This is a genomic window from Pedobacter antarcticus (assembly GCF_900103515.1).
Classification (GTDB): Bacteria; Bacteroidota; Bacteroidia; order Sphingobacteriales; family Sphingobacteriaceae; genus Pedobacter; species Pedobacter antarcticus.
Window position 1 is genome coordinate 1 of record NZ_FNGZ01000012.1, and the last position, 57,671, is coordinate 57,671.

Consider the following 57,671-nt stretch of genomic DNA (forward strand, 5'->3'; position numbering starts at 1 on the left):
CAGAAAGGGTAAACGGGATACTAAAATCAGAATTTGATTTGCATAGCTCAAAAGTTGGTTTTAGGGAAACTACCCAAAAGATAAGAGAAAATATCCAAACCTATAATCAATTAAGGCCCCATGCTAGTTGTGATTATCTAACTCCAGAGCAGGCACACCTGAAACACGGGCCATTGAAAAAAAGATGGAAACCTAAATGGTGCAAACCAAATGAAAAGCAACTTGTATAATTGATACAGGAATAACAAATTTGCGTGTATAGTCTATCTAAAATTAATTCAGTAAACTGTATAGCCATTTCAGGATAAGACAACGTTCGGATACTGTTAAAGATTAAAACGGTATTGAGACGGTATTGAGTCGGTATTGAGTCGCTGTTGATATACCCCATTACCGACTGAACACCCTGTCAATACCGACTCAATAGCCTTTTAGCGTAAAACGAGCTAACCGGTATACTTATTTCACTTATCATTTAGTCCAGAATCTCTCTTGAAATTACCATTTGCTGAATTTCCGAAGTTCCTTCATAAATCTGGGTAATTTTAGCATCACGCATCAGCCGCTCCACATGGTATTCTTTCACAAAACCGTAACCACCATGTACCTGCACTGCCTCGACCGTAACTTCCATTGCTACTTTAGAAGCATACAGCTTAGCCATCGATCCGGCTAGCGTATACGACTGCCCCTGATCTTTTAACCAGGCAGCTTTGTAAACGAGCATTCGTGCCGCTTCAATCTTGGTTGCCATATCCGCCAGCTTAAAAGCAATTGCCTGATGATCGGAAATTGGTTTTCCGAATGATTTTCTTTCCTGAGCATAAGCCAGCGCCAGCTCATATGCACCCGCTGCAATACCGAGTGCCTGTGCGGCAATACCGATCCTGCCACCTTCCAGAGTCTTCATCGCAAACTTAAATCCGAAGCCATTTTCACCGATACGATTTTCTTTAGGGACTTTCACATCATTAAACATAAGAGAATGCGTATCTGATCCACGTATACCCATTTTATTCTCCTTGGGTCCGATAGTAAACCCTTCCATACCCTTTTCGACTATAAAAGCATTGATCCCCCGATGTTTCAATGAAGGATCAGTTTGCGCAATAACCAGATAGACAGACGCTGTACTACCATTGGTAATCCAGTTTTTCGTGCCGTTAAGCAGATAATATTCGCCTTTGTCTTCCGCTGTTGTATGTTGTGATGTTGCATCCGAACCCGCTTCAGGTTCGGAAAGGCAGAATGCCCCTATTATTTCCCCTGAAGCCAGCGGTTTAAGATATTTTTCTTTCTGTTCTGCCGACCCGAAAGCTTCCAGGCCATAACAAACCAGTGAATTATTAACAGAGACCACAACCGAAGCTGAGGCATCTATTTTTGAGAGTTCTTCCATGACCAGTACATACGAGACTGCATCGAGTCCGCTGCCACCAAATTCTTCAGACACCATCATTCCCAGGAATCCAAGCTCACCTAGTTTCCTGACCTGTTCTACAGGAAATTTCTGATGTTCATCTCTTTCAATGACTCCAGGTTTTAACTCCTGCTGCGCGAAATCACGCGCAGCCTGCTGAATCATCAATTGTTCTTCGCTAAGTTGAAATTGCATAATAATTATATCTTAGAAATACGTTTTCACCAAATTTAGTATTTCCAGACTAATAATTACTATGCAACCATAGTATTATTTCAGCAGATGATTATGATCATCAGGAAATACAAGAATTGGCTTATATAATTTCGCCTCTTCAATTGGTAGCGATCCGTAAGACATAATGATCAGAATATCGCCCACCTGAACCAACCTTGCAGTTGCACCGTTCAGACAGATCATACCTGACCCGCGTTCTCCGCGGATTACATAAGTTTCAAACCGCGCCCCGTTATTATTGTTCACAATTTGTATTTTTTCATTGGCAATAATGTTCGCAGCATCCATCAGATCTTCATCTATTGTAATACTACCTACATAATTTAATTCTGCCTGAGTCACCTTTACACGGTGTATTTTTGATTTTAAAACTTCAATAATCATGATAATTTTTTTAGGTGCCTGTTTAAAGACGTATTAGTTAAGGATGATATTATCTATCAGCCTGGTTTCACCGACTTTTGCGGCTATAAGCGCGACCAACCCGGATTTTCCGGATTCCTCATCAACCGGCAACAACGTATCTCCATCGGCAATAGTCAGATAATCTAACTCGACTCCGGGTGTGCCTCGTACCAGTTTCCTGGCATTTTCCAGTAGTTCAGCTATTTTGGTCTCACCGAAATGATCCCTGATATAATACAGAGAACGGCTCAATACCAAAGCTTGTATCCTTTCTTCTCCAGTTAAGTGAATATTCCTTGAGCTCATAGCCAAACCGTCTTCTTCCCGAATAATCGGGCAGGAAACCAGCTCAACCGGCAAATGAAAATAATTCACCATATTTTTAATCATCAGCACCTGCTGGTAATCTTTCTGTCCAAAAAATGCAAGATCGGGATTTACTGCATCAAATAATTTCTTTACGATCTGAGTAACGCCCTGATAATGTCCTTTTCTAAATTCGCCTTCCAGCAGGAATTCTGCGGGACCAAGATCAATATGCCAGTTTTCAGGCTCCGGATACATTTCTGTCACCGACGGCATGAAGACGAAATCACACCCTGCATGCTCCAGCATACGGATATCGTGCTCAAGTGGCCTGGGATATTTTTCCAGATCTTTCGGATCAGTAAACTGAGTGGGATTGACAAAAATGCTGCAAACAACTATATCAGCAAGCTCCTGGGCTTTTTTGACCAGAGAGACATGTCCGCTATGCAAGGCTCCCATTGTTGGAACAAGGGCGATTTTCTGCTGGGCCAGCCGGGCTGACCTCAACGACACTTTTAATGCCGCAATATGATTTATGACTTCCAAACCGGGTTGTAAAATTTCAAAGTCCAAAGTTGAGCATTTATATAATCCCAACAAAACATATAGCCAATTTATTGATAAATTTGAATAAAATGCTTACCTTTGCCCCTTGATTATCTTTTCTTTAACATAAATATTTATTCAAAATATGGAGATGGCAAAAACAAAGCTACTGATTGTTACACACGAGATGTCGCCTTTCCTCGAACTCACGAAAATTTCAGAGATTACCCGTCAACTTCCTCAGGCAATGCAGGAAAAAGGATTAGAAATCCGCATTCTGATGCCAAGATTTGGCAATATCAATGAGAGAAGGAATCGCCTTCATGAGGTAATTCGTTTATCAGGAATGAACATTATGATTGACGACAATGATAACCCACTGATTATCAAAGTTGCATCTATACCAGCAGCGCGTATGCAGGTATACTTTCTGGATAACGAAGATTATTTCCAGCGCAAGTATGTCTTCCGGGACAAAGAAAACAAATTCTATGCAGACAATGACGAAAGAACAATCTTCTTTTGCAAAGGCGCACTGGAAACTGTTAAGAAACTTGGATGGGCGCCGGATATCGTGCATTGCCATGGCTGGATGACCTCACTGGTTCCTGCCTACATCAAAACATCTTATAAAAACGATCCTACTTTTAAGAATTCAAAAGTAGTATATTCGGTTTATGAGAACTGCTTCACAGAAACTATGGACAGTTCAATGCATGAAAAAGCAGTGATGAATAACATGACAGCCGAAGATACCAGCATGTATGTTAATCCGAACTGTAATACGATGCATATCGGTGCAATAACCTATGCTGATGCTGTTGTACTTGCCGATGAAAAAATTGAAGCTGATGTGTTAAAGTTTGTTAAAGATTCAAATAAACCAACTTTAGCTTTTAATTTAACCGAAAATTTCGAGAATTTCTACAATTTATATGAAGAGATATCGAACGACGAATTAGTATCTATCGTTTAACACAGGTTTTATTAAATAATATATGAAATTTCAAAAACTAGACTTATTAACCTTGTTGATAAGTCTTTTTCTTTTATCCTCTTGTAAAAACTCCAGCGATATTGGCCTGGAATTAGGTTCAACTGAATCAATCAGGGGGGAACTGCTCGATACTGCTACTATTTTAAGTGCCACACAACTAGACGATCCTGCCAGCACCTACAATATGGCGAGATACCCGCTTGGGGAACTGAAAGATGAAATAGTTGGTTCAACCAATGCAGAAGTAGCCATGTCTGTTACAGCTCCGGGATCTGGTTTTACCTTTGGTAAAAATACACAAATCGATTCTGCTGTTTTAGTTTTACCTTATTCTAGCGGGGCTAATGTAGAACGCTACTACGGAGATACGACTTCAGTTCTTAATATCACGGTTAAACAACTTAATTCAGATTTAACAGAGCAAAAGACATTTCTAAGCAATGCAACTTATCCGGCTAGTGATGTTTTAGCCAATGTAAATAAAGCAATAAAGCCGAATACCAGGGTAAAGATTACAAATATTGTAGCCGGCGGACCTGATACTACGTTCTCTGCAAATCCTCAACTTAGGATCAAATTATCTACAGCAATGATCCAGGATAAAATCCTGAAGCTAGATTCGGCTACTTTAGCGAATGATAAAAGATTTAAAGCCGCCTTTAAAGGACTGAAAGTTGAAGCAACAACCACGAATGCCAAAGGCGCTGTTGTATTTCTGGATATGGCTACCGCTGACGGAGCAAGCATGGAAATCTATTTCAAAAAACAAAATGCTTCGACAACAACTGCAATCGATACAGTAGTTAGTAAATTTCCCGTTACCAGTAGCAATTCTAATTATGTTTTGGCTTCAATCAAACATAATTACACCGACGCTGTTAAGGAAAACATAGCCTCCAAAACACAAACGCAGACGACTTACCTGCAGGCAGGTGGTTTGAGAACCAAGATATCTTTCCCTCACGTGAATCAGCTAAAAGAGAAGATTGGCGGCACATTGATTGTCAGCAAAGCACAACTGGTTATAGAGCTAAGCAACCCTACGGATACAATCCCGTTTAAGGCACCTTTAAGGCTCGCATTGTATAGATATGACCTGGCCTCGCAAAGACAGCTGTTGCCGGATGGTAACGCAGGTAGCTCAACTAATCCGACAGGAGATCCAAGAGCCATCGCCGGTACATTTGGCGGCTTCTACGATAAGACCAAGAACACTTATACTTTCGAGGTAACCAATTATATCCAGGACTTAATTGATGGTAAAACTGTAGATTACGGCACTTTCCTTGCTGCCACACCATTTACCGAGTTTAATCTGTTCCCTTATCCAACCAGCGTAAGCCGGGCGAGACTGGGATCATTTCACAATACAGATAACAAAAGAATAAGGCTGAATATTTATTACATAAAATCCAATCCTTAAAAATAAGCTACGGACATAAAAAAACCTGCGTTATCAGTTTAACGCAGGTTTTTTTATGTCTTAGAAAAGAAAAATCGTTCGTTTATCGCCTAAAAAGGCAGATCGCCGGTAGCATTATCTTCCGGCTCGACATAATCATTTTCATGTTTTGGGGTTGCAGCGGCAACGGGGGTATTTTCAAAATCGCTCTTCCTGCCAAGTAATGTGAAGTTCTCCGCTACGACTTCGGTCACGTATTTTTTAACCCGCTCTTTATCTTCAAAAGATCTCGTTCGTAATTTACCTTCGATGTAAACCAGTTTTCCTTTTTGCAAATACTTGGATGCGACCTCAGCAAGCCCGCGCCATAATACGATATTATGCCATTCCGTTTGTTCTATACGCTTTCCTTCTTTGTTATAAGTTTCGGAAGTAGCTAAAGGGAAACTAGCTACTGTGACACCACCATCAAGATGCCGTACTTCAGGATCTTTACCTAAATGACCTACTAAAATTACTTTGTTAATACCTGACATGAAATTTGGTTTAGCTATTGATGTTTACAGATTGAATAAATTTGGTTAGAATTTTTGGTTGCGGAAGTTCATCCAGTTCTTGCCAGGATACCCAATTCACTTCTGCGTCCATACTAAAGTTAGTGATATAATTATCTAATGCAAAAAACTTGACATATATAATTTGGTGCGTAAGCAGATGTTTCATCTCCATTAAGGGCCTTAACACGACGTCTTTTCCAAACATTTCCTGAAGTGAAGAACTGAATTCAGGATCTCCGGGTTCTGCGGCATGTGAAGTCTCAATGTGCGGAAAATCGTAAAGATGCTGCCAGATATCTTCTTTTATCCGTTTATTAACTAATACCTGCCCGTCTTTCAAACAGAACAAATAATTTAAATATCTTGTTTTAACTTTTACTGTTTTCAGCTTTACGGGCAAATGATTAACCAGATTACCCGCATAGGCGGCACATCCATTCTGCAAAGGACAAACCGCACAATTTGGAGATTTAGGCTTACACTGCAGTGCACCAAATTCCATAATCGCCTGGTTGTAAACCGCAGGGTCCTGGCCCTCGATCAATGACTGGCTTAGTGTAGAAAACGTAGATTTTCCGGCAGTAGAATTTATGGGTATATCAATGCCAAAATAGCGGGAAAGCACCCGAAAAACATTGCCGTCCAACACCGCCCGCGATTCCCCGGAAGAAAATGAAGAAATGGCAGCAGCAGTATAGGCACCTATTCCTTTTAACCTGATCAAAGCATCATATGCTACCGGAAAAACGCCCTCATGAAGCTCCATTACCTCCCTGGCGGTATAAAGCATGTTTCTTCCCCTGGAGTAATAACCCAGCCCCTGCCACAGTTTAAGTATTTCCATTTCTGAGGCGCCGGCGAAATCCCTAACCGTCGGAAAAGCCGCAAGAAAGCGGTTAAAATAGGGTAATCCTTGCTCGACCCTGGTCTGCTGCAAAATAATTTCAGATAACCAGATAACGTATGGATCGGTGCTGGCTCTCCAGGGCAAATTTCTGTGGTTTGCCTGATACCAGCTGGTAATAATTATCTGAAAATTCATAACCTCAAAAATACCTGTAATCTGTCAGCAGATTGCATTTTTAACCAATTTTTTTTCGCCTTGCATCCAAAATAAGTGTATTCCAACGAATCTCGCCAAACGCTTTCGGAAGATGTAACAAACACAAAACTTGCAATTCCCTGATAGTTCAGCAGATAAATAATTGATCTTTTATTTTCCTATCTCATTAAAAAGCAATACTTTTGCAACCCCAAATCACTTATAATATTAAACACACAACAATTAATAATAGAAAATATGACTAAGGCAGATATTATTTCAGAAATATCAACGAAAACAGGAATTGAAAAGGTAGATGTACAAGAGACCGTTGAGGCGTTTTTCAAAGTCATCAAAACCAGTATGATCGGTGGCGAGAATGTGTATGTTAGGGGTTTTGGTAGTTTTGTTGTGAAGAAAAGAGCACAGAAAACAGCAAGGAATATTTCCAAAAACACCGCAATTATCATTCCTGAGCACTTCGTACCAAGTTTTAAACCAGCAAAAGTATTTGTTGACAAAGTGAAAAACAACACCAAAAAACTGAGCGTAGAGGCCTAAATCAAAGAAATGAACACTATCCGATCTAAACAAACACTAATTATTGCGGCAGTTGTACTGCTGGTTGCTTTTTTGTTTACTAGAGATATTAAGGGCTTAGTGAAACCAAAGGAGGAGAAGGCCGGAGTTCCGGCTGGTGGTCAGTTATCTTCCGCAAACAGTACGATTAACCTCACTGAGGTATCTACTGAAGCAAAAAACACCATTAATGCTAACTTAGCAACAGAAATCGCTACATTGGAAAATGCTTATCAGGCTGCTTCCGGCGATGATCAGCTGAATGCGGCTAAAGTACTGGCACAAAAATGGGACGATGTTGAAAAAACTATACCAAGTGCATTATACCTTGAAATCGTTGCCAATAAAGAGCAGACCCTGAATAACTGGTTGGCTGCTGGCGGCAGGCTTATGAAAGCGTATGATACCACAACAGATAGTGTAACAACACCGGTATTATTACAGAAAGCAAATATGGCTTATACCAACGCATTTGCACTAGACTCTACGAACCTGGATGCAAAAACAGGTTTGGGAATTACCATCGTTAATGGTATGGGTGCACCAATGTCGGGAATTGCCATGTTACTGGATGTAGTTAAAAAAGATCCAAAAAACCTAAGAGCTAATATGAGTCTGGGTACGTTTGCGATCAAATCCGGACAATTTGATAAAGCAATTACCAGGTTCAATGATATCATTGCCATGAAACCTACTCCAGATGCTTACTTTTATCTGGGAACGGCTTATGAAAACCTGGGAAAAAATAAGGAAGCAATTGATGCTTACTTAAGCAGTAAAAAGTTAGCAGCTAATCCAACCTTGTCATCTTTTATTGATAAGAAAGTGGCTGAGCTGAAAAACAAAAGTTAATAAACAGATTTATTAAAATATTTAAACCTAAAAGTTATGCCAAGCGGTAAAAAAAGAAAAAGACATAAAATGGCCACCCACAAACGTAAAAAACGTTTAAGAAAAAACAGACATAAGAAAAAATAGGAATTGTTTTTCATGAACAACGAATGGCAGATACCTGGGATGACCGGGTATCTGTTATTCGTTGCTCTTTTTTTTTATAGAGCCTGTTTAAAATACACGCTCTTCAGTCCATGTGTTTAAAAAGGGTCGCAAACCCTTAAAATGTAAAGCTTTTGGTAAAGGAATTAATTATCGATTCATCTCCCGCGGGAGTAACCATAGCTTTGATTGAAGACAAACAACTTGTAGAACTTCATAAAGAACACGTCAACACAAACTACGCCGTAGGCGATATTTATTTAGGCCGCATTAAAAAAATCATGCCGGGACTAAATGCAGCGTTTGTTGATGTAGGTTATGAGAAAGATGCTTTTTTGCATTATTTCGATCTGGGTCCGCAAGTTCAATCTTTATTAAAGCTTACTAAAATTAAGCGGAATGGCAGTGTTAGCGGTACTCTATTAGATAATTTAAAGCTGGAAGCCGATATTAACAAGGCTGGCAAAATATCTGAAGTTGTTGCCAAAAACATGCTCATACCTGTCCAGATAGCTAAAGAGCCTATTTCGACTAAAGGTCCGCGTCTAAGCTCCGATCTTTCTATTGCAGGACGTTATATTGTATTAGTCCCATTTTCCAATGTAATTTCCATATCCAAAAAAATTAAAAGTAATACAGAGCGTAACCGCCTGAAAAAGATTATAGAAAGTATCAAACCGAAAAACTTCGGTGTTATCATCAGAACAGTTTCTGAAGGTAAGGGAGTAGAGGAATTACAGAAGGATTTGCTGGATTCCGTTTCCAAATGGGAAAATTTTATTAAAAAACTGCCGGACGCTGAACCGTCTAAACGTGTTTGGGGAGAAATGGACAGAACGTCTACCTTAATCCGTGATATTCTGAGTACAGATTTCACCAACGTTTATGTAAACGACAACGGCCTGTTTGAAGATATCCGTTCTTATGTGCACGAAATTTCACCTGATATGGAGAAGATCGTTAAGCCATACAAACATAAAGAACCAATTTTCGAACACTTTGGCATAGAGAAGCAGATTAAAAACGGCTTCGGAAAAACTGTAAACCTCGCAGGCGGTGCCTACCTGGTTGTTGAACATACGGAAGCCCTGCACGTAATTGACGTGAATAGTGGTAACCGGACTGCTAATAAGGAAAACCAGGAAGACAATGCACTTCAGGTGAACAAAGAAGCGGCTAAAGAAATTGCAAGGCAGCTCAGATTACGTGATATGGGCGGTATAGTGGTAATCGATTTTATCGACATGCACAAACCGGTAAACCGTAAAATGTTGTTTGACTACCTAAGAGAGCTGATGCAGCTTGACCGTGCTAAACATACCATCCTTCCACCGAGTAAATTCGGACTGGTACAGATTACCCGCCAGCGTGTACGCCCGGAAATGAATATCGTAACCAGTGAAGTATGTCCAATGTGTCATGGTTCAGGTGAAATTAAAGCTAGTATCGTACTTATGGACGATATTGAAAGCAATATGAACTATATTTTACGGGAGCAGAATGAGAAAGACATTACGCTTTGCGTCCACCCGTATATTGAAGCCTTCATCAAAAAAGGTATTTATTCACTTCAGTGGAAATGGTTCTTTAAATTCGGACAGCGCATAAAAGTGAAGGCCGTTCCTTCTTACTTATTAACTGAGTTTCATTTTATCTCTTCCAAGGACGAAGAAATAAAGTTGTAAAACCCATGTTCAAAACATAATAAAGAAGCCTGACTGCACCCGCAGCCAGGCTTCTTTATTTCATAACCTTTTTATGGCAGGAAACTTTTAAATTCGTACTCAAATTAAAATCCATTGGCTAAAACTAAATCAGCATATTTTTGTCAGAGCTGCGGATATGAATCCGCCAAATGGCTCGGCAAATGTCCTTCCTGTAATTCATGGAACACCTTCGTAGAAGAAGTGATTGAAAAACCGGGTTCCGGTGCTGCCGCATGGCAAACTTCCAGCAGTGGAAAAAGGGCGAGTAAACCCAACCGCGTAACCGAAATCGCTTCTACGGCCGAAAAGAAAATTTCAACCAGCGATCTGGAGCTCGACCGTGTGCTTGGTGGCGGACTGGTTGCCGGCTCTGTAATTTTAATTGGCGGAGAACCCGGTATTGGCAAATCTACACTAATGCTCCAGCTGGCCTTAAATATCCGGGACAGAAAAGTACTTTATATCTCCGGAGAGGAAAGTGAGCAGCAAATTAAAATGCGTGCGGAACGGATTACCACTGACCCTGCAGCAGATTGTTATATCCTGACAGAAACCTCTACCCAGAATATTTTTAAACAGATAGAACTGCTGGAACCGGAAGTTCTGATTATTGATTCCATTCAAACACTGCATTCTGCACATATTGAGTCTACACCAGGCAGCGTCTCCCAGGTAAGAGAATGTACTGCCGAGTTATTGAGATTCGCAAAGGAAACCGGCGTTCCGGTATTTCTGATCGGGCATATTACGAAAGATGGTACGATCGCGGGGCCCAAAATCCTGGAACATATGGTTGATACTGTATTACAGTTCGAGGGTGACAGGCATCATGTATACCGCATTCTTCGTTCTATCAAGAACAGGTTCGGTGCCGCAGCGGAACTTGGTATTTACGCAATGCACAGCGCCGGACTAAGACAGGTTTCCAATCCTTCAGAGATTTTACTAAGCCAGCGCGATGAGGAATTGAGCGGTATTGCGATTTCAGCAACTTTAGAAGGCGCCAGACCGATGCTTATTGAAACCCAGGCATTGGTTAGTGCAGCGGCTTACGGGACTCCTCAGCGCTCTGCAACAGGCTTTGACACACGAAGGATGAACATGCTGTTGGCAGTGCTGGAAAAAAGATGCGGATTCCGTTTGAGTACACGAGATGTCTTCTTGAATATTGCAGGGGGGATCAAGGTAGAAGACCCGGCTATTGACCTGGCAATTCTTGCGGCTATTATATCATCCCACGAAGATATTCCCGTCTCTTCTAAAATATGTTTCGCTGCAGAAGTTGGTTTATCAGGAGAAATACGCGCAGTTAATCGGATTGAGCAACGGATTGCAGAAGCCGACAAACTTGGATTCGAAAAAATTTTCGTTTCCAATTATAATCTTAAGGGGATTAGCAGGGAGAAATATTCACTGGAAATTACAGGCGTGAGTAAGATTGAAGACGTATTTAATTTATTGTTTGGATAGCATCAGGTGATTTGATTAGATTAGTATTATAAATAATTAAACGTCAACTCATTAGATTGCTATGAAAAAATTAATATTCGCATTTGGCTGCTGCTTGTTCAGTCTGGCAGCACTGGCACAGGAACCCGCCTTTAAAGGAACGTCTCTTGGCGCAGGTGTAAGTCCCGGCAAACCCATAGCTGTTGCTGCTGTAGAAAAACAACTAGGTACGCAGCAGGAAGCACCAATGAAGATTACGGGAGAAGTTATTGAGGTCTGTAAGAAAAAAGGTTGCTGGATGACTTTAAAAACACCTGAAGGTGAGGCTATGCGCGTAACATTTAAAGATTATGCTTTTTTTATGCCTCTGGATATCGAGGGAAAGACGGTAGTCCTTGACGGTGTGGCCAGACAGCAAACCATCTCAATGGAAAAACTTCGTCATTATGCAGAGGATGCGAAAAAGTCCCCTGAAGAAATTTCAAGAATCACGGGGCCAAAAGCAGAAATTGCTTACGAGGCAACCGGCGTCGTCATTTTGTCCGATAAGCTTTAACCTATAAAAAAAGCCCTGAGTTCTTTGAAGATCTCAGGGCTTAAAATAGATTGCATCATGAATGCATGATCATTAATTATTTAGACAGATACATAGATTTATCTGTGTATAATTTTCTAAAGTAAGGGTCTTCCAGATCTTTGATAAAGCGAATTGACTCTCCTGTAGATTTCATTTCCGGTCCCAGTTCTTTTGGAACTTCAGGGAATTTATCATAAGAGAATACAGGTTCTTTAATCGCATATCCAACCAGTTTACGTTCGATTGTGAAATCTTTCAGTTTATTGACACCAAGCATCACTTTTGCAGCGATATTAATGTAAGGAACATCATATGCCTTCGCAATGAAAGGAACTGTTCTTGACGCTCTTGGATTCGCTTCAATTACATACACCTTTTCGTCCTTAACCGCGAACTGAATGTTCAGCAAGCCAATTACATTTAAAGCTCTCGCAATTTTCTTGGAGTAAGTCTCCATACTATTCATTACAGTCTCAGATAAACTGAACGGTGGCAATACTGCAAATGAATCTCCGGAGTGGATACCAGCAGGCTCAATATGTTCCATTAAACCGACGATGTGCACATCTTCTCCGTCACAGATAGAATCAGACTCAGTCTCTTCTGCCCTGTCCAGGAAGTGGTCAATCAGGACACGGTTACCAGGAAGATCTCCCAATAATTTAACTACTGCTTTTTCCAGGTCCTCATCATTAATTACAATACTCATCCCCTGACCACCCAATACATAACTTGGACGTACCAGTACCGGGTAACCTACTTCATTTGCAACAACGATAGCCTCTTCTGCATTTTCTGCCACACCATATCTCGGATAAGGAATATCCAGTTCTTTCAGCAGGTCAGAGAAACGGCCACGATCTTCTGCGATATCCATATCGTTATAAGACGTACCAATAATTTTGATGCCGTTCTCATGCAGTTTTTCTGCCATTTTCAATGCAGTCTGACCACCTAACTGTACAATTACACCAACTGGTTTTTCCAATTCGATGATTTCACGTACATGTTCCCAGAACACCGGCTCGAAGTATAACTTATCGGCCATGTTAAAATCAGTAGAAACAGTTTCGGGATTACAGTTAATCATGATAGCCTCAAAACCGCTTTCTTTAGCAGCTAGTAAACCATGTACACAAGAATAATCAAATTCGATACCTTGTCCGATACGGTTAGGTCCTGAACCTAATACAATTACTTTTTTCTTATCTGTAGGAATAGATTCGTTCTCCTGCTCGAAAGTCGAGTAGAAATAAGGAGTCTGTGCCGGGAACTCCGCAGCGCAGGTATCTACCATCTTATAAACCCTGGTGATACCTAATGATTTTCTACGGTCATAAACCTCATCTTCAGTTACATTACCTAACAGGTAAGCGATCTGAATATCAGAGAAACCTTTCTGCTTCAGATTGAAGAAGAAGTCTTTAGGAATATTATTCAGAGAATAACGTTTAAGCTCAGTTTCCAGGTAAACAAGTTCCTGAATCTGCGACAAAAACCATTTATCAATTTTAGTCACTTTACGGATAGATTCCAACGGAACTCCCATGCTCATTGCATCTTTGATCAGGAATAAGCGGTTCCAGCTTGGATGCTCCAGACCGTACATGATTTCATCGATGCTTCTGTTATGTTTTCCATCTGCACCTAAACCAGCACGTCCGATTTCAAGACTCTGACAAGCTTTCTGAAGGGCTTCGATAAAGGTACGACCAATAGCCATTACCTCTCCTACAGATTTCATCTGCAGACCCAGCTCCATATTCGCACCTTTGAACTTATCAAAGTTCCAGCGCGGTACTTTAACGATTACATAATCCAAGGTCGGCTCAAAATAAGCTGAAGTTGTTTTAGTAATCTGATTTTCTATTTCATCCAGGTTATAACCGATAGCCAGTTTGGAAGCAATCTTTGCAATCGGATAACCGGTTGCTTTACTTGCCAATGCCGAAGAGCGGGAAACCCTTGGGTTAATTTCAATAGCGATGATGTCGTCATTATCCGGGTTAACAGAGAACTGTACATTACATCCGCCGGCGAAAGTACCAATGGCACGCATCATTTTGATTGCCTGATTACGCATTTCCTGGTAACAGCTATCTGAAAGTGTCATTGCAGGAGCTACCGTAATCGAGTCTCCTGTATGGATACCCATTGGATCGAAGTTTTCAATAGAGCAGATAATAATCACATTATCATTACTGTCCCTTAATAGCTCAAGCTCGTATTCTTTCCAGCCCAGTACAGCTTTTTCAACCAGTACTTCGTGTGTTGGAGACGCCTCAAGGCCGCGTTTTAACGCTGCATCAAATTCTTCCTTTTTATGAACGAAACCGCCACCTGATCCACCCAGTGTATAAGATGGGCGTATTACTAGTGGATAACCGATTTGCTGTGCAGCTTCTTTACCTTCCAGGAAAGAGTTAGCAATTTTTGAAGGCGCAACGCCTACACCAATATCTACCATTAACTGGCGGAATGCTTCTCTGTTCTCCGTTTTTTCAATTGCAGCAACATCAACACCGATTACTCTTACACCGTGCTTTTCCCACACACCACGTTCTTCTGCTTCTTTACAAAGGTTTAGCGCGGTTTGTCCGCCCATAGTTGGAAGGACTGCATCGATATTCCGTTCAATTAAAATCTGCTCAATAGAGTCTACCGTCAGCGGTCTGAGGTAAACATGGTCTGCAATTACCTTATCCGTCATAATTGTAGCCGGATTGGAGTTTATAATGGAAACTTCAATTCCTTCTTCTTTGAGGGATAATGCAGCCTGGGAGCCGGAGTAATCAAACTCACAGGCTTGGCCAATGATAATAGGTCCTGATCCAATAATCAATACGGAACGTATGGAGGTGTCTTTAGGCATAGGGTTTTAAAATTCTACTTGTTTTTAGTAAAAAATGCTGGTCTTAGAGACCTGATAGCTTGCGGGAATACTTGCTATATTAGAAAGGAAGCCCGACTGTTCTGTCGGGATGCAAAGTTACATTATTAGCTGATAAAAATGCCTTTTTTTTTCAAAAAGCCCTAAGTTTTGCGGCTCCAAATACACAGTGCATATTTTTCGCCTTAATTCGGAGCGACAACAGCTGCGCGATGTGCACCCGTAGTCATGATAACGTCATGAATTTCAATATCCCTGAAGATTTATAAACTTCCTGTACTAGGGTTCAATAATCTTCGTTTTGTAAATAATAAGTTCAAAGAAAACAGCACATTTCCGTTTGGAAAACCGGCTGCAAGACCCGAATTAAAACATCCTCGACGGCGAAGGCCAGGAGGATAATCTTCATAAATAGTTTGTTTGGTTTATTATCCGGCAGGTACGTTCATGTCCTGCCGGATTTTTTTTGTGCGTAAATTTGCACCCATTCCATACATTCGACGATGCTGGACCATCTGGACTAATATTTAGCTGATTTACATTCGAATCACTCAGATGGGATACATCCAATAGAAAAAATCCTTTCTTTTGCAGCAGGAAAAACCGGAGTCTATACCGGAAACCCAATAAATTAGTATTATGCATATCAGGAAGATCGCTATAGTCGGCCCGGAGAGCACCGGCAAATCTACCATCACCACATTATTGGCCAGATACTACCGTACCCATTGGGTCGCGGAATATGCGCGGTATTATTGTGCTGCACTGCAAGGTCCCTGTACCCTTCAGGATGAAGAGAATATGTTCTACGGGCAGCTTGCACTGGAAGATTCCATACTGTCACTTGCACAAAAAGACTTTATCTTCTGTGACACCACTTTTTTAACAGTGAAGATCTGGAGCGACGCAACCCTGGGAGAAAGCCCGGAAATTGTACTGGAAACCTTACCGGAAAGAAAATATGATCTTTACCTGCTCATGGATATTGACCTGCCCTGGGAGGATGATCCTCTGCGGAATTTCCCGGGAAAGCGTAACCATTTTATGACTGTTTGGCATAAAGAACTGCAAGCCCTCAATGCCCGTTATGTAGTCATCAGCGGAATAGATGACCGATTGCAAAATGCAATCGAGGCTGTCGACGAATTCCTCGCAGAAAGCTAAAATAATTATTTATACATTTGCCAATATCAAAAGGGGTGCCTTGTTTTTTTAGGAAACACAAAGACAGGCTGAGATCATACCCATTATTTGCAGACTATATCCAGGTATAGTTACAAATATGCACCTGATCCGGGTAATGCCGGCGGAGGGATTGGAGTTATGGAGTTTAACAAACTGTAAGTGCCCCTATTTACAGCAGGTTTTACTAAAAAAGAACAAAAAATTGAAAAAGTTACTGATAGTGGTGTTTGCTGCGATGCTTTCTCCGCTGTGCCTTTTGGCTCAATTCAAAATTTCAGGTAAGGTATCTGAAAAAACAAACAACACAGCCCTTTCCGGCGCTAGTATCAGGCTAAAAAACAGCAATGGCGGCACCAACACCAATTCCGCAGGGATTTACGAACTAAAGCAGAAAGCCGGGACCTATACGCTGGTGATCAGCTTTGTGGGTTATGAACCGCTGGAAAGAACAATTGAGCTAAAACAGGATCTGAACCTTGACTTTAGTCTCAAGCCTTCGGCCTATCTCGCCGATGAAGTTATCGTGATGGCTACCCGCGCAGCCGAAAAATCAGCCTCCACCTATAAAAATGTTAGCAAATCTGAAATCGCGGCGAACAACTTCGGTCAGGATTTACCTTTTATTATTAACAATACACCGGGTGTAGTAGTCACTTCGGACGCCGGTGCCGGTGTCGGTTATACCGGGATCCGGATCCGGGGAAGTGATGGGTCGAGAGTGAATGTCACAGTCAATGGTATTCCATACAACGACAGTGAAAGTCAGGGTTCTTTTTTCGTAAACATGCCGGATTTTGCTTCTTCCGTGGAAAATATTCAGATTCAGCGTGGCGTAGGTACTTCCACAAACGGAGCAGGAGCCTTCGGAGGAAGTCTGAATATTCAGACCTCAGCACCATCCCTCGATCCTTATGCAGAAGTGAATACGAGTTACGGCTCTTTTAACACATTGAAGAATACCGTTAAAATAGGCACCGGGCTGATCGATAATAAATTCAGCTTTGACGGCCGTTTATCTCGTATTCAATCTGACGGTTTTGTAGACCGGGGCGCCTCTTTACTGAAATCCTATTTCCTTTCGGGTGCATACCACGGTAAAACTGATTTACTCCGCCTGAACGTATTCTCCGGTACGGAAAGAACCTACCAATCCTGGAATGGCGTACCGGAATCCCGTCTGCGGAATGACCAGCAGGGTATGCTGGATTATATTAGCAGAAATGGACTTAACGAGGCCGATGCAGCCAACTTATTAAATTCAGACGGCCGCAAATACAATTCTTTCACTTATAAAGATCAGACTGATAACTATTGGCAGGACCATTACCAACTGCTTTATGCTAAGCAATTCAGCCCACGTTTCTCATTTAATGGTGCCTTACACTATACTTATGGCAGAGGTTATTATGAAGAGTTCAAGAACCTTCAAAAATTTAGTGATTATGCCTTGCCAAATCCAGTAATCAATGGTTCGGAAGTCCTGAAATCTGACCTTATACGCAGAAGATGGCTGAATAATGATTTCTATGGCGTCACTTATGCATTCAATTATAAAGCCCTCGATAACTTAAATCTGACCCTTGGTGGCGGGTATAATGAATACAGAGGTAAACATTACGGACAGATCATCTGGTCACAGGTTGCTTCCTCACTGGATAACAGCGCCCATTATTATGACGGGCGTGGTCATAAAGACGACTTTAACATCTTCGGTAAAATAACCTTTAACCCCGCTGACCAGCTCAGCCTTTTTGCAGATCTGCAGTATAGAGGCATTAAGTATGATATTACTGGTAAAGACAATGATCAGAAACCACTTGACATTCATGACAGACTACATTTCTTCAATCCGAAAGTCGGTGCAACCTATACTCTGGACCCGGGAAGTAATATCTACGCATCAATGAGTATTGCCAATAAAGAGGCTAACCGTACAGATTATGTAGATGCTGTAAAAAACACCTTACCTCAGGCAGAAAGACTTTATGACCTGGAAGCGGGATACAGAATTCAGAGATCGGCATTCAATGCGGGGTTAAATGTTTATGGCATGTTCTATAAAGATCAGTTGGTTGTAACAGGAAAGCTCAATGATGTTGGTGGAAATATTCGTCAGAATGTTCCCGACAGTTACCGTATAGGGATTGAGCTGGACGGGTCATACACCTTGAACAGATTCTTTATGATCAATGCAAATGCAGCGTTAAGCAGGAATAAAATCAAGGAATTTTCTGAATTTATTATGAACTATGACTCAGAGCTGGAGGAGATGAACACCTATAAAAACACCAATATCTCTTTCTCTCCTTCTGCGGTCCTATTCGGAGAACTGGTATTTAAACCTGTAAAATCTTTCGCTGTTGCCCTGCAAAGTAAATATGTAAGCAAACAATATATGGATAACACCCAAAGTGAGGAGCGTAAACTAAACGGATATTGGGTCAACAATGTACGTCTGGGTTACGATTTCAGCATAAAAGGTGTCAAAAACATAAATGTGGGCCTGCTCGCCAACAATATTCTGAACAAGAAATACCAGAGTAATGGATACACCTACGGTTATATTAGCGATGGCAGCCGTTTGTCAGAAAATTTCTATTTCCCACAGGCTGGCACGAACTTCCTGTTGTCCCTGAACGTGAGATTCTAATCCAAACCACTACATTTGCCTGCAGCGGCAGAAATAAAGCAATTCCGGCCTTGTTTCTGCCGCTGTTTAATTTTATAGCTGTTGATTAGTGTATTAACGTCCGGCTTTATTCACCTTTAAGAGATAAAAAATTGAAAAAATATATAGAAAAACTGCAATTTATTACCCATGATATTCCAGGGCTGAGCCATATCGATCAGGCAAGAATTGCATGTGAAGCTGGTGCTAAATGGATACAATATCGCTGTCTGACGAAAAACGATCAGGAACTGCTTGCCGATATTATCCCGATAGCGGAAATCTGCGACGATTGGGGTGCCACACTGATTGTCACCGAACATATACACCTAAGTAAACTGGCAGACATTCAGGGTTTCCACCTGGAGGACACCCATGCACCTATTGATGCAATTAAGGAACAGCTAGGAGAAGAATTTACTATTGGCGGCACCGCGCACACCGCAGCAGATGCAGTCCGGCTGGCATTGGCAGGAGCAGATTATATTGGCTATGGTCCTTTTAAAACAAGCACAACCAAATTAACGGATCTTGCACCTCTTGGCACGGCCGGATTCAGTATTTTGATGGAGGAAGCGAATACGCATCTGCCGGACGTACCTATAATTGCAGTCGGAGGAATCACCGCAGCCGATATTGCCGCTTTGATGGATACCGGAATCTTTGGAATCGCTGCATCTTCTGCAATAAACCAGGCGGAAGATATGGGAGAGGCTTATCGTGAATTTTATGCGCTACTTCGTTAAGATTATCTGATATTTTATTGTAAAAAAGCCGGTAACTATTACATTTGTTCAAAAAAACATTGGACAATCCCCAGATACCCAATACAAAAGATCCTTACGCAGCCCTGCGTTTCAGGGAATTCAGATCTTACCTCGGTATGCGCTTCTTCTTTACCTTCGCTTACCAGATGCAAGCCGTCATTATCGGATTTCATATTTACCATTTAACAAAAGATCCACTGGCTCTGGGGCTGGTAGGTCTTTGTGAAGCGATTCCTGCAATTGGCATAGCCCTTTATGGTGGATATGTTGCAGATAAATCGGAAAAGAGGGCCCTGCTATTTAAGATTTTTGCCGGAGTTTTCTTCTGCAGCCTAATCATGCTGATAGCCACAACGACCTATATGCACCGTTTTGTACCGGTGAGCTATATTATCCCGATCATGTACACCATGGTTTTCGGAATCGGTATTGCCCGAGGCTTTTTCAGCCCCGCAACCTTCTCCATCATGGCGCAGATTATCCCAAAAGAACTCTATCCAAATTCCAGTACTTGGAACAGTTCGGCCTATATGACTGCCTCCATAGTAGGCCCGGCCGTAGGTGGCCTGATTTATGCCTTTTTCGGCATTACTGCGACCTATAGCGTCATTCTCTTTTTTATAAGCGTAGCACTCGTCTGTATCTTTTTTCTACGCAAACATCCACCGCGTTTTATCCCTAAAGAAGATATTGTAACCAGCCTTACTGAAGGCGTAAAATTTGTCTTTAATAATAAGATTATGCTCGGTGCAATGAGCCTGGACCTTTTCTCTGTATTCTTCGGTGGAGCAGTTGCCCTGCTTCCGGTCTTCGCAAATGACATTCTTAAAGTAGGATCTGAAGGCCTTGGTTTCATGCGCGCGGCCGCTTCTTCCGGAGCCGTTCTAACCATGTTAGCCATGACCCGAATTAGTCCGATGAACCGCCCCTGGAGAAACTTGTTAATCGCGGTAGCCGGATTCGGAACCAGTATTATCTGCTACGGGCTTTCAAAGAATTTCTACCTGACATTGGTATTCCTGTTTATGGAAGGTGCATTTGACAGTATCAGTGTACTGATCCGCTCTACCATTATGCAGCTCCTTACCCCGGATGAAATGCGGGGCAGGGTTTCTGCAGTAAATAGTATGTTTATCGGTTCCTCAAATGAAATTGGGGCATTTGAGTCGGGATTAACTGCCAAACTGATGCGAACGGTACCAGCGGTAGTTTTTGGCGGCTGTATGACGATCCTGGTTGCAGGGATTACGTATACTAAAACAAAAAGTCTCCTCGGTCTGAATTTAACAGAAATACAGGACAAGGAGCATCAGGAAATTTAACGGTATCCACTCTCCGATAGCTTTTTAGGCTATTTACGTACAGCTGGCCAGCCTCCGGGCCAGTCAAGTTTTTCTAAACGTAACTTAGGTTTGCCTTGATCATGTGCATCATATCCATGGAAAATCAGGTAATCGGTTCCATCAAAATTAGCAACTGCATTATGTCCTGTGCCGTACCAATTCTGATCGCCTTCCAGCAACAGGCTGCCACCACCACGGTTCATTGCTTTCCCTTGCTTATCCAGATATGGTCCTTCGACAGTTTTTGACCTGCCGACAATCATCTTATAAGTGCTTTTCACACCCTGACAGCAATAATCAACAGAAGCAAACAGATAGTAAAAACCGTTCTTTTTATAAAGAAACGGTGCTTCTATAGAATTGCCACCGGCATCCTGAGGTAATCCTTCCAATGCCGGTGGATTTGCAGAATCCGGATCCTCTTTTCTACTCGCAATGGTCGGCATCTGACGGATATCGCCCTCAGTACGCAGCAGATCTGCCGACATTCTTATTAATTTAAGGCCATCCCAGAAAGAACCAAAAGCCATCCAGGACTGCCCCTTTTCATCAGTAATGATATTAGGATCAATCGCATTCCAGTTAGTTTCACCCGGGATACTCCGGATCACTTCTCCATGGTCTGTCCAAAGATATGTTGGTGAAGACTGGTCAAGCGTCGGATTAGTTGCCACACCTATTGCAGATGTATTCTTTCCAAAAGCAGACACGGAGTAGTATAGATAATATCTATTATTCTTATAAACAATATCAGGAGCCCAAATGTGACCTTTAAATCCTGGAATTGATTGCTCCGCCCAAACCGGACCAGCACTAAAAACCGGCGTACCGGGCTTCCAGTTCTTCAGGTCCGGGGAAGTCCATACGGAGATCCCCATGCCTGTCGAAAAAAGATAATAGGTCCCGGCTGCTTTGATCATCACCGGATCATGCACAGAAATCTGCCCTGCCGGTTGCTGTGCTAAACTTTTTAAACTTGTCGACACAAGTATCAACAGAAAAAACAGATTGCGGATTCGTTTATATATTATCATGAAATCTTAAATATTACAAAACACCTTTACCTTTCAGATCAACCCTGATCAAATTAAAAGAGTAGGGTTTCAATTCCAGATTAACTTTATTATTCTTTACGGACAGCGGCGAAGTCTCAGGACTTACATTCACTGCATTACTAAAAGTATTCACAGCCCCCGGGTTATTGTTTTGCAGCAGGATAAGCTGAGCAGTTGCTGCAGCTTTTTTGCTCCCTTTAATCTGAATCTCCCTGCTAAGGGTTTCCTTACCAGGATTGATTATTTTGATAATCAGTTCGCCGGTCTCGCTGTCGGTAACAGCCGATGCATAAATCCCTTGCTGGCCGGAAATAAATTTATTGTCTTCCAAAATACTAACGACATCTGTCCCTTTATAAAGAGAATACAGTTTCTGCACGTAATAATTAGGCGTTCCATACACATTCAGGTTATCTACCCAGATCATGTCTGGTGTCCATTGCCAACCTTCAGCATGTGCAAAAAGCGGGGCATAAGAAGCCATGTGAACAACGTCTGCATTACGTTCCAAACCAGTTAGAAAAGCCGCTTCGGCAATAGCACATTCCCAATTATTTTGATTACCAGGATTAGCAATAGCCTTGCTCTGTGCTGCATATTCACCAGCAAAAACTTTTGATCCTTTCCGGTCATAGCTATCATAACGGTTTGCATTCTTCAGAAACCAGTCCGGTGATCTGTAATAATGTTCATCGATAATATCTGCTTTCATTTTCCGTAAAGAAGTATTCAGCAAATCGAAACGTTCCCCGTCCGGATCTGTTCCTGAACTGTTAACTAGCAGGATATCCGGATATTTACTTTTTAATGCTTTGGTGAACAACTCCAGTCTTTCCAAATACTGAGGTCCCCAGTTTTCGTTCCCGACTCCAAGCATTTTTAAATTAAAAGGTTCCGGATGTCCCATGTCTGCCCGTACTTTGCCCCATGGTGTACTAACCGCACCGTTCGCGAATTCAACCAGATCCAGCGCATCCTGGATATAAGGACCCAGCTCATCAAGAGGAACCAGCTCTGCCGTATTAAACTGACAGGCCATTCCACAATTCAGAATAGGTAACGCAGTTGCTCCTATATCTTCAGCAAGCTGAAAATATTCATAAAAACCAAGCCCAAAAGTCTGATAATAATCGGGAGAGGGTCTGTGTGCAAATTCGGTATTCCATCGGTTTATGATTACTTCACGATCGGCAACAGGACCTATTGTTTTTTTCCACTGGTAACGGGTCGACAGGTCATGTCCTTCGACGATACAACCACCCGGAAAGCGGACAAATCCAGGTTTCATATCAGCTAAAAGCTGTACCATATCTCCCCTTAGACCGCCCTTTCTGTTCTTCCAGGTATCACCCGGAAACAGCGAGATCATATCTAGATCGATTGCTCCCTCGCCTTCAAACCAGATTTTAAAGTTAGCTTTCTCTACCGTTTCTGCAGATTTAAAACTGGCGTGCTGACTCTGCCACTGACCATCTGGTTTTTCTGGAATCAATTCAGACTGCCCAAGTACCTTTCCTGTGCTGTCCACCAGTGCTATGTGGAGTTTAAGCCCCTTCTGCTGCTGGCGGTACATAACGGAAAAATCATACTCCAGCCCTTTTTTAACACCAATACCTTTGAAGCCTTCGTTATATAAGGCGAGATCTGTCTGTTTCCCCCCAGTTTTTACACGGATATAACGCGGATTGGATGATTTGCTTTCCTGTCTGTTCAGCACCAGCACATCGCCTTCTATACGTTTTCCTTCGACCTTCCAACCCATCATGGGTTTATAAAATTCAAAGGAGCGGTTTTTAATCAGCTCGGCATAAATCCCGCCGTCTGCCCCCATATTAATATCTTCAAAAAATACACCCCACATTTCCGGTTGTACTTTAGCGGTCTGTTTTGCCGGATCTACAACAATCGTCCGGGTTTTTTGTGCCTGCACCTGTAATGTACAAAGTGCAGTAATGGCCGCAAGGGCAAATGGTTTAAATTTCATCTTATTTTTTGCTTTCTCCGGACCTTAATCCTTCGGTGGTCATTTGTATACGTTTCATTGTGCCATCGGCATTGTAATGTAATTCTTCAATACAGACAGAGCGTCTGTAACTGCCGCCGGCAGTGGGAATCGAGCCATTGTGGTATATAAAATAGGATTTACCTTTAAAATCAATTATGGCCTGATGGTTAGTATTGGAGTTCCCGGCAACCTCATTTAAGATCCCTTTATATTCCCAGGGACCGGTAGCACTTCTACTCATAGCGTAAGCTATTTTTTCCGGAAACTGGTAGGCATAAGAAAGATAATACCAGTCTTTGCGTTTATGCAGCCATGGCGCCTCCGTAAAGTTTGGCAGATCTACCGTATGTATAGGGCCATCCTGTTCGATCATATTTTTTTTCAGCTTAATATAGTAGCATTGGGTATTACCCCAATATAGGTATGCTTGTCCGTCATCATCGATAAATACCGTGGGATCAATGTCATCCCAGCTGATACTGGTCTGCCCGGTTGTCATGTCATTCGTAATCAATGCCGATCCTCTGGCATCTTTAAATGGGCCCAAAGGATTATCTGCAACAGCAACTCCTATGGACTTACCTTTAATGCTGCCGTGTTCGACAGTCGCATACCAATAAAACTTGCCCTCTCTTTCAATAACTTGCGAAGCCCAGGCATCTCCTTTTGCCCAACTAAAATCTTTTGCCTTCAGGGGTACGGGATGCTCAGTCCAGTTCTTCAGGTCTGAAGAGGAATAAACCAGCCACTCATTCATTACATAATGTTCCTTTCCGGCAGGAGCTTCATCATGCCCGGCATACAGGTAAACTTTATCCTGGTGAACTAATGCCGCAGGATCTGCGGTATATTTATCTTGTATAATCGGATTGCCCGTCTGTTGTGCCAGGGCCTGAAAGTTCCAGAAGCCCAGCAGCATCAATAGCCCCATACCAATCCGGTCTGTTAATTTTTGCATAATATTTCGTTTATATCTGGCTTAAATTAATTCTAATACTGCTACTGAAAAGGCCGGCAGTTTAACTGTTAATTTTCCGTCTTTCAATACCGCATCTTTAAATGCTGCCGGTTTAATCTTATCCGGATGGTCAAAATCGTTATGATCATCTACTTTTCCTGAAGTCAGGATTCTTCCGTTTACCTGTTTAAAGTTTTTACCTTTCAGATCAATTGTAATCTCTTCTCCTTTTTTAGACTGTATATTGACCAACGAAATATGGCTTTTCCCAGCTGCATCAACCGAAGCAGATACAGATACCGCCGGTAGTTTTTCACTACCCAGCATATAATCGCCAGTTTCAATTGTTAAAGGAATACGGGTTGCATCCTGATGTACTTTGTACATTTCCATTACATGATATGTCGGGGATAGTAGCATTTTCTCTCCCTTTGTCAGAATTACCGCCTGCAATACATTTACACATTGAGCCAGATTCGCAATTTTAACCCTTTCATTGTGATTGTTGAAGATATTTAGCGTAGCACCTGCTATCATAGCATCTCTCATGGTATTCTGTTGATACAGAAAGCCTGGATTAGTCCCTTGCTCAACTTCAAACCAGCCACCCCATTCATCCACAACCAAACCAATCTTTTTTGCAGGATCATATTTATCCATAATAGCAGAATGTTTGGTGATCAGCTCATCCATTCTCAGCGCAGTTTTCATAGTTTCAAAATATTGTTGTTCTGAAAACCCTACTGCCGGCCCCTTCTTCTCCCAGCTTGGGAAGGAATAGTGATGCAGCGCGACGCCGTCCATCAAACCTAAAGGGATACCTTTCATGAGTGTTTCCGTCCAGTGATAGTCATCCACATTTGCTCCGGAAGCTACTTTATAAAGGTCTTTACCTTCCATAAAGGTGGCGAATCTCCTGTACTCTCCCACGTAATATTCCGGTGTCATATTTCCGCCGCAACCCCAGGCTTCATTGCCTACTCCCCAGAATTTGACATTCCATGGTTTCTCTTGTCCATTCTGCACACGCAGGTCCGACATTGGACTTTTACCTTCGAAATTCACGTATTGTACCCAGTCAGATAATTCCTGCACAGTACCACTACCTGTATTTCCAGCGAGATATGGTTCGGTACCCAGGAGTTTACACATATTTAAAAAATCGTGTGTCCCGAAGCTGTTATCTTCTGTTACGCCTCCCCACATCGTATTCACGATAGAAGGTCTGTCTGCTTTCGGACCAATACCGTCTTTCCAATGGTACCGATCGGCGAAACAGCCACCAGGCCAGCGCAAATTCGGAATATTCAAGTTCTTAAGCGCAGCCACAATATCATTACGCACACCGGCAGTATTCGGAATCGTCGATTTTTCACCAACATAAAAGCCGTCGTAAATACTTCTCCCCAGATGCTCGGCGAAATGCCCGTAAATGTGTTTACTGATTGTTCCACCATTCTGTGCTGTCTGAAGACTAACCTTCGTCTGCGCTTGCATCGCGGTACTGAAACCTATGCCCATCACAGACAGACAGATTGTTTTAAGCCATGTAGTTTTTTGCATCATCATCGTATTAATTTAATTAAAAAAGGGTCCTGCCGTTTACGGCAGAACCAGGTATTAATTAGCGGAATTACGCTTTAAATTTGGATTAACGTTTAACTCCGACAAAGGAATCGGAAGATACTCTTTTCCGGGAATCCAGGTTTTGAAATCAGGATCATGGGCTCTGAGTTCTGCCAGTTTAACCGGATCATATAACCAGCCCCAACGAATAATATCATTGATGCGAATAGATTCAGTCGCAAATTCAAGTGCCCGTTCATGGCCCAGCTGATCACGCATTCCCACCTGACCTAGTCCTGGTTTTACAGTTTTCAAATCCGGCAAACCAGCCCTGTCCCGTACTTGCTGAATATAATTATAGGCTTCAATAGTATTTCCGGTTTCATTGAGCGCTTCAGCATACATTAATAAAACATCGGCATAACGTAGAATCCGGTAGTTGATGCCTGAGTTTTCCTGATCGTCATTACCTGGCCAGTTTAGGCCATCATGTGTGTATTTCCGAGGATATATTTTATCAAGCGCGAACGGCCATTTATTGCCGTATACGGTAATTGAATTATCAGCAGGTTCGTAGGAGGCGATTGTCGCCAGTAACCGTGGATCACTTTTTCCTGCTTTTGTCTTCTCCTGTTTAAATTCTTCGTAAATCCAGCGTGTAGGCATAAAGTCTGAATAACCGTAGCCATCCATCGCATACGTTCTTCCTATAGAGCTCACCTGTTTCCAATTTGCATTCGGTTCGCCTCCGTAATTCATAACTGTCCCACCTAAAGCATCTGGCTGACCAAACTGTACTTCAAAAAGGGATTCCTTATTATTCTCGTTGATTTCCTTAAAATTATCTCTATAATCAGGCATTAATGCATAAGTACCTTTCTGAGCACCATTAATCAGCTCATTAAATTCTGCTGCGGCCTCTGTCCATTTTTTTTGATAGAGATAGGCTTTTCCAAGCATCCCCGTAGCGGCACCTTTTGTAGCCCGGCCAATGTTGCCTGCATCTGGACCGCTCACACCTGCATAGGTAACCGGCAGCGATTCTTTAGCCGTTTTAAAATCGGAAATTATCTGGCCCCACAGTTCTTCATCGGTGGCTGTCGGCGTATGATATTTGGTTTTATCCGTTGGCAATTCAAGTGGAACAGGAATCGATTTATAGGTATTAGCTAAATTAAACAGAGCTACGCCACGCAGAAATGCAGCCTGCCCAAGAATTCTCTTTTTTAATTCAGCGTCCATTTCAATTGCCGGAACATTCACAATAACCTGGTTTGCGCGCCAGATCAATTGATAATGTGTTGCCCAAATCCATTGTACGGGGCCTGAATTAGAGGGGATGGTAAAATTACCAACCTGCACCAGGTCTCCCCAGGGACTGTCACCATAAAAGTCATCTCCGCGACTGTCTGTTAACGCGGGGAACATCCGCATATAGGTGCCGTCCTGAATAAGGCTGTTGTAAATCGCATTCACACCTGCCTGTGCATCTGCTGCAGTTTTCCAGTAAACGTCTATGGTTTTGGCATTTGGATTTTGTATATCCAGTTCTTTTTTACAGCCTGTTGCCAACAGACCGAGAAGAATATAACAGCATATTTTTTTCATGTGCTTGTTTCTAGTTTGCAGGTTCATCATTGCCCGGCTATTTGCCAAAAGCGGCTCTCATGTTCCTATTTATGTTTTGTACTTTTCGTTTTCTCTAAAATTTAACCTGTACACCCAGTAAAAATGTACGGGGTGTAGGATATGATCCGGGATCAAAGCCGGGTTCAAAAGGACGCGTCTGTGCGAAGTCTGGGTTATATCCTTTGTAAGACTGGAAGGTGTGTAAATTTTGTGCAGTTGCATAGATTCTCAGATCTTTCATCCAATTTACTTGCATATTCTGGAATGTATAACCCAGGGACACCGTATTAATTCTCAGGTAATCTCCTTTCTGTAACCAGTTTTTTCTATCGGAATCAACCCCGTTCTGATTTGGATCTTTAGCAGCAAGTCTTGGAAACTCGGTATTGGTATTAGATGGGTTCCAGCGGTTCAATGCGTCTGTATGATAGTTAATATAGTCCGTTGTATGCATTAATGTACGGTAAAGTGCCCCATTAATCAGATTGCCACCCGCACCCGACATAAACAGGGTAAAATCAAATCCCTTATAAGCGGCGGTGAAATTTAACCCGTAATATACTTTCGGTAATGAACTGCCGAGGTCAGTTCTGTCCAGGTCGTTTATTACTCCGTCGGGAACTCCGTCTGGCCCGCTGATATCTTTAAATTTCAAGTCACCAGGAGCTGTTCCTGCATTTTGGAAAGCATGATTTTTAATTTCCTCGTCGTTCTGGAAGATGCCTTCGACAAGTCTGCCGTAATGCCTGCCTATCTCTTTACCTACTGTACTAATAAAGCCACCAACAATTCTGGACGTTTCTCCTTCACTTAGTTTAAGAAGGGTATTTTTTACCGTACTCACATTACCGGCAATGCTATAAGTAAAATCACCGCCTTTTTTATGATAAGCGAGGTTAATTTCTACTCCTGTGTTTCTGATACTGGCAGCATTGGTAATGGGCGCAGTATCTATCGAGCCAACAGATGCTGGAATTGGTTCACCAATGAGCGCATTTGAAGCTTTGTTGTTGTAGTACTCGGCAGTCAGGTCAAACATTCCATCAAAGAATGTTGCGTCTACTCCAATATTAGATGTAGTCTTGGTTTCCCAGCGAATATTCGGGTCGACCACATTGGTTTGCGTACCTCCGGTTACTTTCGTTCCGTTGAAATTATACACAATATTAGGGTTGAGTAGGGCCAGATAACGGAAATCGCCAATATTAGCGTTACCCAACTGACCCCATCCACCCCTCAGTTTCAATTCATTCACCCATTTTGGCAGGTGGATAAAGCTTTCTTTACTAATTCTCCATCCGGCGGATACGCCTGGAAAATTTCCGTATTTATAGCCATATCCAAAACGGGAAGATCCGTCCCTGCGAAAATTTGCAGTTAGTAAATATTTATCATCAAAATTATAATTAAGCCTGCCGAACATACCAAAGAAGGCATAAGGCACCATGCTTCCGTCGACTGTTTTGTTATTTCCATTACCCAATACAAGATATTCCGGATCTACGTCTTCTGCATGTCCTGAACGGTATAATGATGTATTTTTATTATAACTAACCCCGGTTACCACATTCAGTGAGTGTTTACCGAATACCTTGTCATAAGTAAGTGTATTATCTATCAGGCCATTTGTAAATACTCTTGAATTATCATCTAAACGACTTACAGTTTGCTTAAAGAAAAAGCCGAGATCAAAAACAGGTTGGTAAGAGAAGTCTCTGGCCACAGTTCTGTCGTATCCTAAATTCACCTTATATTTCAGACTATGTCCATTCAGATTGAGAAGTTGCGCTTCCGCCCAGGCCACACCGAAAATGCGGTCTACTTCTGTATAATTAGTGAACATATTATTTACCGCTACAACGTTTAATGAAATAGCTTTCTCCCGGTCTGATTGCGTTCCTCCGTAACCATTAGGCATATTCGGATCATATACCAGTTGAGTTGGAATAGCCATTAGCAGGTCATTAATCAACGGCGGTCTCCCACCCGTCAGTACGTCGCCACGGAAGGTCAGTGAATTTTCCTTGGAATGGGTATAACTTAATGATTGCCCGAATTTAAAAATACCTTTTTGCTGCGTGGTATTAATCCGCCCTGTATACCGGTCGTAATCCGGTCCCTGACCGACGATCGTCCCACCCTGCTTATAATAATCCATAGAAACATTATAAGTTGAGTTCTCAGCACCTCCGGAAAAATTCAGGTTATGGTTCATCCGATGCCCGGTCTTCAGCCCTTCTTTCTGCCAGTCAGTATTGATTGTATTAATATACATACTGCTTGCAGGATCATTTGCAGGAGCCATTTCCTCTCCTCCGTTTAACTGAGATTCATTGTTCAGCATCTGATACTGTTCCCTATTAGCAACAGGAATGCGTTGCCATACTTTATCTATACCAACATAGCCGTTATAGCCAATTTGAAGTGGTGTATTTCTTTTACCCTGCTTGGTCGTAATAATGATAACCCCGTTTGCCGCGGCAGCTCCATAAATCGCAGCAGCGGTTCCATCTTTCAATACCTGCATAGATTCTATATCATTAGGGCTAAAATCTCTGGGTGTATTAGCCAGCATAATTCCATCTACAACATACAGAGGCTGCTGATTATTGAATGAAGCCAACCCGCGAATACGAATGGTGGGAGAAGCCCCGGGCTGCCCGTCTGTAGTAACGGAAATACCGGGTGTTCTGCCTTGCAGTAATTGCCCGATATCACTCCCAGAGGTTTTTTTAATCTCTGCAGCATCTACCAGCGCTACAGATCCCGTAAGATCTTTTTTCAACTGCGTCCCGTAACCAACGACAACAACTTCAGATAAATCTTTACTGGATGAATTTAGGCTAATGGTAATCTGTTTACTCGTACCTACTTTAACTTCTGCTGCTGTATAGCCCAACAGATTGATCAGCAGAATATCATTTGGTTCCGCCGACAGTACAAAATTACCTTCTCCATCTGAAGCTGTCGCTGTTTTCTTTCCTTTAATACTAATCGTTGCACCCGGTAATCCGGCATTTTGTTCATCTACGACCTTCCCTTTTATGACGGGTGTTTGCGCTTTCAATCCTGCAGATAAGAAAATCAGCAGCAACAGCAAGGCATACCGGCTATGCCGCCAGCAATTGTTGAGTAAAATAATTTTCATAATTATGGTGTTGATATTTGGTTTCTGATTACAAAACAGATCGGAATTTCCCCCGTGTGCTTTCATGATTTAAGCTTTAAGCGCAGCTCAGGAGTCAAAAACTGTATGGCTACAGTTAACCCGGGATTGCACTGGTTTATACTTGGTTTATGCCCCCCATTTTCATGGACAACAAATCTAATGTAGGAATTTATTATTAATCGTCAAAATAACATTTAAAATGTTTTTAACTGTTATTTTTACATTTAATAAAAACAAGCATAAAAAAGCCATTAAACATCTTTAAACAAAGATTTTAAAAAGAAAAACAGAAAGTAAATTGAATATATTTTTGAATAAAAATTCAAAAAATAAGCTTAAATACTCAAAAAAAGCAGATTATTTTACACCACCCCGCGGGATATATGTATGGTATTTAGTTTCCATACCGGCCAAAAAAAAAACGCCGGAATTTAATATTCCGGCGTTTTTTAAATCGTTAAGTTGTATATAAACTTATAGTCTATCTTTCACCAACCTGCTGCCTCCACATCGCGTAGTAAAGACCTTTTTCCTCCAGTAGATCTTCATGCTTACCCTGCTCGATGATATGCCCTTTTTCAAGTACATAAATGCGGTCGGCATGCAGAATAGTTGACAAACGGTGTGCTATGAGGATTGTAATATGATTGGTCAGGTCAGAAACTTCTCTTATGGTCGCTGTAATCTCTTCCTCTGTCAATGAATCCAAAGAAGAAGTAGCTTCGTCAAAAACGAGAATATCCGGTCTACGCAATAAAGCACGGGCAATTGAAAGTCTTTGCTTCTCTCCACCGGAAACTTTTACACCACCTTCTCCGATTACTGTATCTAACCCCTTATCTGCACGGGCTAGCAATCGTTCACAGGATGCCTGTTCCAGGACACGAAGACATTCAGCGTCTGTAGCACCAGGGCGAACAAATTGTAGATTTTCGCGGATCGTTCCAGAAAACAACTGTGTATCCTGGGTTACGAATCCAATCTTTTCACGCAGCTGATCAAGATCAATCTGATGGCTTGAGATTCCATTATAAAGCACATCGCCTTCAATTGGCTGATAAAGACCTACAAGCAATTTAACGAGCGTAGTTTTACCTGATCCTGATGGTCCGACAAAGGCAATTGTTTCTTTCTCACTAACTTTAAAGCTTACATTACTCAAGGCATTTCCCTGTCCGGTAAGGTGTTTAAAACTCAGTCCGGAAAACTCCAATGTGCGCACCTGCTCTATTTTTTCTGGATGAAGAGGTTTCACATCCACGGGAGTGCTCAGGATAGACTTAAATCTATTTAAAGACACTTCGGCCTCCCTCCAGGTCAGAATCACGTTACCGAGCTCCTGCAATGGTCCGAAAAGGAAAAACGAATAGAACAGGAAAGAAAAGTACTGTCCGGCTGAAATGGTATTTTCAAAAATAAGAATTAATAACACGACAACCATAGCACTCCGTACGAGATTAACTGTAGTTCCCTGCACAAAGCTCATACTTCTAACGTATTTTACCTTGCGAAGCTCCAGACCGAGTATTTTATAAGTTGTCTTATTTAACCGTTCAATCTCCTGACTGGCCAGGCCTAAACTTTTAACCAGTTCAATGTTTCGCAGAGATTCTGTAGTTGATCCTGCCAGTGCTGTTGTCTCTGCAACAATATCCCGCTGGATAACTTTAATCTTACGGCTCAGGAACCAACTGACGAAACTGATAACCGGTATGGCCAGAAAATAGATAAGTGTCACTTTATAACTAACAGTCACTGAGTAAACGATTACAAAAACCATCCCGATCAGGCTGACAAACAGAATACTGATAAAAGAAGTTATAAATTTTTCACTGTCTTGTCGTACCTTTTGCAGAATACCTAATGTTTCTCCACTACGCTGGTCTTCAAAGACCTGATAAGGTAACTCAAGGCTATGTTTTAGTCCGTCAGAATACATTTGAGCACCAACTTTCTGAACAATCACGCTGGTAAAATAATCCTGAAAGTTTTTAGCTATCCTTGATACCATTGCTGCGCCGACGCCCAAACCAACCAGTCCCAGAACACCCCAGACAAACTCACTGCGTTCCAATACGTCTTTTTTCTCGATGAAGCGATCGACTATACGGCCTGTAATGTAGGGATCAAGTAAGGAGAAGCCAATATTGATAGCCGCAAGTAACAAAGCCATGGCGACAATCCATTTATAATTTTTTAGATATTGAAGTAATAAATTCATGAGTATAATAAAAAAGGGCCTGTTATAATAGCGTTATCTGGTTTGAATGAGCGGAAGCAAAATGGTTATGCTGATATGCCGAACAGGAATCTGGCAAAAATAAACAAAGGGAATATAGCTTCAGCCATATTCCCTTTTAATTACGTTCAGATTATATTACAATTAAACGGTCATAATATCTTTTTCTTTCAGTTCTGCGTGTTTGTCAACTTTGATAATATATTGATCTGTAATCTTCTGGACTTCTGCCTCACCTGTTTTGATCTCATCATCAGAAACGCTTTCGCCTTTCAACTTTTTGATTTTCTCATTCGCATCTTTACGAATATTCCTTACCGTGATCCTGCCGCGTTCAGCTTCTTCTTTAACCTTTTTAACGAGGTCTCTTCTACGTTCTTCTGTCAATGGAGGAACAACCAGACGAATCACGATACCATCATTCTGAGGGTTGATACCGATATTGGCTTCCATAATAGCTCTTTCAATCGGTACTAAAAGTGATTTTTCCCAAGGCTGTACTAATATGGTTCTTGCATCCGGTGTAGTAATACTGGAAACTTGGGCAAGAGCCGTAGCGGCACCATAATAGTCTACATTAATACCTTCCAGCATTCCAGCGGAAGCTTTTCCTGCACGGATCTTCGTTAGTTCATACTCACAATGGGTGATAGCTTTATCCATTGTAGCCTGGGCATCTTGTAATTGTTTCTTTATGAGGTCATTCATAATATGTGCTGTTTGTCAAAAATATATGATCGTGAACTAGGCTTTTACCAGCGTTCCGATTTCTTCTCCCTGTGCGATTTTCATGAAATTACCGGTTTTATTCATATCGAAAACGATAATCGGCAACTGATTCTCTTCGCAAAGTGTAATAGCAGTCATGTCCATTACATTTAATCCTTTGGAATAAACTTCTTTGAAGCTGATTGTACTGTAACGGGTTGCAGTTGGATCTTTTTCCGGATCTGCAGTATAAATACCGTCAACCCTTGTTCCTTTTAGCACCGCATCAGCTTTAATTTCAATCGCTCTCAAAGCTGCCGCCGAATCTGTAGTAAAATAAGGATTACCAGTACCTGCGCCAAAAATGACAATACGTCCTTTTTCCAGGTGGCGTACAGCTCTTCTGCGAATAAAAGGCTCGCAAATCTGCTCCATTTTAATTGCAGTCAGTAATCTTGTTTTCAATCCTACCTTCTCCAATGCATCCTGAAGTGCCATACTGTTAATTACTGTCGCCAGCATTCCCATATAATCAGCCTGTGCACGATCCATTCCGGATTTTTCTGCGCTTAGTCCTCTGAAAATATTACCTCCGCCAATGACGATTGCAATTTCCAGACCCTGGGCATGTACAGCTTTAATATCTTCTGCGTATTGTTTTACACGCTCATTATCAATACCATATTGCTTCTCGCCCATCAGCGATTCGCCGCTTAACTTCAGTAGGATCCTTTTATATTTCATGACTCCAAAAATAACTATTTGTTTCAATTATACAGGATCAAATTGCAAACCTTTGATAAATACCTGCTTTAAATTCAAATCATCATCCAGCAACACGAAGCTTGCGAGCTGTCCTTTCGCTATCATACCGTAATCAGATGACAGTCCCATTAACTTTGCTGGCAGCTCAGTGGCCATTTTCAGCGCTTCCGGTAAAGGAATATCACACCTATTTACACAATTAGAAACTGCGTCCAGTAATGTGATATTAGATCCGGAGATTGTACCTTCTGGTGTGGTATAGCGGCTTCCTCTTAACTGATGCTGGTATGGCCCTACATTACATGCCGTAACTGCATCAGTAATTAGAAATAGTCTTCCCTGCATCAATCTATACGCGATTTTCACAATGTTAAAGTCTACATGTGCACCATCAGCAATTATACTCGCCATTGCAGTTGGATGTAATAATACTGCAGAAGGCAGGTTTGGGCTCCTGTGGTGAATTGAAGGCATTGCATTGAACAGATGAGTCGTTGTCTTGAAACCCGCTGCATATGCATCATTAGCTTGCTCAAAAGTGGCATCACTATGTCCCAGTGAAAGAACTATGCCCTGTTCAAGCAGATAATCGATAACAGATTTGTCTTGCAGTTCATACGCAACTGTCATCATCTTTACTACTTCTTCAGATCCGCCGATCAGTTCCCGGACCTCGTCCAGCGTAGCGGGATGTACATATTCTGCGACATGGGCGCCAAGCCTGGCTGGATTAAGAAAGGGGCCTTCGAGATGTAAGCCCAGAAATCCACGGGCTTTCGGCATATATATTTTTGCTGCGGCAATTGCTTCCCGGACTATTTCTGGCGAATTAGTTGCGACGCAAACCAGGAAACCTACGGTTCCTTTGGCAGCAAGGTCATCGTCCATTTGCTTTAAGGTCTCAACCGTCGGAAAGGCCGAGAAAAGGTTTCCACCGCTGCCATAGATCTGAAGGTCAAGAAACCCAGGAGCAAGTAATGCCCCACCAGCGTCGTAAACCTCATATTCTTCAGGAATGGATCCGGTTATCACCTCTTTTATGCGCCCATCGGAGAGAAGCAGCACAGCATCGATTTGGAGTTTACCCTGCGTATAAAATTTCGAATTTTGTATAGCCAGCATTATCAGCGCAGTTAATGGCAGTACATCCTGCCGGATTAAATATATCGCTAAAATTTCTTATGCTGGTAAGCGGAAACAAAAAAAGAGGGTACCCATTTTCAGGATACCCTCTTTTTTTTGATCTATGGTGAAGGAACTATGATCCTAATTGAACACGCTTAAATGCGATAACAGTTAAATCTTTAGCTGTGTCATTTAAGAATTTACGTACATCTTTAGATGAATCTTTAACAAATTCCTGGTTTAACAAAGTGTTATCTTTGTAGAACTTGTTCAATTTACCAGCAGCAATTTTTTCTACCATTTCTTCTGGTTTACCTTCTGCGCGAATCTGGTCTTTTGCAATTTCCATTTCACGTTCGATAGTACGGGTATCAACATCAGCCTTATCTAAAGCAACCGGGTTCATTGCAGCGATTTGCATTGCTACATCTTTACCAGCTTCTTCAATACCAGCTACATCCTGATTTAAAGCAACTAATACACCTAAACGGTAGTTACCGTGGATGTAAGAGATAACTCTCTCACCAGTTACAGTCTCATATTTAGAGATACCGATTTTTTCACCGATTTTACCAGTGTTCTCGATAATGATTTCAGAAACTTTCTGACCATCAATTTCTAAAGCTAATAAGTCTTCCAGTGAAGCAGGATTGTTTTCAATAGCCAGGTCAGTGAATTTGTTAGCTAAAGCGATGAAATCAGCATTTTTAGCCACGAAATCAGTTTCGCAGTTTAATTCAACAACAACACCACGTTTTCCGTCTGCTGTAGCTTTTGCGATAACAACACCTTCATTAGATTCACGATCCTGACGGCTCGCTGCAACTTTAGCACCTTTTTTACGTAAGTAATCAACAGCAGCTTCGAAATCGCCATTGGCCTCTATTAATGCTTTTTTGCAATCCATCATACCGGCACCGGTTTGTTGGCGTAATTTGTTTACATCTGCTGCAGAAATTTGTACTGACATTTTATTTTCTTTTAAGTTTTTTATCTAAAAAAATGATGGGTTGTACGTTGCCAGTTGTAAGAATCTTCCCGCAACGTACAACATACAACCCAACACTATATTATTTAAGCTTCGCTTGAACCTTCTTCAGTTTCAGCGTTTTCTTTTCTAGCTCTTCTTGCGCCAGGTGCAGCAGTTTCAGGAGCATCAGCAGCAGCTTTAGCAGCTACAGCTTCTTTTTCAGCTTCATCATCTTTTTCACGTTTACGCTCATCTAAACCTTCTTCAATTGCTTTGATGATTACATCAGTAATTAGAGAGATAGATTTAGTTGCATCATCATTCGCCGGGATAGGAAAATCGATGTTCGAAGGATCCGAGTTAGTATCAACCATTGCGAAAGTAGGGATGTTTAATTTCAACGCCTCGCTAACAGCAATGTGTTCTTTTTTAACGTCAATTAAGAAAATCGCAGCTGGTAAACGGTTTAAATCCGCAATACCACCTAATAAACTTTCTAATTTAATACGCTCGCGCTGAATCATCAGACGCTCTTTCTTAGAAAGAATAGCGTAAGTACCGTCTTTAGTCATCTTATCGATGTTAGACATCTTTTTGATTGACTTACGTACAGTCTGGAAGTTAGTTAACATACCACCTAACCAACGTTCAGTAACGAAAGGCATGTTTACTTTTTTAGCCTGATCAGCAACGATTTCTTTAGCTTGTTTCTTAGTCGCTACAAATAAGATCTTACGACCTGATTTTACGATCTGTTTGATCGCTGAAGCAGCTTCTTCAGTTTTAGTTAAAGTTTTGTTTAAATCTATGATGTGAATACCATTGCGTTCCATAAAAATATATGGTGCCATTTTGGGATTCCATTTGCGGGTAAGGTGACCAAAGTGTACACCTGCATCCAATAAGTCTTGATATGTTGTTCTTGCCATTGTCTTTGTCCTCCTTGAGATTAACGTTTACTGAATTGGAACTTCTTACGAGCTTTCTTACGTCCTGGTTTCTTACGCTCAACCATACGCATATCACGGGTCATTAACCCTTTAGCACGTAATGCTGGTTTCTTTTCAGCATCTAACTCAACAATAGCTTTAGCGATAGCTAAACGAACAGCTTCGGCCTGGCCTTTAATACCACCTCCTGCTACGTTCACTTTAACATCATACTGACCGATAAGTTCTGAAACTTCAAAACTTTGGTTTACAATATATTGTAAAGGTAATGTAGGGAAATATTCTTTATGATCTTTACTGTTAACAGTAATAGTACCGTTGCCTTCTTTCATGTAGATTCGCGCAACAGCAGTTTTTCTTCTTCCTGAAGTATTAGTAACTGACATTTCTTTCTTCCTTTAATTAAAGTGTAATGGTTTTTGGTGATTGTGCTGCATGAGGATGCTCAGTACCTGCATAAACAAAAAGGTTGGTGTATAATTTAGCACCAAGTTTTGTTTTAGGTAACATACCACGAACGGCTTTCTCGATTACACGCGTAGGGTGCTTCGCCATTAACTCTTTTGGAGAAATGAAACGCTGACCACCTGGATATCCAGTGTATGAAACATATTCTTTGTTTTCGAATTTATTTCCTGTCAACTTAACCTTGTCTGCATTGATAACGATAACATTATCACCGCAGTCTACGTGTGGGGTATACTCAGGCTTGTTTTTACCACGGATGATCATAGCGATCTTCGATGACAAGCGCCCCAAAATCTCGCCTTGTGCATCAACAACAACCCACTGTTTGTTAACAGTTTTAGCATTGGCAGAGACAGTTTTGTAACTTAACGTATTCACTTGCTTGTATTTAATTTGTTAAACAATTATTTATTCCCCCTAAGATTTAGGGACTGCAAAGATAGATTAATATGTTTAATTGTCAAACAGTTAATCACTTTTTTTTGAATATTGATTAAATCCTGAAATAAGCAGCTGGGCGATGATCGTTACGGCAAAGACGATCGTAGCCGCAGAAAGCAGGATAAGCGCCCTGTCCAGATAGTCTTCAGCTACCGCAGCATATAAAGAAATTAAGGTGTTAAAAGCGGTATAAACAGCATAACTTATTGACCCCAAAGCAACTGCGACGCTAACCCACCGATTGCCGGACACCCCTGATTCAAGCCAGCGCAAGACCAGCCAGTTGGATACGATTACAGCAATTACCCCTGAAGTTATCCAGTAGCTGCTGTTCTGCAGGTATTCCATAAAATAGAACACTGCAAAGAAAATATTAAAATAAGATAGCAGCTTTAGCATACAGTATATACTGAATTAGAATAATTACGGATTTAAAAGCTAAATTAAACGAACCTTTTGCAACACTTATTGTTATTAGGTTTATTAAACAGGAATTGAGTAAAAAACGAAGTTATGACTAAAGAAACGAAAATAGTTGCAGGCGTCCTTGCCGGAGCAGCACTTGGAGCAGCAGTAGCATTAATTTTATCTTCCGATAAAGGTGAAGACGTGAAAGATCAGCTTGCAGATTGGTTTTGTGATTTGCTGGACTCTTCAAAAGATAAACTGGCTGACGTTGCCGACAGCGTAAAAGACAAACTGACGAAAGTTAAAGCTTAGCCGCCTGCAGGTATGCTAGTCAAGAACAGGCATACCTGCAGTTCAAAACAATTTATCGGTACTATTTCAAATCCGCTCAATTGCGGCAGTCATCTTCATGACATCAGATGCAACAGGCATTCTTCAACCAAACTACCCCTTATTTATAATGAACATAGCTTTTCACGGCGCCGCGCGTACCGTCACAGGAAGTAAACACCTGATCAGTTTAATTTCCGGCACAAAAATTTTATTAGACTGCGGACTATTTCAGGGCATGGGCGAAAGCACCGAAAAACTAAATTCCTATTTTGGATTTAAGCCGTCTGAAATTAACTTCGTAATCCTTTCACATGCCCATATAGATCACTGCGGCCTGCTTCCGCGACTCGTTGCAGAAGGTTTTAAGGGAAATATCTTTAGTACGGCAGCGACGATGGATCTAGCCAGAATACTGTTGATGGATTCGGCAAAAATTCACACACAGGACGCTGAATACGCTAACCGTAAATTAAGTGCCGGCGAAGATCCCCAAGAACCTTTATATACAGAAGAAGACGTCGTAGAAACTATTGGCAGATTTAAAGTCGTTGATTACAACCATCCATTTGACATCAGTCCTGAAGTTAATATACTTTTCACTGATGCAGGTCATATTGTAGGTAGCGCAGCAGTACATCTTAAACTAAACGAAAATGGCAAGACAACCAGCTTAACATTCAGCGGAGATGTCGGCCGCTATACTGACTTACTTTTAAAGAGCCCGCAGACTTTTCCTCAAGCCGATTATATTCTGATGGAATCTACTTACGGTGACTCCCTTCACAAGGATCTTGAACCCACTGATAATATTTTGCTTGAAATTATCCGTCAGACCTGTATCATCAAAAAAGGAAAGGTTATTATACCCGCATTCAGTGTCGGCCGCACACAGGAAATCCTGTATGCATTAAATGGCCTGGAGCTAAAGAACCAACTTCCGGACATTCCATATTATGTTGACAGTCCGCTTTCCCTACAGGCCACACAGGTACTAAAAAATCACCCTGAGGTTTACAACAATGGTGTAAAAGAGGTAATGAAGGTAGATGCCGATCCATTTAGTTTTAAAGGACTAAAATTTATTGAAAGCGTTCAGGAATCCAAGGCACTTAATAATGATAACCGTCCTTGTGTTATTATATCGGCATCCGGAATGGCAGAAGGTGGCCGGGTTAGGCATCATATCCGTAATACGGTCAGTAATAACAAAAACACGATTCTCCTGGTTGGTTACTGCGCGCCGGAGTCCCTGGGCGGAGAACTGCTGGCAGGAAACAAAAGTGTCTATCTCTTCCGCGAAAACTATCAGGTACAAGCCGAGATTCGATCTATTCGCTCCATGAGTGCACATGGAGATTATGAAGATTTGCTTCAGTTTCTTTCCTGTCAGGATCCCGCTGCTGTTAAACGCCTATTCCTTGTACACGGAGAATATGAAGTACAACAGCATTTTGCGCAGAAACTCAAAGACAAGGGATTCAAGCAGGTGTCAATACCAGAATACCATCAACAATTCGATTTATAAATAAATCCGCCTATGGCATATACATTCAATTTCCTGGGCCATCCGGTCCCCGCTTTTGTTCAGAATATTTTACTCGCTCTCGCAGCTATTATCTTTGGTTTAATCCTGAAATGGATTATCAGCAGGTTCTTTAGCATCTTTTCCCGACTATGGGCTTCCTTTCAGGTTCGTTCTATTGTTCGCCACCTGAACGGGCCTGCTCAGATCTTTCTTCCTTTGATACTCCTGAATACTGCGGTTAGTCTGATGACCCTTTCGCAGGATACCCGGGCCCAGCTCAGCAGAGCTATGGAAATTGCACTGACCATTATGGTCTCCCTGATCTTGATAAGAATTATCAAGATACTGGAAGATGTATTCTACCATAAATACGACCTGAATAAAGAAGATAACCTGAAGGAGCGGAAAATCCGTACACAATTACAGTTTATCAGGAAGTTTGTCATCACATTGATTATCCTGGTTACTGTATCTATCATTCTACTGAGTTTTGAGAGCATGCGTAAAATAGGTACGGGGCTGCTAACCGGAGTAGGTATCGGTGGAATTATTATAGGTTTTGCCGCACAGAAGTCACTGGGGAATTTACTTGCAGGATTTCAGATTGCATTTACCCAACCCATCCGGATTGACGATGTACTGATTGTAGAAGGAGAATGGGGTCGTGTGGAGGAAATCACGTTAACATATGTCGTTGTAAGTATCTGGGATCAGCGCAGGCTTGTGCTTCCCATTACCTATTTCATAGAAAAACCCTTTCAAAACTGGACCCGGGTTTCAGCCGAACTACTCGGTACCGTTTTCTTGTACCTTGATTATACCATCCCGATCCCACCTTTAAGAACCGAACTCACCCGGTTATTAAGCAGTAACCCTCTTTGGGATAAACGCGTAAATGTTGTACAGATTACCGATAACAAAGAAGACACTGTGGAGGTTCGTTTTCTGATGAGCGCAAGAAACTCTTCCCAGGCTTTTGACCTGCGCTGCTATGTTCGTGAAGAAATGATTGCATTTATACGCAACAATTATCCGCAGTGCCTGCCAAAAACACGATTAGAATACCAGGGAAGAAGTCCGCAATCCACAGGCGAGTTTTCCAACAGAACGGATATTTAGGTAAATTGCGCCATGGATGTTTTTGGAAATGCATTAAATGATCAGTTTAAGACTGGTCAGCCTGAGATACTCTGGCTTAATAATTCTTATGATGAACCCGAAGAAATGCCGGTGGATATCTTCTTCCGTAAAGAAGACGAGATGCCGGATATCGAGCTGGAAGCAATGGACCTATGCGAAGGAAGAGTACTTGATGTAGGTGGGGGAGCGGGCAGTCACAGCCTGATCCTGCAGGAAAGGGGCTTTGATGTAATTGCATTGGATATTTCTGATACGGCAGTAGAAATCATGAAAAGTAGAGGTTTAAAACAAGTCGTAAAGGCAGATATTTATACCTATAGCGGTGAGAAATTCGATACTCTTCTTTTCCTGATGAATGGCATTGGGCTAACCGGAACACTAGAAGGCTTCAGACGGTTTCTCGAACATGCGAAAACACTGTTAAACGAAGATGGTCAATTACTTTTCGACAGTTCCGACATCAGTTACCTCTATGAAGAAATGGAGAAACCAACCGATAAATATTTTGGAGAAGTGAGCTACCAGTATGCTTACCGCGGAGAAACCGGCGAGTGGTTCAACTGGCTGTATATAGACCCTTTTACCCTTAAAAAGATTGCAAAAGAATGCGGCTGGGAGTGCCATTTATTATTCGACACCGGAGAAGACCAATATCTTGCAGAGATGCGCATATCGAGATCTTAAAACACCTGTCCTATTATAAGCCCCCCTTTAAAACATCCAGCCGAAAGCAGCATCAATAAAGGGGGGCTGTTTTTTAACTTTTTTCTTCCCAGATCTGGGCAAGATTAATAATGGTCTGTACCGCTTTCTCCATATCCTGAACAGAGGCCCATTCCATCCTTCCATGAAAGGCATGTTCTCCTGCAAATATATTTGGACAAGGCAGTCCCATCAGCGAGAGCCTGGATCCATCAGTTCCTCCACGGATACTTTGTTTTTTGACAGTTACTCCTGCCCTTTCTATGGCCAATGCACCGTATTCAAGCACATGAGGATATTCATCAAGCACCTTTTTCATATTACGATATTGAGTTTTAATCTCCAGCTCATATGCGGAGCCGGGATAATACTGCATAACTTCTTTAACGATATTTTCCAGTTCGTTACCATGGGCTACAAGCTGTTCATCATCAAAATCCCTGATAATAAAATGTGCCTCGGCCTGCTCAACACTTCCTGAAACCTGTACAGGATGAATAAACCCTTCTTTTTGTGAAGTAGATTCCGGACTAAGTCTATCCTTAGGCAAAGCATGCAGAATATCCCCCAGAATTTTAATCGCACTCTCCATTTTTCCCTTTGCAAAACCCGGGTGTGCACTAATACCCTGAATCTTTAATACTGCTCCATCAGCAGAGAACGTTTCATCTTCAATAGAACCACAGGTCTCCCCATCTATTGTATAAGCAAAGTCGGCACCTAATTTCTGCAGATCTGCATGATCTACACCTCGTCCGATTTCCTCATCTGGCGTGAACAGAATTTTAATGGTCCCGTGTTTAACTTCAGGGTTGGCAATGAGGAAAGCCGCAGCCTCCATAATTTCTGCTACACCGGCTTTATTATCTGCACCCAAAAGCGTTGTTCCGCTCGCCGTGATAATATCATTGCCGATCTGATCCTTCAGGTCTCTGTGTTCAGACATACGGAGTACAACAGAAGGATCATCGGGAAGGATCAGATCCTGACCCTGATAATTGGTATGAATGATCGGTTTAACTTCGAATCCACTGCAATCAGGTGAAGTATCCATATGTGAGCAGAAACAAATAACCGGAACGTCTTTAATTGTGTTCGAAGGAATGGTGGCATATACGTAGCCATATTCATCCAGATGTGCATCGGCGATACCCATTGCTTTTAACTCAGTAACAAGCAGGCTTCCCAGATTCTTCTGTTTAGCAGTAGAAGGCACCGTAACAGAGGAAGCATCAGATTGCGTATCTATTTTGACATATGCTGCAAACCTATTTTGCAAAGATTTAGCTGTGTTCTGATATTTTAACATAATTTTAAAAAGATTAAGCTAGTTCGATTGATATAAAACCACCAGATCGAACCCGCGATAAAGGTAATAGTTAACGCTGAAAAGATTCTTATGATGTTGAACAAACACATTTATCCTCAGCAATTGCTATTTTGCAGCAAAAATAATAATCAATCTGTTTCTATGAACGAGTATCTTCAACAGACACCTGTAGCTTCCATCATCTTTCTGTTTACAATAGCCACAAGCATTTACGCCTTTAATGACCAGGCCTTATATGGCCGCTTTATGCTGCACCCCTACAGTGTTTACCGCAGAAGTAACATCTACACATTGATAACCAGCGGACTGATTCACGGGAGCTGGATGCACCTGATTTTTAACATGTTTACCTTTTTCTTTTTTGCTTTTGCACTGGAAAGTACGATAGGCAGTCTCAGATTTGGTGTAATTTATATCGTAGGGTTAATTCTGAGTGATATACCATCTGTACTGAAGCATAAAGACGATTATCATTACCATAGCCTGGGCGCATCGGGAGCTATCTCGGCAGTACTTTTTAGTTATATCATGTTCTATCCCTTAACCACCCTCATGATTTTCCCATTACCTATTCCAATCTGGGCGGTATTATTTGGCGTACTTTATCTGGTTTACTGTTACTATATGGCCAGAAACTCCACAGACCACATTAATCATGACGCACACATGTTCGGTGCGATCACGGGTGTCGTGTTAACTATTATTTTAGTTCCCGGTATTGTTCCTCACTTTATAGGGCAGTTGATTGGCCGTTTCGGTTAACCTGCAGCCGGTAAAGACGGCGGATTAAAATAGCTGGTTGGCGCGTTCGGATCTTTACGGATTTCCATCAGCAGGTTTCCCCAGGGTTTCCAGAAATTCTCGAGCACCTGTGCATAAGTTTTATGCTGCCAAACATCGAAAAGGGATTTATTAATCGTTCCGCGAAGTGGCATTGCATCGATATAAACAGCCCCTTCCACTTCCATTACTGTATATTCCGGAAGACGGTTAAAAAGATACGCCGAATAAAAAAAGCGGGCGCAGAGTTCTTCAAACTGTTGTTCTGAGAGCTTTTGTCCCTTAATCTGCTCCAGAATTTCTGCATGGTATTTTTGGTTGGTACCATTATCCTGCAGACAGGCAATGATCCCAAAATCTTTCATTTTCAAAGAAAAGGTAAGTGTGTTTATTTCATCACGGAAACTAAAATGAGTTCCTGTCTCCTGTAATGGCACGACAACTATAGACCAGGGGCAAAAGTTTTCGAAAACAACCTCCCGGAAAATCCCCTGAACCATGGTCTGTAGATTCCCGAACTTGTGCATAAGTCCCTGAGACATATTCAGGCCATCGCTACTCAGTTGCTGTAGCTTTACCGCCGCATTCATTTCAATATAAACCAAGCTATACAGAAACTTACCGATCCACCGGAACAGATCTGTCTGATCCAGCTTGGAAACACCTGCATAACCATTTTCAAATGCGGCTTCCACTTTCTGCTCGAGTGGAAATATTGCTTTCAGTAATAGGTCTTCACTCACCGGAACTTTAAGCGTGTTATAGGAACGGATAGACTCATCCAATAATTGGATCTGCTCTTCACCAGTAATTCCGGCCAGCTTCAAGAGCCAGTCAGGCAGCACATTTACCTGAACAACAGGCATATCAGCTGACTGTCCGCTTAAAAAGCAGTTTTCATATTTAAAATCGAAATTTTTGAAAGGATTATAGAGTGTAGCAGCCATATTGACCACAATATTAGGGATATTATTTTTACATTCGGAGCGACACCCATATTTTAACTTTACGATTACCAAAGAAATGCAGGCATCCCATATTTCCTTTGAACTGAAACTTAAACATCCCTTTACGATCTCCGGGTTTAGCAGAACAAGTACGCCTTTACTTCTCCTTAAATTAACATCAGAAGGAACTGACGGTTATGGCGAAGCATCTATGGTCCCTTACTTTGGTGAAACTTATACCAGCGCAACACAATTACTGGCCCGAGTAGACTGGACCAGATTTACCGCTCCTTTTAATTTCCCTGAGATCATTGCTTACCTCGATGATCTGGAAGCAGGCCACCCTGCGGTTAAAGCAGCCATTGACATTGCATTACACGACCTGCAAGGTAAGCTGACAGGAAAACCATGTTATGAAGTATACCACGCCGACCCGGCAAAAATGCCCGTCACATCGTACACCATTGGCATAGACAAACCAGAAGTAATTCTGGAGAAAATTGCCGGGGCAAAAGAATTTAAAGTATTAAAAGTCAAGCTCGGTTCTGCAGATGACCGGGCGCTCATCCGCACCATTCGTTCGGTAAGTTCTCTGCCTTTATATGTCGATGCGAACCAGGGCTGGACCAACCGCAAAGAGGCTATAGATTTAATTTATTGGCTGCATGACCAGGGCGTAGTCTTGATAGAGCAACCTATGGATAAAAATAATCATGATGGAAACGCCTGGCTCACGGGACGAAGCCCTATTCCTATACTAGCCGATGAAGCCGTACAACGCCTTGGCGATATAGATCGCATTAAAGGAGCATATCATGGCATTAATATTAAACTGATGAAATGCGGAGGGATGTACGAAGCTGCAGCGATGATCAGCAAGGCCAGAAAACTGGGGATGAAAGTAATGATTGGCTGTATGAGTGAAACTTCCATTGCCACTCAAGCTGCAATGGCACTGGCACCTTTATGCAACTGGTCAGATCTGGACGGTCCGTTTCTGACGGTCAATAATCCCTTCGAAAGACCATTGTTAGAAAAAGGCAGATACGTATTAGAGAACCTTCCAGGCCTGGGCCTGAAAGGTATACCATCTACTTTGTTTCTTTCTTAACACTGGATTTATAAAGCTCTTCTTTTTCTTTAATAGCTTTTTTAACCTCTTTTACAAGATTAATTTTTAGATATAAAAAGAAACCTGCCGTGGCTATAAGCAAAGCTATAACAGGATAATTACTATTCTCTATTGCCCATTTCAGACCAAGCACAGAGACTACAATTCCAATGGTATAGAAAGTATTTAATGCGATTTGTTTCTTCATTTCTAGTAAACTGGCATTTCCGGATCAAAAGCTGCCTGCCAGGCAAGGATCCCGCCTTTTAAGTTATATAAATTAGTAAAACCATGCATCTGCTCCAGTTGCATTACAGCTGCTGCACTGCGTTTCCCACTTCTGCATTGCATAATAACCGGTTTGTCGGTGGCAATTTTATCTGTCTCTATTAAGATTCCGCCTAAAGGAATATTCAGGCCATCCAGATTGGAAGTCTCGTATTCAAATGTTTCCCTGACATCGATCAGCTGAAAATCCTCATTATTATCGATTTTATCTTTCAGTTCCTGTACACTAATTTCTTTCATGATATTTATTTTAATGTTCATGAAGCTTGCATAAGCTTACAAGGTCAAATATAAAGTTTATCTGCGGTTATCCTGACAGACGTCAGTCAAAATTTGAGGAATGCACAAGTCAGCTGTAACAACTCAGTTTTACAGGCGTTTAATAGTTTTTTATTATTTAAATTAATACGATGGAATCACTGTCTCGTTTTTTCTGGTTCTGCTCCGGAGTACATCAGCAAACACTTCAAAAGTATCCTACAGAACACCAGAAATATGTTGGTATCGGGGCCACTATCTTTTTCACTGCCCTTTTTGCAGCGCTCTCCGGCGGGTATGCCATGTACTTTGTCTTTAAGGGCGATTCTTTCGCTGTTTTGTTTGCCTTGTTTTTTGGCATAATCTGGGGCCTGGCCATCTTCAATATGGACCGGTATATCGTGTCCAGTATCAATAAAAGCGGATCGGCTTTCAAACAAACATTACAGGCTTTACCGAGGATCGTGCTGGCCGTTATGATTGGCCTTGTAATCTCCCGCCCGCTGGAACTTAAAATCTTTGATAAAGAGATCCGGGAGCGTCTTAAGGTAAGTTATTTGAATAATCAGCGCTCCAAGATTGATACGCTTAATAAAACTTTCCAGAAAAAGTACGAGCTGGAATTTCGTCAGCTACAGCAGAATTCGGCCTTACAGGACTCGCTCACATCTGGCATCCAGCAAGATCGCAAGAAACTGAATTTCGAAGTTTTCGGCACCAAAACGCAGGAGACGTCCGGACAGATGGGTTATGGTCCTTATGCAAAAAGAAAGGAAGCAGAGCTACAGCAAAGACAGCGTGAGCTGGATTCTGTCCAGTCAGCTGTTCAAAAACTTCAGGGCTTTATGGATGACCGGAAACAGTTTGACGGAATGCGGACGGAGAAACTATTTACTGGTAAAGAATTGGATAGCCTGGCATCTATTGCCGGGTTTGCCGACCGCAACTGGGCACTAGGACGGTTAAGCTTCAATACTGACGGAACGAAAGATGAAAATACCGCCCTGGCTGTGACTTTCATTGGATTACTGTTTATCTTCTTTGAATGTCTGCCGGTATTTGTTAAATTGATGAGCGCGACAGGACCGTATGATAAGGCTATCAAGAATCTGGAAGACAGCCAGCTACACGAGTCAGACAAAGAAAGAGAATTTGAAATTGCGGTAACAGATGGAGTTCAGGATACCAAAATAGCCAGCGTAACTGCGCAAAAGAAACAATTCTGGAATGAAGATCCTGCCAAATAGCCTGTTTTTATTGCTTAACTTTATATTGATGAAACATTTAATTTACCCCCTCATTTTACTGCTGGCGGGCCCGCCGGCTATCGCACAGGATATCGACAAGATTATCACCAAACCTTATGTAGACAGGCTGATCAAAACATTGAGCAGCGATGAAATGCAGGGACGTGCAACTTTCAGCCCTGGTATTGATAAAGCGGCGAGTTTTATTGAAAAAGAGTTTAAAGAAATAGGACTTCAGCCTCTTCAGGGTGAGAAAGGATACCGTCAGACATTTTACAAATACCAGGTAAAACCCTTAAGCAGTGATGTAACTGTAAACGGGGCGAAAGTAGCCTCGGAAAACGTTCTTGTTGTCGGCAATCAGGCTGCAGAAAATAAGTTCAGCAATGCGAACAGTGAAGCTGCGATCTCCCTTGATCCGGCAAAACCGTTCCGCGAACAATACCGGGCGCTGGCACGCAGTAAAAAAAGACAACTGATTTTGGTTGATCCGAAGTTTAAGGCCGAATTCAAACAGTTACAGGACTATGCTGGCAGAGGAACAAACCTGGATGAGAAAGATCTACAGAGCGACAATCCTGCAGCACTGGTTTTTGTGCTTACTCCTGAAACCGCAGTAAAAGAATTTAGCGTCTCCCTGCGTAGCAGCGTCAAAAAAATGGAGTTATTCAACGTTGGCGGTATAATTCCGGGTAAATCCAAAGCTGCCGAACTAGTTATCTTTTCCGGCCATTATGATCACCTGGGAATAATCCCTTCATCGGTTGCCGGGCAGGATACCATTGCTAATGGTGCAGATGACGATGCTTCGGGCACTACAGCTATGATCGCGCTGGCCAAATACTATAAAAAGCTAAATAATAACGAACGTACGCTGATTTTTGTCGCTTTCACTGCCGAAGAAATTGGTGGATACGGCGCTTCCCATTTCTCTAAACAACTGAACCCGGATCATGTGGTAGCGATGTTTAACATTGAGATGATAGGTAAAGAAAGTAAATTCGGAAAACATACCGCATTTATCACCGGTTATGAAAAATCAGATTTCGGAAAGATCCTGCAAAAAAACCTGAAAGGTACAGAATTCACATTCCACCCGGATCCTTATACAGAGCAGAATCTTTTCTACAGGAGTGACAATGCAACATTAGCAGCATTAGGTGTACCGGCACATACGATCAGTACCGACCAGATTGATATAGATAAGCTGTATCATACCGTTAAGGACGAGTATAGCTCCTTGGATGTCGATAATATCCTCTTTACCATTAAGGCAATTGCCAAAAGTGCAATCAGTATTGTGAACGGTCAGGATACCCCGACCAGAATTCCTAAACTGGTTCAGTAATTTTATAGAGGCAGAGCCATTACATAATCATTCATCTGGAAACCGTTGCCAATTTCAATGTCAACGGTTTCTTTGATTTTAAAGCCAGCCTTTTCATAGAAATCCTTGGCATTATTATCCCGGTTAACATTCAGCTCAAGGCTTTTCGCTCCTGCATCTATCGCTTTGTCACGGACCTCATTAATCAGGAATTTACCAAGTCCCAGCCCATGAGCTTCCGGCAATACATATAATTTATGAAGCTTCACAATCCCCTTCTCAGGGTCGGTAGTGGAATAGGATGCAAAAGCAAGGTCTTTACCCTGTTCATGTGCAATGATGAAAATATGTCCCTGCATCAGCTGTTCTTTTAAAGCACCCAGGGTATAAAACTTCCCGAGCATATAGTCAACCTGCTCCTGCCCGATTAGATGTGCGTAAGTCGGACCGTAAGTGATAGTTCCGATATTGGCTATAACAGGCAGATCTTCTTCTTTGGCTATTCTTAAAGTAATCATAAATATTCTGTCAAAAACAAAAATTCAGTCGCAAAAGTAAAGGCTACAAAACCATCTTCAACGACTTTGAAAACACGTTCGTCCTCCTGTCTCAAATTTGTCGCCTCGAAATAAGACACGACATTGATCAGAAACACACTTCCTGCAGGTTTCCATATACTGAACCCTGTTTTAACTGCATATGACTTCTCTTCAGGCGTAAACAGCACAATATTGATCCGGTCTATGTAAAAGGCCAGATCCGCAAGATCCTTGTCGGTATCAATCACATTGACCGCCGGATACTTTTCTGAAATCAGGTAATTCATTACCGTATTATATTCATCACCGGGTCCGATAATAGATTTTGTATTCTCCTGCACGGCAATCCCTTCCAGTGTATTCAGCACAACATCCACTTTGAGCCCCAGACTCAGGACTTTTTCATAGACGGCTCCGTTGACAATGAGCGTTGGGCTCCATTCCAGTAACTGGCCCAGGTATTCTTCACTAAAATTTCCCAGCTCATGAATATACAGTGCCGGTTCTTGTTTTTCTCTGACGATATGATGCGATGACATACTGCTAAGTTATTAATGATTCCCGAATCTGCTTAATTTTTAAAATTTATTCTGAAGGTTAATATGCTTCCTCCTGGAAAATACAGGAAATAAAAAAGGGTGCCGTTTCGGGCACCCTTTTTCTTAAGTATTCTTGATTATGGATTTTGATCTCCAGGTTCAATTGCTTTATTCGCATCAATTTCGCTTTGCGGAATTAGCCATTGCCATCTCGCATCACCAGCCGGCTCACTCAATGTCTGAGCCAAAGCAACCGTATGATTACTGTTGGTTCTGTCTAACGGAAGGTTTAAACGCTTAAGATCCGTAAAACGGAATCCTTCACCCCAAAGCTCCACACGTCTCTGCACCATGATCTCTTCAATCAGGTCATTGCCCGTTTTAGTAGATTTCACATAAGCATCATCACGTTTTTTGGCTAAAGTATACAGCGCATCCTGAGCAGCACCATACTGACCCGCTCTGGCTAAACCTTCTGCCTCAATCAGGTACATCTCGGCAGCACGCATATTCACAACATCACCAACTGAAGTTACTCCGGCTACCAGGAACTTGCGGTTCATATATTTCGCTCTTACACTTGTACTGGTTGGAATTGGAAAGGCTTTATTTTCTCCGGTCGGATCCCATAATTGCGCTCTGATATCTGTTTTCGAGAGCTTGTTGTATAGGTTGGAATTAATTGCTTTCGGATTTGCCCTAAGATTTGACGAATTATAGTTAGCAGACATATAAGCGAAAAAAGAATAGAAATATGAAGTCTGATCTTCCACCTGTTTACTGCCCCAGATCCATTCCGGATTGGTATAGCTGTTAAATCCTGCCAGGTAATCTACATTAGACATCAATTCTACACCGGTTCTTGCTTCCGCAGCAAATTTAGCTGCATCAGTCCATTTTCCCTGAGTCAAAGCAATACGTGCCTTAATTCCTTTTGCAGATTTTATATTGAAGTGCGATTTATTCGGACTGGCAGAAGCCGTAGCGAATAAAGTGATAGCCTCATCAATATCCGCATTCGCCTGCGTATAAACCTGCTCAACTGTACCACGTCCTACGTGTTCAGTATCTAGTTTTGTTTTAACAGGGACACCTGGTTGAGTATTACTACCAGCAAAATCATATCGTTTAGCATAGAGTTGAACGACCATGAAATGAGCCCAAGCACGATAAGTAAGTGCTTCAGCTTTAATCAGGTTTTTATCAGCTTCAGGCCCCTCTGCACCACCAATTTTCTCGATAATGTTATTCGCATTAGCTATGATCTGATAATAGAACTTATAAGCAAACTTATCAGTAGTACTAGCTGCACTTCTGTGTGCAGTCCATCTGTAAGTAGAATTATACCATCCATTACCTGCTGCAGTATTTACCAGATCATCACCAAGCATGTCAATGTTAATATTCATGGAACCTTGCCCGCCCTGATCCTGCGCATCGTATCGTAAATACATGGAACGATGAATACCGTTTAGTGCAGCCATTGCATTTGCTGTAGTCGCAAAAACAGTCGCATCATCTGCCTGTTGTGTTGGTGTAGTTTCCAGGAAGTCTTTTTTACAAGAGCCTAAAGCCATTGTAGCGAAGAGAACCGGAATTAATTTATATTTTAAATTTTTCATTTGTATATACAATAGTTGATATCAAGATTATTTATTAAAACGAAACGTTCAATCCTAAACTGATCGTACGTGTAGGCGAATAAGCATTAGAACTTACTCCAGTATAAGAATAGCTAGGATCCAAACCTTTACGTTTAGAGAAAACGTGCAGATTTTCGCCAGAAACATATACTCTTGCATTTTTCAGGTCAACTTTGGAAATAAAGGATTTTGGCAATGTGTAAGATAGTGTAGCTGATCTTAATGCTAAATAAGAAGCATCAATTAACCAACGGTCAGACTGACCATTGTTATTTGCTGAAGAACCAACGTCCAAACGTGGAACATCAGTAACATCACCCGCATTTTTCCAGGCATTTAATGCATCGACATGTAATGCCCCACCATAGCTAGAATAAGACATCAGATTTGCATAAGCACTGTCATAAATTTTACCACCTACCTGGTAGTTCATCATGAAAGAGAACTGAAAGTCTTTATACTTAAACGTATTGGTAATTGCACCAGAAAAATCAGGGATCGCAGATCCATTGTATCCAAATTCAGCATTGTTGATGTTGGTTGTGTATTCCTTACCATCAATAGTTCTGTTTTCAGATGGTCTGCTGCTTGCGATATCCATATTTCTCACATATAATGAAGAACCATCAGTAGGATCTACACCAGCCCATTTTTTAAGCCAGAAATCATATCTCGATTGTCCTACAGCTAACCTTTTTGTTCCATCAATAATAGTTGGCGATTCTTCAGGCATTTTCGTGATCTTATTTTTAACTGTTGTCCAGTTAATATTGGCATCCCACTTAAAGCTCTTAGTTTTAATCAGGTCACCACCGATTTCGATCTCGATACCTTTATTGTACATCTCTCCGATATTGGTTGCAATAGTCGGGATACCGTTAGAGACAGGAAGTGGAACATTAAATAATAAGTTACCAGATCTTCTGTCAAATACTTCGAAGGTACCACGTAACCTGTTTTTAAACAAGCTGTATTCAACAGCGATATCTTTCGAATAATTAGTTTCCCATTTTAAATTAGGAGTTGCCAGTGAGTTCAGTAATAATCCACCTTCCTGAGCATTGTTGTTATTCAGATTATAATAAGCTTTGTAGTTATAGTAAGTTTCTAAACCATCAGCGTCTAATAATCTGTCATTACCTACAGAACCATATGAACCACGTAGTTTTAAGTAATTAACCCATTCTACATCCTTCATAAATGTTTCCTGACTAACCAGCCACGATGCTCCGACAGAGAAGAAATTACCCCATCTGCTGTCTGGTGCAAATTTGGAAGAACCGTCACGTCTGAATGATCCGTTCAGGAAATATTTACCTTGATAATTATAGTTCAATTGTGTGAAATAAGACTCCAGCGTGTATTTGTCTTTATAAGAATTCAGGTTACTGATCGTAGAGAAGTTAACCAACTCTGTATTTCCGTCTAATACTTGTGAATTTTTAGATCCTGTCAGATAATCATATTTGAATTTGTACGTCTCATGACCAGCGATAAAGTCAAAGCCGTGATCGTTAACCGTTTTGTTATAACTCAAAACCTGAGTGGCAGTCAGTGAAGTCTGCGTGATACCTGTTAAGGTCGCTCTTCCTGCAGGTGCACCATCACCGACGATATTGTTATCGTAGCTTGATCTGTCTGTATTCGAGATGTCAACATTGATCTTTTGCGTAAATTTAAAGTCTTTCAGGAAAGTAATCTCTCCATAAGTTCTCGCACTAACTGTGTTTCTTTTAAACAGGTTATAGTTTAAATCTGTTTCCTGAACGACATGTCTTCCATTACTTGCACCAGAAGGACGAAGCGCACCGATATCATAAATTTTATTGCCGTTGTTATCTAGTTCGAAAGCGCCTGAAGCATCATGTCTGTAAACTGGATAGATCGGACCAATATTACGGGAGAAGAAGAAAACGTTGTTATAAGAAGAACTTCCTGTACCTCCAGCTGTTCCTAAGCCATTCGCAACATTAGATTCAGTAACGTTCCCTGAAATATTTAATCCTGTTTTGAACCATTTTAATGGATTTGCATTCACATTTACCCTTCCGGTAAATCTTGTAAAATCTGATTTCTCCACATATCCTTTATCATTCAAATAACCTAATGATAATAAATAGTCAGATTTCTCAGTTGCACCACTGTAGTTCATGTTCATATCTGTCCTTTTACCAACACGCTTTAACGGCTCAATCCAGTCAAAATCATCATAAGCTAATTTTGCATTCTGATTCATCTGACCTGAACCATTAATCACCTGGTCATTTGGAACATTAAATGGATTGTAACCTAAGTTTTTGAAGGTTTCTGCAGATGCTTTTGTATCTGCTGCTCCAGGTGTTAAAGGTGTGCCGCTTAAAGGGTAAACTAAACTATTTCTGTAAGCTTGAAAAGCCAATGGATAGTATTGAAAAGCATTTACGCGGTCGTATTCAGCCATTCCTCTTGAGCTCACACCCTGTGTTAAATTAAGATTTAACTGGTCGCCGCCCTGTTTACCTTTGACAGTCGTAATAATGACAACACCATTAGCTGCACGTGAACCATAAAGTGCAGAAGCAGAAGCGTCTTTCAGAATTGAAATATTCTGTACATCATTCATATTGATGTTAGAAATATCGCCATCATATGGAGCTCCATCTACTACATATAGGGGTGTGTTTGAGGCATTAATCGATCCGAAACCACGGATCCTGATAGATCCGGAAGCACCCGGCTGGCCACTGGATGCGGTAGAAACTACACCAGCAGAGGCACCCGCCAATGCATTGTTCACGTTCGTTAATGGACGAAGTTCCAGATCGCCTTTATTGATTTGTGCAACAGCACCAGTAATTGCTTCTTTTTTCGAAGTTCCATACGCTACGTTGATCACAACCTCTTCCAGCGCTTTAGAATCTTCTTTAAGTGTTGCATTGATTTGCGTTCTGGTTCCTACTGTCTGTTCTGCAGTTCCGTATCCCAGAGCAGAGAAAACCAATACACTTGTTGGGGTAACCGGACCGATTGTGAAGTTTCCATCACCATCCGTCTGAGCACCAATTGTCGTGCCTTTAACCTTCACAGAAACTCCAGGGATTGAAAGCCCGTCTTCTGCTCCGATTATTCTTCCTTTTACATTTTTGTTTTGAGCAAATGCCGTGCTTAAACACAACAAACTCAACACAAGAAAATTAAGTAGTTTTTTTTTCATTTAGTGTTAATAATGTGGTTTGTAATAAATTCGGGTACAATATGTGCAATAGAATGCCTATTATAAAGCTATTGACGAAATACGATTGACTTTTAGGCGTTTTGTTTTCCGATTTAACGAAATCGAAATATTTTAAACGTATATATCGTTTAAAAACCACAAAAACCATTAACCCACTGTCTTACTAGTCTTTTTTCGGAATAAAAAACCCTCAAACTTACAGATCGTTAATTATTTTTTAAGAAAAACTCAATAATCACCTGTAATACAACACCATAATATCAAAATACTGAACGTTTTCGGTGTCATTTTTACAAATTGTTCAATTTACACCAATCATCAAATTGTTATCCTCAAAACGTCATAATTTTCAGATATTTGTAACAGAATTATTAGATAACATACATGTGCAGATCTAGCATTCTTCTTTTCTCTAAAATCTATGAAAATCAAACTAACAAAAGACCATGCAAAGCATTTCGGATTAATCATCCTGGGTACGCTGCTTTTCGCTGTGGGAATTAATTTTTTCGCTATCCCCAACAAACTTTCCGAGGGTGGTGTAATTGGGTTAACCATTGTTGCCTTCTATTATTTCAACTGGTCTCCCGGGATATTAAACCTGATTTTAAATGCCATACTGATGGTTATCGGGTATAAGCTACTCGATAAACGCACCATCATCTACACCATATTCGGCATATTTTTCTCCTCTCTGTTCCTGTTCCTGACTGAAAATGAACTGAAGCCACTAACTTCAGATCCACTACTGGCCGCAATCTTCTCCGGCGTACTAGTCGGTGGTGGAATAGGCCTGGTATTCTTATCGGGCGGAACAACCGGTGGCTCCGCTATTATTGCCCGTCTCTTTCAAAAGTTCTGGGGCTGGAAATTAGGAACTGCCATGCTGATTGTAGATATCGTCGTTATCGCACTTTCGGCATTTATCATCGGGCCAGAAAACACAATGTACACGCTAATAGCAGTTTATGTCGGTGCCAGAGTCGTCGACTTTATCATCGAGGGCTTCAATACCAAAAAGGCAGTAACCATCATCTCCACAGAAGCTGCACAGATCTCCGCTAAAATTACGGAAGGTATGTTCCGTGGAGCCACTATTCTCCATGGCAGCGGTGCGTATACAAAAAATCCAAAAGAAGTTATCTATGTCGTGATTAGCAAGCCTGAATTAATGGAGCTGAAACGCGCAATTCACGAGCTTGACCCCATGGCTTTTG

The 57,671-nt window shown here is 41.5% G+C and carries 50 protein-coding genes (1 of these 50 running past the window's edge); 21 read left to right on the forward strand and 29 right to left on the reverse strand.

Annotation, left to right across the window (positions count from 1 at the left end; genetic code table 11):
- The coding region (locus tag BLR53_RS17310) for an integrase core domain-containing protein (protein ID WP_143007901.1) at positions 1-230 on the forward strand (230 nt) is incomplete at its 5' end.
- Positions 231-475: 245 nt separating this feature from the next.
- On the opposite strand, the gene BLR53_RS17315 is transcribed toward BLR53_RS17310, so the two are convergent.
- The 3 genes from BLR53_RS17315 to panC form a co-directional block, all read right to left on the reverse strand.
- The gene (locus tag BLR53_RS17315) at positions 476-1,615 is read right to left on the reverse strand and encodes an acyl-CoA dehydrogenase (RefSeq protein WP_074591485.1); all 1,140 of its coding nucleotides are present in this window, start codon (positions 1,613-1,615) and stop codon (positions 476-478) included.
- A 75-nt stretch (positions 1,616-1,690) separates the two neighbouring features.
- Positions 1,691-2,041: an aspartate 1-decarboxylase gene (panD, locus tag BLR53_RS17320; RefSeq protein ID WP_037443089.1), complete on the reverse strand. Its 351-nt coding sequence runs from the start codon at positions 2,039-2,041 to the stop codon at positions 1,691-1,693.
- Positions 2,042-2,074: 33 nt separating this feature from the next.
- The gene (panC, locus tag BLR53_RS17325; protein WP_234797517.1) at positions 2,075-2,944 is read right to left on the reverse strand and encodes a pantoate--beta-alanine ligase; all 870 of its coding nucleotides are present in this window, start codon (positions 2,942-2,944) and stop codon (positions 2,075-2,077) included.
- Between the two features lie 124 nt (positions 2,945-3,068).
- Between panC and BLR53_RS17330 the strand changes: the two genes are divergently transcribed.
- On the forward strand, positions 3,069-3,893 hold the full coding sequence (locus BLR53_RS17330) for a glycogen/starch synthase (protein ID WP_037443066.1): 825 nt from the start codon (positions 3,069-3,071) through the stop codon (positions 3,891-3,893).
- A 22-nt stretch (positions 3,894-3,915) separates the two neighbouring features.
- Positions 3,916-5,337, forward strand: a complete 1,422-nt coding sequence (locus BLR53_RS17335) for a DUF4270 family protein (protein ID WP_074591488.1) — start codon at positions 3,916-3,918, stop codon at positions 5,335-5,337.
- 89 nt (positions 5,338-5,426) lie between these two features.
- On the opposite strand, the gene BLR53_RS17340 is transcribed toward BLR53_RS17335, so the two are convergent.
- Both BLR53_RS17340 and mutY read right to left on the reverse strand, forming a co-directional pair.
- A complete protein-coding gene (locus tag BLR53_RS17340) occupies positions 5,427-5,852 on the reverse strand; it encodes a single-stranded DNA-binding protein (protein WP_037438046.1) in 426 nt (141 codons plus the stop codon).
- A gap of 10 nt (positions 5,853-5,862) precedes the next feature.
- Positions 5,863-6,915, reverse strand: coding sequence for an A/G-specific adenine glycosylase (mutY, locus tag BLR53_RS17345; protein WP_074591490.1), 1,053 nt, complete (start codon positions 6,913-6,915; stop codon positions 5,863-5,865).
- A 258-nt stretch (positions 6,916-7,173) separates the two neighbouring features.
- On the opposite strand from mutY, the gene BLR53_RS17350 reads away from it, so the two are divergent.
- From BLR53_RS17350 to BLR53_RS17370, 5 genes are all read left to right on the forward strand, one after another.
- Positions 7,174-7,476 (forward strand): HU family DNA-binding protein, encoded by a 303-nt coding sequence (locus BLR53_RS17350; RefSeq protein WP_037438049.1) that lies wholly within the window; start codon positions 7,174-7,176, stop codon positions 7,474-7,476.
- Between the two features lie 9 nt (positions 7,477-7,485).
- The gene (locus tag BLR53_RS17355) at positions 7,486-8,346 is read left to right on the forward strand and encodes a tetratricopeptide repeat protein (RefSeq protein WP_037438050.1); all 861 of its coding nucleotides are present in this window, start codon (positions 7,486-7,488) and stop codon (positions 8,344-8,346) included.
- Positions 8,347-8,624: 278 nt separating this feature from the next.
- Positions 8,625-10,175: an Rne/Rng family ribonuclease gene (locus tag BLR53_RS17360; protein ID WP_037438051.1), complete on the forward strand. Its 1,551-nt coding sequence runs from the start codon at positions 8,625-8,627 to the stop codon at positions 10,173-10,175.
- 114 nt (positions 10,176-10,289) lie between these two features.
- Positions 10,290-11,666 carry a DNA repair protein RadA gene (gene radA, locus BLR53_RS17365; protein WP_074591492.1) on the forward strand — a complete coding sequence of 459 codons (1,377 nt, stop codon included), beginning with the start codon at positions 10,290-10,292 and terminating at the stop codon, positions 11,664-11,666.
- Between the two features lie 61 nt (positions 11,667-11,727).
- Positions 11,728-12,201 carry a DUF4920 domain-containing protein gene (locus BLR53_RS17370; RefSeq protein ID WP_074591495.1) on the forward strand — a complete coding sequence of 158 codons (474 nt, stop codon included), beginning with the start codon at positions 11,728-11,730 and terminating at the stop codon, positions 12,199-12,201.
- A 76-nt stretch (positions 12,202-12,277) separates the two neighbouring features.
- On the opposite strand, the gene carB is transcribed toward BLR53_RS17370, so the two are convergent.
- Positions 12,278-15,094 (reverse strand): carbamoyl-phosphate synthase large subunit, encoded by a 2,817-nt coding sequence (gene carB, locus BLR53_RS17375; protein ID WP_037438055.1) that lies wholly within the window; start codon positions 15,092-15,094, stop codon positions 12,278-12,280.
- 657 nt (positions 15,095-15,751) lie between these two features.
- Here carB and BLR53_RS17380 point away from each other — a divergent pair.
- The 4 genes from BLR53_RS17380 to BLR53_RS17395 all read left to right on the forward strand — a co-directional run bounded on the left by BLR53_RS17380 (position 15,752) and on the right by BLR53_RS17395 (position 21,054).
- A complete protein-coding gene (locus BLR53_RS17380; RefSeq protein WP_074591497.1) occupies positions 15,752-16,276 on the forward strand; it encodes an AAA family ATPase in 525 nt (174 codons plus the stop codon).
- A gap of 223 nt (positions 16,277-16,499) precedes the next feature.
- The gene (locus BLR53_RS17385) at positions 16,500-18,947 is read left to right on the forward strand and encodes a TonB-dependent receptor domain-containing protein (RefSeq protein WP_074591571.1); all 2,448 of its coding nucleotides are present in this window, start codon (positions 16,500-16,502) and stop codon (positions 18,945-18,947) included.
- Between the two features lie 131 nt (positions 18,948-19,078).
- Positions 19,079-19,711 carry a thiamine phosphate synthase gene (locus BLR53_RS17390; protein WP_074591499.1) on the forward strand — a complete coding sequence of 211 codons (633 nt, stop codon included), beginning with the start codon at positions 19,079-19,081 and terminating at the stop codon, positions 19,709-19,711.
- A 59-nt stretch (positions 19,712-19,770) separates the two neighbouring features.
- Positions 19,771-21,054: an MFS transporter gene (locus BLR53_RS17395; RefSeq protein WP_037438094.1), complete on the forward strand. Its 1,284-nt coding sequence runs from the start codon at positions 19,771-19,773 to the stop codon at positions 21,052-21,054.
- A gap of 29 nt (positions 21,055-21,083) precedes the next feature.
- Here the strand turns inward: BLR53_RS17395 and BLR53_RS17400 are convergent, their stop codons facing one another.
- From BLR53_RS17400 to BLR53_RS17465, 15 genes are all read right to left on the reverse strand, one after another.
- Positions 21,084-22,109, reverse strand: coding sequence for an arabinan endo-1,5-alpha-L-arabinosidase (locus tag BLR53_RS17400; protein WP_037438059.1), 1,026 nt, complete (start codon positions 22,107-22,109; stop codon positions 21,084-21,086).
- Between the two features lie 13 nt (positions 22,110-22,122).
- On the reverse strand, positions 22,123-24,114 hold the full coding sequence (locus tag BLR53_RS17405) for an alpha-L-arabinofuranosidase C-terminal domain-containing protein (protein ID WP_037438061.1): 1,992 nt from the start codon (positions 24,112-24,114) through the stop codon (positions 22,123-22,125).
- A 1-nt stretch (position 24,115) separates the two neighbouring features.
- A complete protein-coding gene (locus BLR53_RS17410; RefSeq protein ID WP_083332119.1) occupies positions 24,116-25,093 on the reverse strand; it encodes a glycoside hydrolase family 43 protein in 978 nt (325 codons plus the stop codon).
- Between the two features lie 21 nt (positions 25,094-25,114).
- A complete protein-coding gene (locus BLR53_RS17415) occupies positions 25,115-26,662 on the reverse strand; it encodes an alpha-N-arabinofuranosidase (protein WP_244889564.1) in 1,548 nt (515 codons plus the stop codon).
- Between the two features lie 51 nt (positions 26,663-26,713).
- Positions 26,714-28,267, reverse strand: a complete 1,554-nt coding sequence (locus tag BLR53_RS17420) for a RagB/SusD family nutrient uptake outer membrane protein (protein WP_074591577.1) — start codon at positions 28,265-28,267, stop codon at positions 26,714-26,716.
- Between the two features lie 94 nt (positions 28,268-28,361).
- Complete coding sequence (locus tag BLR53_RS17425; protein WP_074591579.1) at positions 28,362-31,436, reverse strand: SusC/RagA family TonB-linked outer membrane protein; 3,075 nt, start codon at positions 31,434-31,436, stop codon at positions 28,362-28,364.
- Between the two features lie 502 nt (positions 31,437-31,938).
- Positions 31,939-33,678 (reverse strand): ABC transporter ATP-binding protein, encoded by a 1,740-nt coding sequence (locus BLR53_RS17430; RefSeq protein ID WP_037438062.1) that lies wholly within the window; start codon positions 33,676-33,678, stop codon positions 31,939-31,941.
- 162 nt (positions 33,679-33,840) lie between these two features.
- Entirely contained in the window at positions 33,841-34,404 is a 564-nt protein-coding gene (frr, locus tag BLR53_RS17435) for a ribosome recycling factor (protein ID WP_037438063.1), read from the reverse strand.
- A 36-nt stretch (positions 34,405-34,440) separates the two neighbouring features.
- Positions 34,441-35,148 (reverse strand): UMP kinase, encoded by a 708-nt coding sequence (gene pyrH, locus BLR53_RS19840; protein ID WP_037438064.1) that lies wholly within the window; start codon positions 35,146-35,148, stop codon positions 34,441-34,443.
- 27 nt (positions 35,149-35,175) lie between these two features.
- Positions 35,176-36,291, reverse strand: coding sequence for an N-acetylglucosamine-6-phosphate deacetylase (gene nagA, locus BLR53_RS19845; protein WP_143007902.1), 1,116 nt, complete (start codon positions 36,289-36,291; stop codon positions 35,176-35,178).
- A gap of 136 nt (positions 36,292-36,427) precedes the next feature.
- A complete protein-coding gene (gene tsf / locus BLR53_RS17445; protein ID WP_037438067.1) occupies positions 36,428-37,264 on the reverse strand; it encodes a translation elongation factor Ts in 837 nt (278 codons plus the stop codon).
- A gap of 104 nt (positions 37,265-37,368) precedes the next feature.
- Positions 37,369-38,193 (reverse strand): 30S ribosomal protein S2, encoded by an 825-nt coding sequence (gene rpsB, locus BLR53_RS17450; protein WP_037438068.1) that lies wholly within the window; start codon positions 38,191-38,193, stop codon positions 37,369-37,371.
- Positions 38,194-38,213: 20 nt separating this feature from the next.
- Positions 38,214-38,600, reverse strand: a complete 387-nt coding sequence (gene rpsI, locus BLR53_RS17455; protein ID WP_037438070.1) for a 30S ribosomal protein S9 — start codon at positions 38,598-38,600, stop codon at positions 38,214-38,216.
- A gap of 16 nt (positions 38,601-38,616) precedes the next feature.
- Positions 38,617-39,060, reverse strand: coding sequence for a 50S ribosomal protein L13 (gene rplM, locus BLR53_RS17460; RefSeq protein WP_037438071.1), 444 nt, complete (start codon positions 39,058-39,060; stop codon positions 38,617-38,619).
- Between the two features lie 90 nt (positions 39,061-39,150).
- A complete protein-coding gene (locus BLR53_RS17465; protein WP_074591502.1) occupies positions 39,151-39,522 on the reverse strand; it encodes a hypothetical protein in 372 nt (123 codons plus the stop codon).
- 114 nt (positions 39,523-39,636) lie between these two features.
- On the opposite strand from BLR53_RS17465, the gene BLR53_RS17470 reads away from it, so the two are divergent.
- From BLR53_RS17470 to BLR53_RS17485, 4 genes are all read left to right on the forward strand, one after another.
- Positions 39,637-39,843, forward strand: a complete 207-nt coding sequence (locus BLR53_RS17470) for a YtxH domain-containing protein (protein ID WP_074591504.1) — start codon at positions 39,637-39,639, stop codon at positions 39,841-39,843.
- A 148-nt stretch (positions 39,844-39,991) separates the two neighbouring features.
- Positions 39,992-41,389 carry an MBL fold metallo-hydrolase RNA specificity domain-containing protein gene (locus tag BLR53_RS17475; RefSeq protein ID WP_037438074.1) on the forward strand — a complete coding sequence of 466 codons (1,398 nt, stop codon included), beginning with the start codon at positions 39,992-39,994 and terminating at the stop codon, positions 41,387-41,389.
- 12 nt (positions 41,390-41,401) lie between these two features.
- Positions 41,402-42,508 carry a mechanosensitive ion channel family protein gene (locus tag BLR53_RS17480; RefSeq protein WP_051759527.1) on the forward strand — a complete coding sequence of 369 codons (1,107 nt, stop codon included), beginning with the start codon at positions 41,402-41,404 and terminating at the stop codon, positions 42,506-42,508.
- Positions 42,509-42,520: 12 nt separating this feature from the next.
- On the forward strand, positions 42,521-43,213 hold the full coding sequence (locus BLR53_RS17485; RefSeq protein WP_037438075.1) for a class I SAM-dependent methyltransferase: 693 nt from the start codon (positions 42,521-42,523) through the stop codon (positions 43,211-43,213).
- A 73-nt stretch (positions 43,214-43,286) separates the two neighbouring features.
- Here BLR53_RS17485 and pepT read toward each other — a convergent pair whose 3' ends face one another.
- Positions 43,287-44,540: a peptidase T gene (gene pepT, locus BLR53_RS17490; protein WP_074591506.1), complete on the reverse strand. Its 1,254-nt coding sequence runs from the start codon at positions 44,538-44,540 to the stop codon at positions 43,287-43,289.
- Positions 44,541-44,702: 162 nt separating this feature from the next.
- Here pepT and BLR53_RS17495 point away from each other — a divergent pair, with 162 nt between their 5' ends.
- Complete coding sequence (locus BLR53_RS17495; RefSeq protein WP_074591508.1) at positions 44,703-45,323, forward strand: rhomboid family intramembrane serine protease; 621 nt, start codon at positions 44,703-44,705, stop codon at positions 45,321-45,323.
- Here the strand turns inward: BLR53_RS17495 and BLR53_RS17500 are convergent.
- Positions 45,320-46,288 carry a hypothetical protein gene (locus BLR53_RS17500; protein WP_074591510.1) on the reverse strand — a complete coding sequence of 323 codons (969 nt, stop codon included), beginning with the start codon at positions 46,286-46,288 and terminating at the stop codon, positions 45,320-45,322. The two genes, BLR53_RS17495 and BLR53_RS17500, sit on opposite strands and share 4 nt — an antisense overlap.
- 76 nt (positions 46,289-46,364) lie before the next feature.
- Here BLR53_RS17500 and BLR53_RS17505 point away from each other — a divergent pair, with 76 nt between their 5' ends.
- Positions 46,365-47,399, forward strand: coding sequence for a dipeptide epimerase (locus BLR53_RS17505; protein ID WP_037438078.1), 1,035 nt, complete (start codon positions 46,365-46,367; stop codon positions 47,397-47,399).
- Here the strand turns inward: BLR53_RS17505 and BLR53_RS17510 are convergent.
- Positions 47,380-47,607, reverse strand: coding sequence for a DUF6358 family protein (locus tag BLR53_RS17510; RefSeq protein WP_074591513.1), 228 nt, complete (start codon positions 47,605-47,607; stop codon positions 47,380-47,382). The two genes, BLR53_RS17505 and BLR53_RS17510, sit on opposite strands and share 20 nt — an antisense overlap.
- A gap of 2 nt (positions 47,608-47,609) precedes the next feature.
- Entirely contained in the window at positions 47,610-47,927 is a 318-nt protein-coding gene (locus tag BLR53_RS17515) for a rhodanese-like domain-containing protein (RefSeq protein WP_037438099.1), read from the reverse strand.
- 170 nt (positions 47,928-48,097) lie between these two features.
- Here BLR53_RS17515 and BLR53_RS17520 point away from each other — a divergent pair, with 170 nt between their 5' ends.
- Both BLR53_RS17520 and BLR53_RS17525 read left to right on the forward strand, forming a co-directional pair.
- On the forward strand, positions 48,098-49,192 hold the full coding sequence (locus BLR53_RS17520) for a DUF4407 domain-containing protein (RefSeq protein WP_074591516.1): 1,095 nt from the start codon (positions 48,098-48,100) through the stop codon (positions 49,190-49,192).
- Positions 49,193-49,220: 28 nt separating this feature from the next.
- Positions 49,221-50,540, forward strand: a complete 1,320-nt coding sequence (locus BLR53_RS17525) for a M20/M25/M40 family metallo-hydrolase (protein WP_074591518.1) — start codon at positions 49,221-49,223, stop codon at positions 50,538-50,540.
- Positions 50,541-50,542: 2 nt separating this feature from the next.
- Here the strand turns inward: BLR53_RS17525 and BLR53_RS17530 are convergent, their stop codons facing one another.
- The 4 genes from BLR53_RS17530 to BLR53_RS17545 form a co-directional block, all read right to left on the reverse strand.
- On the reverse strand, positions 50,543-51,037 hold the full coding sequence (locus tag BLR53_RS17530; RefSeq protein WP_074591520.1) for a GNAT family N-acetyltransferase: 495 nt from the start codon (positions 51,035-51,037) through the stop codon (positions 50,543-50,545).
- Complete coding sequence (locus BLR53_RS17535) at positions 51,034-51,597, reverse strand: hypothetical protein (protein WP_037438082.1); 564 nt, start codon at positions 51,595-51,597, stop codon at positions 51,034-51,036. Before BLR53_RS17535 ends, BLR53_RS17530 begins: the two co-directional genes overlap by 4 nt.
- A 137-nt stretch (positions 51,598-51,734) precedes the next feature.
- The gene (locus tag BLR53_RS17540; RefSeq protein WP_074591522.1) at positions 51,735-53,219 is read right to left on the reverse strand and encodes a RagB/SusD family nutrient uptake outer membrane protein; all 1,485 of its coding nucleotides are present in this window, start codon (positions 53,217-53,219) and stop codon (positions 51,735-51,737) included.
- A gap of 34 nt (positions 53,220-53,253) precedes the next feature.
- Complete coding sequence (locus BLR53_RS17545; protein ID WP_074591524.1) at positions 53,254-56,433, reverse strand: SusC/RagA family TonB-linked outer membrane protein; 3,180 nt, start codon at positions 56,431-56,433, stop codon at positions 53,254-53,256.
- Positions 56,434-56,875: 442 nt separating this feature from the next.
- On the opposite strand from BLR53_RS17545, the gene BLR53_RS17550 reads away from it, so the two are divergent.
- A protein-coding gene (locus BLR53_RS17550; RefSeq protein WP_051759532.1) for a YitT family protein crosses the window boundary here: on the forward strand, positions 56,876-57,671 show its 5' portion. Its footprint extends 53 nt past the window's final position; 796 of the gene's 849 nt are visible here — the first part of the coding sequence; it begins with the start codon at positions 56,876-56,878; its stop codon lies beyond the right edge, outside the window.

Coding starts and splice junctions, on each gene's coding strand:
- BLR53_RS17505 (WP_037438078.1), top strand. CDS start 46,365: ATGCAGGCATCCCATATTTCCTTTGAACTGAAACTTAAACATCCCTTT.
- BLR53_RS17535 (WP_037438082.1), bottom strand. CDS start 51,597: ATGTCATCGCATCATATCGTCAGAGAAAAACAAGAACCGGCACTGTAT.
- pepT (WP_074591506.1), bottom strand. CDS start 44,540: ATGTTAAAATATCAGAACACAGCTAAATCTTTGCAAAATAGGTTTGCA.
- BLR53_RS17540 (WP_074591522.1), bottom strand. CDS start 53,219: ATGAAAAATTTAAAATATAAATTAATTCCGGTTCTCTTCGCTACAATG.
- BLR53_RS17420 (WP_074591577.1), bottom strand. CDS start 28,267: ATGAAAAAAATATGCTGTTATATTCTTCTCGGTCTGTTGGCAACAGGC.
- BLR53_RS17405 (WP_037438061.1), bottom strand. CDS start 24,114: ATGAAATTTAAACCATTTGCCCTTGCGGCCATTACTGCACTTTGTACA.
- mutY (WP_074591490.1), bottom strand. CDS start 6,915: ATGAATTTTCAGATAATTATTACCAGCTGGTATCAGGCAAACCACAGA.
- BLR53_RS17480 (WP_051759527.1), top strand. CDS start 41,402: ATGGCATATACATTCAATTTCCTGGGCCATCCGGTCCCCGCTTTTGTT.
- BLR53_RS17400 (WP_037438059.1), bottom strand. CDS start 22,109: ATGATAATATATAAACGAATCCGCAATCTGTTTTTTCTGTTGATACTT.
- pyrH (WP_037438064.1), bottom strand. CDS start 35,148: ATGAAATATAAAAGGATCCTACTGAAGTTAAGCGGCGAATCGCTGATG.
- BLR53_RS17495 (WP_074591508.1), top strand. CDS start 44,703: ATGAACGAGTATCTTCAACAGACACCTGTAGCTTCCATCATCTTTCTG.
- BLR53_RS17330 (WP_037443066.1), top strand. CDS start 3,069: ATGGCAAAAACAAAGCTACTGATTGTTACACACGAGATGTCGCCTTTC.
- BLR53_RS17470 (WP_074591504.1), top strand. CDS start 39,637: ATGACTAAAGAAACGAAAATAGTTGCAGGCGTCCTTGCCGGAGCAGCA.
- BLR53_RS17525 (WP_074591518.1), top strand. CDS start 49,221: ATGAAACATTTAATTTACCCCCTCATTTTACTGCTGGCGGGCCCGCCG.
- BLR53_RS17380 (WP_074591497.1), top strand. CDS start 15,752: ATGCATATCAGGAAGATCGCTATAGTCGGCCCGGAGAGCACCGGCAAA.
- BLR53_RS17475 (WP_037438074.1), top strand. CDS start 39,992: ATGAACATAGCTTTTCACGGCGCCGCGCGTACCGTCACAGGAAGTAAA.
- nagA (WP_143007902.1), bottom strand. CDS start 36,291: ATGCTGGCTATACAAAATTCGAAATTTTATACGCAGGGTAAACTCCAA.
- BLR53_RS17335 (WP_074591488.1), top strand. CDS start 3,916: ATGAAATTTCAAAAACTAGACTTATTAACCTTGTTGATAAGTCTTTTT.
- BLR53_RS17425 (WP_074591579.1), bottom strand. CDS start 31,436: ATGAAAATTATTTTACTCAACAATTGCTGGCGGCATAGCCGGTATGCC.
- BLR53_RS17545 (WP_074591524.1), bottom strand. CDS start 56,433: ATGAAAAAAAAACTACTTAATTTTCTTGTGTTGAGTTTGTTGTGTTTA.
- BLR53_RS17515 (WP_037438099.1), bottom strand. CDS start 47,927: ATGAAAGAAATTAGTGTACAGGAACTGAAAGATAAAATCGATAATAAT.
- BLR53_RS17465 (WP_074591502.1), bottom strand. CDS start 39,522: ATGCTAAAGCTGCTATCTTATTTTAATATTTTCTTTGCAGTGTTCTAT.
- BLR53_RS17500 (WP_074591510.1), bottom strand. CDS start 46,288: ATGGCTGCTACACTCTATAATCCTTTCAAAAATTTCGATTTTAAATAT.
- carB (WP_037438055.1), bottom strand. CDS start 15,094: ATGCCTAAAGACACCTCCATACGTTCCGTATTGATTATTGGATCAGGA.
- BLR53_RS17315 (WP_074591485.1), bottom strand. CDS start 1,615: ATGCAATTTCAACTTAGCGAAGAACAATTGATGATTCAGCAGGCTGCG.
- BLR53_RS17415 (WP_244889564.1), bottom strand. CDS start 26,662: ATGATGATGCAAAAAACTACATGGCTTAAAACAATCTGTCTGTCTGTG.
- BLR53_RS17520 (WP_074591516.1), top strand. CDS start 48,098: ATGGAATCACTGTCTCGTTTTTTCTGGTTCTGCTCCGGAGTACATCAG.
- frr (WP_037438063.1), bottom strand. CDS start 34,404: ATGAATGACCTCATAAAGAAACAATTACAAGATGCCCAGGCTACAATG.
- BLR53_RS17355 (WP_037438050.1), top strand. CDS start 7,486: ATGAACACTATCCGATCTAAACAAACACTAATTATTGCGGCAGTTGTA.
- rpsB (WP_037438068.1), bottom strand. CDS start 38,193: ATGGCAAGAACAACATATCAAGACTTATTGGATGCAGGTGTACACTTT.
- BLR53_RS17485 (WP_037438075.1), top strand. CDS start 42,521: ATGGATGTTTTTGGAAATGCATTAAATGATCAGTTTAAGACTGGTCAG.
- BLR53_RS17430 (WP_037438062.1), bottom strand. CDS start 33,678: ATGAATTTATTACTTCAATATCTAAAAAATTATAAATGGATTGTCGCC.
- tsf (WP_037438067.1), bottom strand. CDS start 37,264: ATGTCAGTACAAATTTCTGCAGCAGATGTAAACAAATTACGCCAACAA.
- rpsI (WP_037438070.1), bottom strand. CDS start 38,600: ATGTCAGTTACTAATACTTCAGGAAGAAGAAAAACTGCTGTTGCGCGA.
- BLR53_RS17350 (WP_037438049.1), top strand. CDS start 7,174: ATGACTAAGGCAGATATTATTTCAGAAATATCAACGAAAACAGGAATT.
- BLR53_RS17410 (WP_083332119.1), bottom strand. CDS start 25,093: ATGCAAAAATTAACAGACCGGATTGGTATGGGGCTATTGATGCTGCTG.
- BLR53_RS17370 (WP_074591495.1), top strand. CDS start 11,728: ATGAAAAAATTAATATTCGCATTTGGCTGCTGCTTGTTCAGTCTGGCA.
- BLR53_RS17510 (WP_074591513.1), bottom strand. CDS start 47,607: ATGAAGAAACAAATCGCATTAAATACTTTCTATACCATTGGAATTGTA.
- BLR53_RS17530 (WP_074591520.1), bottom strand. CDS start 51,037: ATGATTACTTTAAGAATAGCCAAAGAAGAAGATCTGCCTGTTATAGCC.
- panD (WP_037443089.1), bottom strand. CDS start 2,041: ATGATTATTGAAGTTTTAAAATCAAAAATACACCGTGTAAAGGTGACT.
- BLR53_RS17340 (WP_037438046.1), bottom strand. CDS start 5,852: ATGTCAGGTATTAACAAAGTAATTTTAGTAGGTCATTTAGGTAAAGAT.